Here is a 57,671-nt window from a genome sequence, read left to right as displayed (position 1 = left end):
ATGTAAAAATCACGGGTATCACGCCAAATCTGTTCCCGGGTTCTGGAACAGGAACGCATACAGAGACGATCGAGCTAAGATATGAGGCAATCACCTGGAAACACTGTGACGGGAATATCGTTTACAGAGATGCCTGGAATCATATGGCGATAGCCTGAACCGACTTTAACATTTCTCGGGCCGAGGTAACGTTGTGCTTGTCGGTCCGACCAAGCGGAGCGCCGCCGGGAAGCGCTGGCGATTATTTCTACCGCCTTAAAGGAGAGCATCATTATGGAACCCACACTCTCTCAAGTCATTGAGGTTGTTCGAAACTCCTCAGGTGAGCATCGTAAACCTATCGATAGCAATACGTTGATTGAGGCCGATTTGCATATTTGCGGTATCGACGGCGAAGACCTACTGGAAGACTGCGAAGAAGCGTTTGGCGTTCAGCTTGCCACGGAAGAAGATGGCTACAGGAAAACGTTCTCTCTCGCAGAGAATGAGTATCTGTTTACGGGTGAAGGCATAGACTTTTTTGGCATCTGTCGGTTTATCCGCTGGATACGTGGCATACCCGAACCTGTTATATGTGATTTAACCGTCGGCAAACTTCACGCTGCGCTGGTTAAGGCTGTGAAAGAGCAGGTTAAGCGTGATTGATTTTTACTTAAAACGGGCATGAGATGACATGCCCGTTTTATTGCTTCAAGCGTTACATTAGATGGGAAGCACAGTTACTCCGACATCGCCTGCCCTGTTCCACGCTTAACAGCCGGTATATCGCCTGTATCATTCAGCGCTCCCGGAAAGGCCTTCAACCACTGCGCCACTTTCTTTTTATTTATATTCACCACGCTCATGCCTTCCAGGCATCCCCATAATTCTCTTGTATGTTGTGGCGTAATCACAATACAGTCTTTCATGGCGCGGATTTTTACGGGCATGCCGTCGATAAAGCCCGCACGGGTTAACCACTCGCCGCCCAGCAGAAGGTATTTCATATCTATGCGGGAATAAAGTTCGCAGCAAGCGGCACTGTCCTGCGGCGTCTCAGCGCGGGGATGGACGGGGGCCGCGTTGAACTGGTTGCCGTGAAGTCGGCGGGCGCTGTTTTTGCGCACCAGTTCGCGGTTTTCAATCATGCCGGTGAAAGCGTCTGATTCTGTTTTGCAAACAGTAAACTCTGGCTTAAAATTCGTCGCAGCCATTTTCAACTCCTTCATAGTTGTTTGTGGTTAGCGGTATGGGGGTGTTGCAGCACCTTCATATCGCGAATTCTTCTTTAAATATTCTTTGATACTTCCTTTTGCCGTTCGGCGTAATTTCTGGTGCTTATTATACAGGACTGAATATAAATACAGCGGTTTGGTGTGGGGTAAATTTGGAATTTGCGAGGGGGATTCAGGAAATAGAGTTCTTTGCGGTAAGGTCATGTTTTTGTTGATTGCGGGTTGATCGGTCTGGGTTTTGCGAGCATCATCGCAATTATTTACCTTCTTCCGTAACGCGATGGCTTCCAGCAAAACTCTCGAACAGGCAATTGCCGACATCACTATCTGGCGCAAAGGTGAACAGCGAGCGCCGCATAAGCCATTATTGCTTCTTTACGTGCTGGCGAACTATCAGCAGGGGCATGCGCGACTGTTTGATTACGGTACTGAGGTCCACGAGCAGTTGCTTAGCCTGTTAGAACGCTTTGGCCCACAGCGGAAGGCGCATTACCCAAATATGCCCTTCTGGCGGCTCAAGAGGGACGGGTTTTGGGATCTTCAGAATACTGAGTTCTGTTCAACTACTGGCAGTAAACAACCACCTGTTAAAGAACTTGTGGAACATAACGTTGCAGGCGGGTTTGATGAAGAACACTTTGCGTTGCTGAGTAAGAACAAAAACCTGATCGGCTCGCTGGCACAGCAGATCCTTGAAGCGCACTTTCCTGAAAGCATTCAGGAAGAGATCGCGGATGAGATGGGTTTTGATATCCAGCAAATCCGTAAGGTTCGCGATCCGCTGTTCCGTCAGCAGGTGCTGCGTGCTTATAACTACGAGTGTGCTATTTGCGGATTTAACATGCGACATGATAACGCCTCCGTTGGACTCGAAGCTGCGCATATCAAGTGGAAGCAGTTTGGCGGGCCGTGTGAGATCCCGAACGGACTGGCGCTGTGTGCGATTCATCATAAGGCGTTTGATAAAGGATCGATTGGGCTGGATGGGAATATGAGGGTGCTGGTATCTGAGGCGGTGAATGGGGGCGGGATTGTTGGACGGCTTTTCTGGGATTTTGCCGGGAAGCAGATTGCGTTGCCTATGGTGAAAGGGAATTATCCTGAGGAAGGGTTTGTGGAGTGGCATCGTAGAGAGGTGTTTAGACGATGAGTAGAAGGCTGGACTCGAATTTCACACCTAATCAACTGATAACAAAGCGGTTTTAAAAATGTATAAATAGAAAACCCTTTCTTATGCCCATAAATTAAAATCCGAACAATAAACAGGCATCAAAATGGGTATAAAACCATATCAGTAGAACACCGATATGGCTATCTAAACGGGTTTAAACTGATATTAAAGCTTTTATCATCGTTACTGAATTGCCAATAATTTTGACTACTTTCCGCTAACAACTAAAGTGGGAATTAGCTGCTTTGATTTATAACTATCTGTCACAAAACCGATCCAAAAATGCCGCATAATGCTGGCAATGCACTTTTTTTGAGTGAGGACAACGTTGCCGTAAGATCTGCGGTAAAACGAATTGCCATTACACGCGGATCATTGGGTTTTTCAGGCCTTGGAACGTCATCCATCGCGTACACAATGACATTACGATCGGCATGAGAGATATCAAATCGCTTATCAAGTTTGTCAGAAAAATCTCCTCCTAAAGCCTTAGCCAAATTTCTCCAAAGCTTCAGCTTCAGCGCTGGTGAATGCTTCACTTCCATTTCAATCAAATTCGCAAGATCAATCAACCCGAGTCCTGCGGTCAAAGGTTGTAATAGCAATGACGTAACATAACCAATTCCTTGTTTAGGGTTCATTAACTGCTCAAGCGAAAAGGTATGAAGCCTAGCTGATTGCATGGTTGCCTTCACCTCAAGGCATCCATGCTCCCATGAAAAATCAAAGCGATCGAATGGATCTTCGTGCCAACTTGCCATGGCACCTGCAATGTTGCCACTTTTTGCGATTACGTAAAGTTCGCCCCATAGACCCAGAACGTCTTTCCTACTTGGCTGAGAGAGGGCCCTAAAAAGATCCACTAGTTTCTGAATACAGGTATTCAGTTCTCGCGTGCCAGAATTAATAGGAAGTTCCTCGATCGCAGCGCTGAAACAACGCACAAATATTTCATGAAGATCCGTCACAGCACCATCGCAAGAAACGAGGGCAAATTGATCTTGTAGCACCATACAATCGGTATGGATTCTGCAAGTAGCATGAAACTGTGCACTCAAATACCTGAACTGCATACTAGGGCTATATTGTGCTTCGCTAGCATCGTGCAATAAAAAAATGGGGGAGCCATCGGAGCCTTTTGCGAGAAAGTCATTACGGTGTGCAGATAAGGGGATCGCCGTAAAACTCGTCTCTGACGTGGCACAAGGCAAATTTAAGAAATTATCGAAGATATTCATACTAACGGCGCGCCTCGATTAGTAAATCCGTCCTCAACTTGCTTGGCACATGTAATGCAAACCAAGTTATATTTTTAATATCGGCACTACCGGAGTCACGCAGCGTCGTACCTAAATTGAATCGACGTAGCTGGATAGAGACACGTTCATTAGAGCAAAAACTCCTGTCATTAACAGTGTCTGCACTTTGGCTGAAATACTGGTTAATTGGTGCAAAGCGGTGCTTAGCTTCTACGCCACGTCCAGTGGATCGTGTTCGATAACCCGCTACTAAGTTGTTCATAAGAAATACATCGGCCTTGAGTTCTGGACTCTTCCTGAGAAGTGCAGCTATCGCGAGCAACATCGCACTATGTTCCTCAGCATCTGAGGGATCTTTAACTTTTACCTCAAGCAGAAAATCTTCGAGTACCGATTTTAACGGGATAGGGTTAAACATGAAGTGCGGTGATAAATTTTTACCGCCTTTGAATTGAGAAAATCCTGCTGCGTTGACAGGAGCACCATATTCAGCAGCCCATTTCTTTACCACGCAAGAAAGCAACTCTTGATTGGCTAAAGCAGCATTGTCATCCCTTTGCAGAACATCAGGCACCATCCAGCCATTAGCAGGAATACGGCGCGTACCGAGTCCAATTACGTTCGCACGAGTAGCCTTAAGCATTGATGTGAGCACAAAATCTCGGCGCCAGTCGGAAAGAGGTTTGCCCCGCGAATTCTCTAAGGCCTCTCGAACAAACTCCTCATGCTCTACATACTCGGTGAAAGCATCACTCACATTCCGCTGAACAAAAACACGACAGAGCCCCAAATATGATTTCTTATATCCGAAAAACCGAGCTCGCTGCTGCAGAGTATCTGCTGCAGGTGAAGTCCCCAAGGGACGTGGCATATAGGTCACGCAAAGGCCTTCGATTGTATAACCTCGATCTAGCTTAGCGCCGCCCACTAGAATCCAGTATGGCGTGGCTTTCCAGTCAATATTTTTCTCCGCGTCCTTAGTTCCATTGACCACGACATGATTCATTTCGTTGAATACTTCATCAACCATTGCGGAAATCAAGTCAATCAATGGTTTAATTTTTGGATATGTTTTTTTTAGCGAATCATATTCAGATTGAAACATCTGAGTTACAGCATCGATTTTATTAATATATTGCTTTTCGACGAATGACTTTAGCGTCTTTAAGGACTTATCAAGCCAATCCTTGTAATGAGTATGGGATGTGGTAGCCATCGCCGGATGAATCATCATTGAGCGGTTTCTGTCTTTCTTTCGCTCACGCGTCAACGCGTGATGAGCACATGCTAATAAGAAGTAACGTAAGGCACTCAGTAAACTTTTAGGTGACGCTTTCAATATATTCGTGGGTCCAGGTACTTCCTCTGATGGAATGTCTCTGACGAGGGGGGTGTTCTTTCCGAAGAAAGACTTTCCACCTGTATAAGCCTCACCAGGTGTCACCAATTCTGCAAACGAAGCGTTCAGTAAATCAGTTTGCGCCAGTAGAAGATTAGCCTGTGGTGTAGCAGTGTACTGCAGATATGAATGATGTGGGAGTTTGTCACGTAGCTTACAAATTTTTTCGTAGGTCGTACTCATTTCTGAAGGTGCAATTTTACCACTACGAATCTTAGCCGCCTTCGTGTTTAAACTTGCTTGGTCACTCTCATCATCAATAATCAAAGATGGAACATCTGATACCGACAACTTTTTAACTAAAGAAGCTAAATTTTCAAGATGGCCGCCATGTTTGAGCACGGTAACTAAAATGGCTTTTTTTGTAGGTTTTTTCTTCCAGGCAATAAGTTTATCTTCGATCTGTCTTTTAACGTTATTGGTAGGATTGGAATAGTGATACCAGTTCTCTCCATCATCGATACCAAGGTCTTTCTTCAAGCGGTTTTCAGATTGGTCACGAAGATTATTCTTCGTACCTGCTAAAACAATTACAAGTCCATAACCGTTATCTCTTGCCAGAGAAATTACTGTTTCGAACGACAATGTTTTGCCGCTTTGCACATAACCCACTACTAACCCCGTTTCTCTCCCTGAGGGCTCTGTTGGAGGCAAGCAACGACCAAGAATTCTTTGTGCTTCTTGAAGCACAGAGTTCATACCATCAGTTAAATCCTCGTAGCTAGGACCATTAGGATCATTGGATTTGCTTCGAAGAAAATCCTCAGTAATGTCTTTTTTTTCCGGCACCCAACGTAAAGGTGGTTGAAGAGTTTTTAGAATTTCGATAGAGGTTGCCATATTTTATTTCTCTAACGAGGTTCTCAACAGAGCACCTCTCATCAAGTAGTTGAAATGATAAAGAAAACTCTCTGGTGACACTCCTAAAACATCCTCCGTTAAGATCAAAGCAATGCATATCGATGTTGAAATACGCAGCAAAACTTCAACGTTCTCATTGTTCACGCCCAAAAATTCAATGGAAAAAGGATGAGCCAATGAAAGATCAATAGTCAAACGCCGGATGTCCTCGCCAGAGTCAGTCGGTTTCTGAGTAACTGCGACTGAAACCCAATCCTCTGTTGCAGGATCTACAGAGGTTCTCAAAGTTATGATCCATTGGTAATTGCCATCATTAACTTCGACAACACGCTCAGAAGCCTGGAGTTCTCCAGCAACAAGCTCGGACGGCAACTCATCTACATCTGTTGGATATTTATTAGCCTCAATCAACAGTGGGGCAACTTCTTTTTCGACATAGTTTGCAACAGCGGCAGTCGCTGCAACAGCTCGTGTCTCAATGGTTTTTCGCGAAGGAAGTGCCCGATAATTTTCGGCTTGAGCGAGTAAATTCAGTGGGGGCTCTTCGATTTGAGCTTTCAAATATTCCAGAAAAATATCTTCGTATTCTTCCCAGCGAAAGCCATCTTTCGTATGACTAACTTCGAATCCTTCGACATGCAGTTCACCAAACAATCTTTGATAGGGATAACTGTTAGTTTGTTTAAATACATAGCTAGGCCGATAACTCTCGTCCAAGCTACCTTCTATTAATCTGTCACGACGAAATAAAGCAAAACCGGCCAATGGTGTTGAACCAACTTCACGTAGTGCGGCAAAACCTGTGATACGCTGATTTCCACCAAAATCCAAATCGATATCTTTCCGCCATTCAACAGGTACTACGTTATCACCCTGCGCCTGTACCCCGGGAGATGTATAAGCAACGGCTGTGAGTATTTTAGGACATTTATATGAAAGCGATGAACCATTTAAGTTTAGTGACAGCCTTCCATCTCTTAGAAACATTCGATAAATGCTGGCTAGGTGGTCTCGAATCTTGCCTACCGTTCGCCCTTGCGGCATGTGATGTAGGCCTCGGAGAGTTACCACTGTGTAATGCGATAATGGATCGACCTTACGAACTTCAGTATTCAAACTTTCAATCTTGTTTTCGACAATATTTCTAACATCGAAATATATTGTACGTTCTATTGATTCGCCAATTGCTTTGGTACGAACACTCCATTTCTCTGCAAACCAGCATGCCGCGCTCTTCATTCCCATGCCGAACTCAGAAAGTCCACTACGATCCTCTGGGACTTGAGCAGCCCGAAATGCTCTAGGAAAATCAACTTCTGATATTCCAGCAGCATTGTCACTAATAACAATAATACCAGGGCCAGAAGTATCTATTTTTACATCTACCTTAAGTTGAAATTTACCACCATGCAGCAATTGCAATTGATCGTTGTTGGCGATCAAACTTTGAATTGCGTTATCGACGAACTCGGCCATGGCAAACCATGGCTTGTAATTTAGATGGCGTAGCACCGAGAGCATCGTTACTTCGGGCCGGATTTCAATAGCTGGTAATTGGCTAGACTTTTGACTATCCGTCATGCATCGACCTTTCCATTGCTTATTTTAATGTCTCCAGTTACCGGAGATTGTCCTATAAAATCCCCCAACAGAGCACGGGCAACCAACTCAACAACTGTAGAGTTCACAGCATTCCCAAGTGCATGGAAAGCCTTAGTAGGAGTAGATGGCAGCGCCTTCAATTCGTCTAAACTCTGCAGACGAGCGCATTCCTCCGGAGTCATGTAACGCCGTTGCCATGCAATTATGGGCACTTGCGTGTCAGTCATTGCAATTAAGCTAGGAGCAGTGTTACGGCGTTTCACCCTTACTCCTGATGCACGGAACTGCAGAACGTACTCCCACAGATCTCGCTTACCACCCTTGACATTCCATTCTAATTTTTGAAGGCTCGACGGAAACTTCAAGATATTTTTCATCCAAGGATCAATCCATTCCTTATTGTCAGCGTAGAACTGGCGGTTCTGGCGAATGAAATCTACCTTCCACTTGGGAAACTTTCGCTGCGGGGTACGGGCATGGCTAGGCAACGCCAACCAACGTTCTTCGAGAGTGTGCAGGTAGCCGATTTTGCGTCCATGGCTCCCCGAAAACCCCTTAAGACCGTCAATACCGTAATCCTCTTTTAAAGCGTAGGGTGTTTCCTGTTCGTATGGATATGTTGCCCCCCACTCCATTGACCATAATGGATAAGAAGGCAATTCAACATCTGCTGGGCAGCGTTTCAAAAAATCTGCCCAGACATTTAGACAATCTAAAACCTGCGCAGAAAGCGGCTTCGCATTAGCTGGATGATCATCTAGAATGCTGTCAATCGTTGTCTCTACCGGATTTCTTTGAGGCCAAGAAAAATCTTTTAGAGGCTTTCGTGAACCAATGATATATACGCGCTCTCGAATCTGCGGGATACCAAAATGATGCGGTGAGAAGCGTTCAGCAGCAATGTGATAGCCTAGTCCTTTTGGACCTAACCCTAAGATCTCCTGAATAGCTTTCCAGGTTCGACCTTCATCATGCTTGAGCAGATTCGGTACATTTTCAAGAATAAAGAAGCTCGGCTTCTTCTGCTCGAGTATTGCTGCCACATTGAAAAACAAATCACCTTGTTTCGTGCACTCAAACCCAAGCTGCTCCCCAGCTTTGGAGAATGGCTGGCAGGGAAAACCCGCAGTCAGCACGTCATGTGTAGGCACATCAGAGGGAGATATCAAAGTGATATCTCCCTCTGGACGAAGATTGAAATTAATCTGGTAAAGGTCCTGCAGATGTTTTTGCCACTCAGCTGCAAAAACACACTGCCCACCGAGCCTATCTAGGGCAAGGTGAAATCCGCCCAAGCCAGCGAACAAGTCGATAAATTTAAACGATGGTGACTTCATATTTGTTAGCCAATTCTAGTTGATGGAAGCAGCCATCGGATTATCTTATTACAGTAAAAATCGCGCTACGATAAAGCTTTTCTATACAGTAACTTATCTCTATAAACATGAATACCTCACTCGATTAAAGCAGATGTTGCTGCATCGCTCAGATTACATTTTTCGTCATTGATAATGGGTTGACACATCTCTTCAAAACCGTGAACAACTTGAAGAGAAAATGCCACCTTCATATAACTGTATGCAATCACAGTAGTCAACTCGAGTAAAGCTCTAACTTTTAGTGTGCATTCAGACAGCACTCAATGATGTGTATGATAATTTTCGTTTAATGACGAATAGAAAGCAAGCAACTCCCCCCAATCGGGGCCTGGTTACAACTGAACTCCATTTTACAATTATAAGCGCCTATAATTGAGATTCCATGACGCTACTCGTAGAAGTGAAGACTAAAATGAACCATTACAAGGGAAGTAAGTGGCTGTATAGATTTCACCCTGTGGTTGACTTAGATTGAGTGAAAAAGCGAGGAAAGCCTTGCAGATACTGGATTCCAGACACAAAAAAAGCCGCCCTTAAGCGACTTTGATTTTCATCTTTTGGTGCCGAAGGCCGGACTCGAACCGGCACGTATTTCTACGGTTGATTTTGAATCAACTGCGTCTACCGATTTCGCCACTTCGGCACTGAAGGGGATGCGGAAACGTTGTGGATTATACCTGTCGCGCGCCGCCATGCAAGCGACGACGCGCGAAACCCGCGCTAAGTGCCCAAAAAACCAGCGCCCTGGTTACTCCAGCTCAGACACCGCCAGCCGAATCACCCCTGCCGCCTTCTGCTCCGGCAGCGCCAGCACCTTCGCCCACATCTCCTGCACCATGTCGCAGGAGAGCTTCTCCTTGCCCACCGCCTTCTCCGGCATCTGCAACAGCTGGATGTCCTCGCCGTACTTATCGGCTAGTTGTTTCATAATCGGCCGCACATCCTCGACAGCCGCCTCGCGTTCGGCTTGCGTCACGGTGTGGCGGTTTTTGCCGTAGGCCGCACGCATCATGTCGGCGTCGGCCTGCATGCGCCGCGTCATCAGGTCTTTATCCAGCATGCGCATCGGGTTCACGCCGCCCTTCACCATCGGGTAGAGGAAGCGGAAGCAGGCGTCGTCGCTCACCTTCTGGATGGCGGCGGTCTGCTCCATGTTGATGGTCATGTAGTTCACCACGTTGGCGTCCGGGGCGTTTTGCAGGCGCGACATCTGCAAATGCAGGATCTGCGGCTGGATGGTGTCGATAATCTGCTGCTCCGGCTCGCCGGCTTTTTGCAGGGCGGTCATCTGGTCGAGGATGCGCTGATGCAGCGCGGGCTCCTGCTCCTTAATCACCTGCCAGGCAGGCATCGCGTTGAGGGTGGTATCAATCTGCGCTTCCGGAGCGCGTTGCCTGTCAAAGAACACCCAGAACGCCACGGCGGCGGCCGCGACAATAACAACGACCGTACTGATCCACGTTTTTTTCATCTCGCATCCTTATCCTTGAGTTGTGCCGGTTTACACCGGCACGCCGCTGTGGAAGCGAAACTCGTGGTCCGGTGTCGAGATAAGTGTGGCTTCAATTTCGCCAAAAAGCTGTATGCGCGGTGAGATATCGTCGTCGCTCACCTGCTGGGCCAGCGTCAGGTAGTCCTGATAATGGCGCGCTTCCGAGCGCAGCAGCGAGAGATAGAACTTCTGTAAGTCATCGTCGAGGAACGGGGCCAGCGCGGCGAAGCGTTCGCAGGAACGGGCTTCGATGTAGGCGCCGCAGATGAGCTTGTCGATCAGCGTCAGCGGTTCGTGGGTGCGCACTTCCTTCAGCATCCCTTTGGCGTAGCGGCTGGCGGTGATTTTGACGTACGGAATATCGCGGGCCAGCATCGCCTCACGCACCTGCCAGAAGTGGTGCAACTCCTCTTTAATCAGCAGCACCATGCTGTCGATGAGCGCCTGGCCCCACGGGTCGTCGGTTTTGGGCATCACGCTTTTGCCAATCTGCTTGTGCAGGGCGATGAAGTCCGGCTCCGGGCCGTCGCGAAAGGTGAACTGTTCGTAAGGTTTGAGCCAGTCGAGCAGCGCGTCGGCACCACTTTCGTCGGCGACGTATTTACGCACCAGCAGCAGCGCGGTCTGGGCGGCCTTGAGCTCGCACACCATGTGGTCGGTGAGCAGCAGCGGCAGGTTCGCCGGGTCGCGGGCTTTATCAATCCATGCTTGCGGGGTCGGGCACTGGAGGAAGTTGAGTACGGGGGCGAGTATCTGCGGGTAATCCATGGTTCTGCCTTGAAAAAAGCGGTGGCGCGCGCCACCGCCTGAAACGCTTAGTGACGCACGCCGTCGTCGTCTTCGTCGACGTAATCTTCGTCGTCGCCTTCTTCGCCGTCTTCACCGTTCGGATCTTCGAAGTAGGTTCCCCAGCCGTCGTATTCCACTTCAAACTTCTCGGCCAGGTTCATCAGCTGTTCTACCTGCGCGTCGATCAGCTCCGCCTTCAGCGCGCCTTCGCTCAGGATGTCGCAGCAGATGACGGTGTCGCCCTCTTCCACTTCCAGCTCTTCCGGCTCGGTCACTTCGTAACCCAGCTTGAAGGCTTCCACGGCCATTTTTTCCAGCGCGTCGAAATCATCCGCAGAGAAATGGTGCTCGATGGTGTACAGCGCGTCCGGATCGCTACCGTCTTCCAGCAGTTCTTCAATAATCAGACGCGTCTCTTCGCGTTGCTCTTCCAGTAATTCCGGGTTTGCCATGGGTCAATCCTCTTTAAAGTGCGGCAGATACTTCTATTTTCACACACGGACGGGTTTGCCTCCACCTTTGTTGGAAAGATTTGTGAAACGGGGTTGCAAATGAATAATTACACATATAAAGTGAATTTTAATTCAATAAGTGGCGTTCGCCATGTGAGGATAAAATGTCTGATCTGTACAAGAAACACTTTCTGAAATTGCTCGACTTTACCCCTGCACAGTTCACTTCTCTGCTGACCCTTGCCGCACAGCTCAAAGCCGATAAAAAAAATGGCAAGGAAGTACATAAGCTTACTGGCAAAAACATCGCGCTCATCTTCGAAAAAGACTCGACCCGTACACGTTGCTCTTTCGAAGTTGCCGCATTTGACCAGGGCGCGCGCGTTACCTATTTAGGGCCGAGCGGCAGCCAGATTGGGCATAAAGAGTCAATTAAGGATACCGCACGGGTGCTCGGGCGGATGTACGACGGCATTCAGTATCGCGGCCACGGCCAGGAAGTGGTCGAGACGCTGGCGCAGTACGCGGGCGTGCCGGTGTGGAATGGGCTGACCAACGAGTTCCACCCCACGCAGCTGCTGGCGGATCTGCTGACCATGCAGGAGCACCTGCCGGGCAAGGCGTTTAACGAGATGACGCTGGTCTACGCGGGCGACGCGCGCAACAACATGGGCAACTCGATGCTGGAAGCGGCGGCGCTGACCGGGCTGGATCTACGCCTGGTGGCCCCGAAGGCCTGTTGGCCGGAAGAGAGCCTGGTGGCAGAGTGCAGCGCGCTGGCGGAAAAGCACGGCGGGAAAATCACCCTGACGGAAGACGTGGCGGCGGGCGTCAAGGGCGCGGACTTTATCTATACCGACGTGTGGGTGTCGATGGGCGAAGCCAAAGAGAAGTGGGCGGAGCGGATTGCGCTGCTGCGCGGGTATCAGGTGAACGCGCAGATGATGGCGCTGACCGGCAACCCGAACGTGAAGTTCCTGCACTGTCTGCCGGCGTTCCATGACGACCAGACCACGCTCGGCAAGCAGATGGCGAAAGAGTTCGATCTGCACGGCGGGATGGAAGTGACGGACGAGGTGTTTGAGTCGCCGGCGAGCATCGTGTTCGACCAGGCGGAAAATCGGATGCATACGATTAAGGCGGTGATGGTGGCGACGCTTGGGGAGTGATTGGGTCCTCTGAGCGCTGGTGCCCTCACCCCGGCCCTCTCCCACAGGGAGAGGGAGAAAAACCTAAAAACGACAACAGCGTTATCGTCAGGCAGAAAAATTCATTTTACTGACGCTTTCTCAGATACGCATTAACGATAATAGGTATTTATGTTTTTATTAACCATTATTTACTGAGTAGATAATGGTTAATATCAGGTCATTATCAATTACAAAACACCGTATATTATCGGCGTAATATTTCCTTATTGCTGCATTTCATTAATAAGGATTTTTTATGTCATGGAATAAACATGAAGCTGTGTCATACGCCCGTAGCCACGCACTAACCCATACTGGACACTATTGCGCTCGAGCAATCGCCGCCGCCATTCGAGCCGGAGGGCTTAAAATCGAAGGGGCAAACGCTAAGGATTTCTGGCGTTCTCTTGAAAAAGCAGGATTCTCAAAAGTCTATGGCACTCCCATAGAGGGGGATATCGCGGTGATTGATGCCTTGCCCGGCCCGAATCAGTACGGGCATGTCTGTATTTACGATGGCGCTGGAACCTGGTATTCAGATTTTAAACAGAGAACACTGTACCCGGGGCCAACCTATCGCCAACTTCAGCCAGCAATAACCTTATACAGGCATTATTAATATGAATAAGCTCATCTTAATTGTGTTATTCAGCACAGCAGCATTGGGGGCCGAAGATTTTCAGATGCCGATGCAGCGCGCTCTTGAATTCAATCGCTGGTACATTAAACAAGTGAACAACGATCGTTATCCCATCCAACAGGGAAATGAAATCGATAAGTTCGTTACGGCCAGCACCATAAAAAAATTACGTCATGCAGACGATCCCCGTTATGCCGACGCTGAATTTTACGAGGCTGATTTTTTTATGAAATCGCAATATATCGGCGAGGACTGGGCTGAGAATGTGGCTATTGATTCGTATGATTCAGACCCGGTCTGTGTAAACGTGAATATCACGTTTGGCAAAAAGACCCAGCACACAGTCATTGATTGCATGGTTAAAGAAGATGGGATCTGGAAAATTCAGTCTGTCGCCGCTCGGGATAATAATTGATGCCCCCCGCTAACAATAATGGAGCCGCCTTTGTTGCCGGGTGGCGCTGCGCTTACCCGGCCTACAAAACCCGTAGGCCCGTGCAAGCGCAGCGCCGCCGGGCAAATCAGGCGACGATGCGGCTGATGCCCTTTCTCCCACAACCCGCTCGACTCAATTGATTTTTCACCCCGAAAAAGGTACGTTTTCGCCTTAATTCCAGCGTGGACATACCAGCATTATGCCGATTATTCAGTCTGTTGAACGTGCGTTGCAGATCCTCGACCTGTTCAACGAGCAGGCCACCGAGCTTAAGATCACCGACATCAGCAAACTGATGGGGCTGAGCAAGAGTACCCTCCACTCGCTGCTGAAAACCCTCCAGCTTCACGGCTATATCGATCAGAACCCGGAGAACGGTAAGTATCGCCTCGGCATGAAGCTGGTCGAGCGCGGGCATTTTGTCGTGGGCTCGATGGATATTCGGCAGAAGGCGAAAGGCTGGCTGACGGAGCTGTCCCAGCGGACCGGGCAGACGACCCATCTGGGGATACTGGACGGGCGTGAAGGGGTCTATATCGAGAAGATTGAAGGCAAGCTGGCCGCCATCGCCTATTCGCGCATCGGCCGCCGCCTGCCGGTTCACGCCACCGCCATCGGCAAGGTGTTGATTGCCTGGCTGGGCGAGCCCGAGCTGAACGCCCTGCTGGAGGGCTATCAGTACACTACCTTTACGCCTTCCACCCTCGCCTCTCGTGAAGCACTAATGAGTGCCCTGGCGCAGACCCGCGAGAAGGGCTATGCCCTGGATAGCGAAGAGAACGAGCAGGGCGTGCGCTGCGTGGCGGTGCCGGTGTGGGACCACGAGTCCCGCGTCATCGCCGCCCTGAGCCTGTCGACGCTGACCTCCCGCGTGGACGACGCAGAGCTGGCTGATTTCCGCGAGCAGCTTCAGCAGGCCGGGCTCCAGCTCTCACGCGCGCTGGGCTACCCGGCCTGAGCCGTCAGACCGGCTCGTAGGTGAAGTAGTCGAAGTCAGCGTGGCAGCCGTCGCCGCTGATGTCCTCGCAGTGCAGACCCACAAACGCGCCGGTGAAGAAGCCGCGCCCGCCGATATAGTCATCCGACAGCTTCCACGCCTCATACGTCACCGGCACGGCATGCCACGTCTCGCCGTCGAACGAGTAGCTGTAGCGGTAGACCAGCCTATCCACATCCACCCGGAGCCAGACGCTCTCAGCCTGTTCCGGCACCGGAATCGGCTGCTCGTGCAGCGGCCATGACGGCACGTTGTGGTCAAGCTGGATCACCTTAATCGTTCTGCCCTGCCCCTCCTCGTAGTCCACAAAGCAGTAGCTCCAGTTTTTGCTGTTGTAGTAGCAGGTCAGCCCCGCGCTCTGCTGGAAGTGCACCGGCGAGAACTGCATCCGCGTCTCGGCCCGGAAGGTGAAGTGCTGCCAGCGGCGCGCCACGGTCGACTGGGTAAAGGTCGAGTTGAGCGAGTCGTTGCCGTATAACCGTAAATAGCCGGGGCGCGCGGTGAGCGAGCCGAGGGTGTCGTCGAACGGAATGCGCAGAGTCTGCAATTCAGGGTCAAGCGTGCTGCCGTCGAAATCATCCCGCCAGCTACCCTGCACGGCGGCGGGCTGCTCCGCCACCTGCGGGCCTTTCACGGTCAGCTGCGCGTGCTTACCGCCCTCCACGTACGGCCAGCCATCGCGCCATTCAATGCGGGCGATGCCGGTCTCGCGCCCCAGCGGACAGTAACCGCGTCCGCCTGAGGCCAGCAGCGGCACGCCGGGCAGGCGCAGCGGGCGGCTGGTAAGGTAGGCCATATACCACTCCCCGGTGTGGGTTTGCAGCAGCGAGCCGTGGCCGCTCTTTTGCAGCGGGTTCTCCGGCAGGTGCCAGCTGGTCATCATCGTCACATCCGGGTGAAGCTCGTACGGCCCGTCGATGGTTTTTGCACGCAGCACCACGACGGCGTGCTCGTAGCTGGTGCCGCCTTCGGCAACCATCAGGTAGTACCATCCCGCGTGGCGATAAAGATGCGCCCCTTCGGTGTAGCAGAGCGGCGTGCCGGTAAACAGCGTTTTGCGCTCCGGCGAGAGGGTGCCGGTCTGCGGGTCAAACTCCTGCATCACGATGGTGTTGTGCGGGTTGCTGTGATGGCGCGGCCCCCACGGGCGGTAGAGGTAGTATTTGCGGCCATCGTCGTCGTGGAACAGGGACGGATCGAACCCGCCGTTGCCCATCGGGATCGGCTCGCTCCATGGCCCTTCGATGGACGGCGCGGTGACGAGGAAGTTGCGGCCATTTTTCCACGGCGAATCGACAATCTTCACGTCGGTATAGAGCAGCCAGAATTTGCCGTCGGCGTAGCTCAGGCACGGCGCCCAGATACCGCCGGAGTCCGGGTTGCCCTTCATATCCAGCATCGACACGCGGTCCAGCGGCGTGCTGACCAGCGTCCAGTTTTTCAGGTCGCGGGAGTGATAGATGCGCACGCCCGGGAACCACTCGAAGGTCGAGGTGGCGATGTAGTAGTCCTCACCCTGGCGGCACAGGGACGGGTCCGGGTTGAAGCCGGTCAGGATTGGGTTAGTGATTTCCATATTGCCTCCGGTTAATGGGATGCGGCTGTCGCGGCGTCGGGAATGGCCTCGCCCTGCGCCGCGCGGTGCTTGATCAGCTGCTGGCTGATGGCCTCCACGCGGGCGTCGGTGAGCTTATAAAACGACAGCATGATGAACATGCCCGCATAGAGCACCACGGGCACCACGCAGAACAGAATTTTGATGGTGGTCAGCACCTCGACCGGCTGCACGCTGCTGCTGGCGGAGTAGTTCACGTACGCCAGGATCCAGCCCACTACTGCCCCGCCAATTGCCAGGCCAATCTTCAGGCTGAACAGGTAGGTGGAGAACACCAGCCCGTCCAGGCGTCGCCCGCTGCGGCTTTCTTCGTAATCCACCACGTCAGAGGCCATCAGCCACTGTAGCGGCGTGGTGGTGTTAAAGACGAACAGGAACAGGATGTTGAGGGCGAAAATCAGGGCAATATGCTCCGCCGGCGTGAAGAAGATCAGCAGGCTAATCAGAGAGTAAGCGACGATGATCCACTTAAAGGCGGTGACGCGGTCGAAGCGGCCCAGCAGACGAGACGAGCAGAGCGAGCCGAACATGGTGGCGAGGCTGCCGTAGAGTAAAAACTGGGTCGCCATCTCCGGGTGATCCATCACGTATTTCACGAAGTAGAGCGTCGCCCCGCCGCGCACCACGTTGGAGCAGGTCGCCATCATCTTGAAGGCGCACATGATCCGCCACTGGCCGTTGCCCAGCAGCAGCTTAAGATCTTTCGCCACCGACGAGCCAGGCTGCACTTCAAAGGTGTAGCGCTCTTTGGTGGTGAAGAAGCAGACATAAAGCAGGACCACGCCGCTCAGACCCAGCACGCACATGGCGCCGAAATAGCCCACCTGCTCGTTCCCTTTGCCGATGATGCTGACCAGCGGCAGCGCGATGCCGCTGATGGCGAGCGACCCAGCGGCGGCGAGGAAGAAACGCCAGGACTGAAGGGCATGACGCTCTTTCGGGTCGGCGGTGATCACCCCCGGCATGGCACAGTACGGGACGTTAACGAAGGTGTAGACCAGAGTCAGCAGAATGTAGGTCACGCAGGCGTAGATGATTTTGCCCTGCGCGGAGAAGTCCGGCGTGTAGAAGGTCAGCATGCAGACGATGCCAAACGGGATGGCGCCCCACAGCAGGAACGGGCGGAACTGGCCGTAGCGGGTGCGGGTGCGGTCTACCAGCAGCCCCATCAGCGGATCGGTCACGGCGTCGAGCACGCGGGAAACTAAAAACAGCGTCCCCATTATGCCCGCGGAGAGACCGAACACGTCGGTGTAGAAATAGGCCAGCAGGAACATCGTGGCCTGCCAGACGAAGCCGCAGGCGGTATCACCCAGCCCGTAGCCAATTTTGTCTTTCATGGTTAATTGCGTCATCAGAATTACACCCTTATGTAGTGTGCTGAATTACAACATCGTGTTAATGGAGTGTAATGAGATGCTCAATTAACCAGCAATGGTCATATCTTATTTCTGAATTACGTTATTTCGCTTTTGTGACGCCAACGATATATCATAAGTCATTGTTTAAATTATAAAATTAAAGACAAGAAAAAACCGCCCGCGGAATATTTTCCGCAGACGACTTTCTCTCAGAAAATAATTAAATGCCGAGTGCTTTTTTACCGGCGTTAATTACCTCAATGATTTTATCGGTGTCATAAATACAGCCTTTCCAGGTGCCGCCGCTCACGGACTGTAATGCCGCCCACAGCCGGGTATCGTCCGGCAAAAAGTCGTGAGCGTGCAGGTCCGGGTGCGTCTGCCGCCGCGCCAGCTCGCGCGCCCCCTCTTCCGGCGTCAGCGGGTTGTCCGCGGTACCGATGAAGTTCACGCTACCGGTCAGAGTCAGGCGGTCCACGGCAATCTCAATGATGTCGTTATCGCGCAGCTTACCAATCGGCCCTCCCGCCAGCGCCTCCGGCGATACGTGGCCGAAGCAGGCCCCCGTCGACACGCCCGAGAAGCGCGCATCGGTGATTAACGACACCGTCTTGCCCCACGAGATATGCTTCAGCGCGGAGGTAAGCTGGTAGGTCTCTTCCATACCGGTGCCGGACGGCCCGCCGCCGATCACCACCATGATATCGCCCTGCGCAATCTCTTCCCGCTTTATGGCCTTGATGGCCTGCGCTTCCGAGACAAACACCCGTACCCGGCCAGTGTGGCGGTAAACGCCATCGTCATCCACCACCGACGGGTCGATCGCCGTGGCCTTGATCACCGATCCTTCCGGCGCGATGTTGCCCGTCGGGAAGCAGACCGTCGAGGTCAGCCCTTTCGCTTTTGCCTTCTCCGGCGGCAGGATCACGTCATCCGGCTCCACGCCGTCCTGCTCGCGCAGGCACTGGCGGAAGCGCTTACGGCGCTCCGAGCTCTGCCACCAGTCGAGGTTCTCGCCCACTGTCTGGCCAGTGACGGTCATGGCGTCCAGATGCAACAGGCCGAGATCGCGCAGGTGGAGCATCACCTCCGGCACGCCGCCCGCGAGGAAGGCGCGCACGGTCGGGTGATAGTCCGGGCCGTTGGGCAGCACGCTTACCAGGCGAGGCACCCTGCGGTTGACGCGCGTCCAGTGTTCAACGTCCGGGATCGTGCAGCCCGCCGCGTGGGCGATGGCTGGAATGTGCAGCAGTAAATTAGTGGAGCCGCCGAACGCCGCGTGGATCACCATCGCGTTTTCGATGGCTTTGTCGGTGAGGATATCGCGCGTGGTGATGCCACGGTTATCCAGTTCACTGACCGCGCGTGCCGACTGGCGGGCGATCTCCAGCCACACCGCCTGCCCGGACGGCGCCAGTGCAGAGTGCGGCAGCGCCAGACCCAGCGCCTCCGCCACTACCTGCGAGGTGCCCGCCGTACCGAGGAACTGACACCCGCCGCCCGGCGACGCGCAGGCGCGACAGCCCAGCTCGGCGGCCTCCTGCAAGGAGAGCTCATGGTTGGCGAAGCGCGCGCCGATGGTCTGCACTTTGCCCGCATCTTCCCCCACGGTGGGCGGCAGCGTCGCCCCGCCCGGCACCAGAATGGTCGGCAGATCGTGCATGGAAGCCAGCGCAATCATGGTGGCGGGCAGCCCTTTATCGCAGGTTGCCACGCCGATCACCGCCCGGCGCGTCGGCAGGGAGCGGATCAGGCGGCGAAACACGATCGCCGCGTCGTTGCGGTACGGCAGGGAGTCGAACATGCCGTGCGTGCCCTGCGAGCGACCGTCGCACGGATCGCTGACGAAGGCGGCGAACGGGATCCCGCCGTTGCGGGTGATCTCCTTCGCCGCCGCCTGCATCTGCATGCCGATCTCCCAGTGCCCGGTGTGGTAGCCCAGCGCGACCGGGCGTCCGTCTCCGGCGCGGATGCCGCCCTGGGTGCCGATGATCAGCACCTCTTTGCCGGTGAGCTTGTTGGCATCCCAGCCCATCCCGGCGTTCTGCGTCATACCGAACAGGTTGCCGCTGGGGGATTCCATCAGCATCTGCGGTGTCAGCGGCAGCGTGCCCTGCGGCCCCGCCGCGTGGGTGATCACCGCATAAAACGCATCGTCCTGTGGGGTGAAAATTTTCTCAATGGTCATCGTTATCGTCCGGCTCAGCAGAGTTTGAGCTGTTGTAACAGGGTTTTCAGCTGCGCCTTGCGCGGCTCGTCCAGCGGCGAGGCTGGCGGCAGGACGTGCGTAGAAATCGGGCGGCCGCAGAGCACGATCGCCTCTTTAATGACGTTCACAAACGGCGTATCCAGCTGATACATCTGCGGGATTTGCAGCAGGGTCTGATGATACTCAGCCGCTTTCGCCACGTCGTTATCCCGCCAGGCTTTCAGAAGATTTACCGACACCTGTGGGGCAAAGTTGCCGCTGGCCGAGATCGCCCCGTCGCCGCCTAGCAGCAGGGTATTAAACAGATGATCGTCGTAGCCGCACAGCACCGTGAAATGAGGATGGGCGCCTTTAACGGTGTGGATCATGCTGCGCAGGTGAGCGACGGAGTCGATGGTGTCTTTAATGCCGACGATGTTACTGCGCGAGTCGGCGAGGGTTTTCACCAGTGCCGGGGTCAGATCCTGCCCGGTCAGCGCCGGGAAGTTATAGAGCATCACCGGCAGCGTGACGCTGTCGGCCACCTGCTCGAAATAGCGGATCAGGTTCGCTTCCGACACTTTCCAGTAGTAAGGGTTGATCACCACGATGCCGTCCGCGCCCGCCTGCTGCGCGTGCTGGCTCAGCTCAATGGTTTCCCGGGCGTTGGTGCCGCCGGTGCCGATCAGAACCGGCACGCGACGATCGACATGATCGATCGCAAACCGGGCAATGGTTTTACGCTCTTCGGCGCTGAGCTGGGAGAACTCGCCGCCGCTGCCCAGGAAGAACAGGCCGTCGACGCCCGCAGCAATCAGATCGTCGATCAGCGCGGCGGTACCCGGTTTATCGAGCTGGCCATCGGCGGTAAAAATGGTGGAGACAGGGGGAATGATACCCGTGAACAACGCGGACTGCGGCATGAGATCTCCTTGCTGAATCATTTTGTTCTACATTATAGAACAGCGTTCATTAATTTAACGATCATACTATGACGCAGAAAAAGCGCAGGTAAATGGGAGATGAGGAGGGAGTGCGGGAAGTTTAAGCTGGATCACATTATGCGTGGGTGCGGTCTGGTGCCCTCACCCTAACCCTCTCCCAAGGGGAGAGGGAACTTTTACACCCTCTCCCCTTGGGAGAGGGCCGGGGTGAGGGGTTACTCTACCAGCATCTTCACCACAACCTTACGCACCTGCGCCGGCGCTCCCGCCGCGCACAGCGGCTTATGCACTTCGCCCGGCCAGAACACCACAAAATCCCCTTCGCTCAGCACCACGGTTTTCTCCTGCTCGCCTTCCGGCAGGAACGCGATGTCTTTGTCCGCCAGCCAGTCGGTATCCGGCGTACCGTGCGGCAGGGTACTGAAGGTCATCCCTTCCTGACCTTTTAGCACAATCTGAATATCCAGATAGCGTGCATGGTATTCAGCGCGACGCTCGGCAAACGGCTGGGTCATGTCCTCCGAAACCAGATAAAACAGGCTGTTGCCGTTGATGTCGTGCTTACCGGTCGGCGTTGCGTCGGTGACGTGGGCCTTAACGTGCTCAATGGCCTGGCGCAGCTCTTCTGGCAACCAGGCCTGGAGATGATGAATATTGCCAATAATCATGATACAACCCTCAGATTAAAACATTGTTTCATTTTTATGTTTTATACGAGAATTGCCTCTTCCATACCAGCCCTTTTTTGACAAGATTTGCGTCAGCGCATGTTTATCGGGAAATGTGTTAATCCACTGTTAATTGCACACAGGCATTTATGCAGTGGTTATGCATAACCTCATTTCATGCACTTTGCACATAGGATCTAACTCACTGAATTTAAAACATAACTCACAAAACCTGTTGGTGTATCACACTTTATCACTTTGGTTATTTCCTTTAAAAATCCATAATTATTTATTGATTTCTCTTAAGTGAAAAATAGTTAACTGTCATTATTGCATAGCTATTCCCGTGACAACATTTTATCCATTAAAATCAACAATATAACTAAATATTTCAAAGCGTGTGATTCTACAAAATAATAACAACTTCAAATATTGCCACCCGTTCCTGCTTAGCTATTCATCCCTTAATAATATGAAATTAATCATTATCTGATACGAATCATGCAATTGAAAATAAACTGCTCAATATCGGTTTTCGCGTGAGCAATGTCACAATAACCATTATTTAAGCGCCTACTATAAATCACGAAATCAATTGAGCTTAGCCGCCATGAAATTAAACACATCACATGGCGCATGCCCTTTTTATTCTGAAAAAAAGTTAAAGGAATAATTATGGAAAAGCATTACGTCGGTTCTGAAATTGGTCAATTGCGTAGCGTTATGCTGCACCGTCCTAATTTAAGTCTGAAACGGTTAACCCCCTCAAACTGTCAGGAGCTGCTATTTGATGACGTGCTCTCGGTTGAACGGGCGGGTGAAGAGCATGACATCTTCGCAAACACGCTGCGCGAGCAGGGTGTGGAAGTCCTGCTGTTGACCGACCTTCTTACGCAAACTCTTGATATTGCTGAAGCAAAAGCCTGGCTTCTTGAAACACAAATCTCCGACTATCGCCTGGGACCAACCTTTGCCGCCGACGTGCGCGGCTGGCTGGCGGATATGCCGCACCGCGAACTGGCGCGCAGATTAAGCGGCGGATTAACCTACGGTGAAATTCCGGCGGCCATTAAAAATATGGTGGTCGATACCCACACGGCGAATGATTTTATTATGAAGCCGCTGCCTAACCACTTATTTACCCGCGATACCTCCTGCTGGATATATAACGGCGTCTCCATTAATCCGATGGCGAAACCCGCCCGCCAGCGTGAAACCAATAACCTGCGGGCAATATATCGCTGGCACCCCGCATTTGCCGACGGCGAGTTTATTAAGTATTTCGGCGACGAGAATATTAATTACGACCACGCCACATTAGAAGGCGGCGACGTATTAGTGATTGGTCGCGGGGCGGTACTGATCGGCATGTCCGAGCGCACGACGCCGCAGGGCGTGGAGTTCCTCGCCAACAGCCTGTTTAAACATCGCCAGGCCGAGCGCGTGATTGCCGTTGAGCTGCCGAAACACCGCTCCTGCATGCACCTCGACACCGTGATGACCCACATCGACGTGGACACCTTCTCCGTTTACCCGGAAGTGGTGCGCAAGGACGCCCAGTGCTGGACGCTCACCCCGGACGGACGCGGCGGCCTGCTGCGCACCCAGGAAACCGACCTGCTGCACGCCATCGAGAAAGCCCTCGGCATTAACCACGTCCGCCTGATCACCACCGGCGGCGACGCCTTTGAAGCCGAACGCGAGCAGTGGAACGACGCTAACAACGTCCTGACCCTCCGCCCGGGCGTGGTGATCGGCTACGAGCGCAACGTCTGGACCAACGAGAAGTACGACAAAGCGGGCATCACCGTGCTGCCGATCCCGGGCGACGAGCTGGGACGCGGTCGCGGCGGCGCGCGCTGCATGAGCTGCCCACTGGAACGCGACGGAATTTAAAGGAGCCATCATGGAACGAAAACCCACTCTGGTTGTGGCCCTTGGCGGCAACGCGCTGCTCAAGCGCGGCGAGCCGCTTGAAGCGGACATCCAGCGCCAGAACATTGAGCAGGCCGCCCGCACCATCGCCGGCTTAACGGAACAGTGGCGCGTGGTGCTGGTGCACGGCAACGGCCCGCAGGTCGGACTGCTGGCGCTGCAAAACAGCGCCTACGACAAAGTCACTCCCTACCCGCTGGACGTTCTTGGCGCCGAAAGCCAGGGAATGATCGGCTACATGCTCCAGCAGGCGCTGAAAAACAATCTGCCCCAGCGCGAGGTCAGCGTCCTGCTCACGCAGGTGGAAGTGGACGCCGCCGACCCGGCGTTCAGCAACCCGACCAAGTACATCGGCCCGGTCTACAGCGAAGCCCAGGCTAAAGCGCTGGCCGCGGAAAAAGGCTGGGTGTTTAAGGCCGACGGCAGCTACTTCCGCCGCGTGGTGCCGTCGCCGCAGCCGAAGCGCATCGTCGAGAGCGACGCCATCACGGCGCTGATTCAGCGCGACCACCTGGTGATCTGCAACGGCGGCGGTGGCGTGCCGGTAGTGGAAAACGCCAACGGCTATCGCGGGATCGAGGCGGTGATCGACAAAGACCTCTCCGCCGCCCTGCTGGCGCGCCAGATCGAGGCCGATGCCCTGCTGATCCTCACCGATGCCGACGCGGTGTACCTCGACTGGGGCAAGCCAACCCAACGTCCGCTGGCGCAGGTGACGCCGGAGCTGCTCAGAGGCATGCAGTTCGACTCCGGATCGATGGGGCCGAAAGTGGCCGCCTGCCGCGAGTTTGTTGAGGCCTGCAACGGCATTGCCGGGATCGGCGCGCTGGCCGACGGCGCGGAGATCCTGGCGGGCGAGAAAGGCACATTGATTCGTAACTGAGTCGTTTTCCCCTCACCCTAACCCTCTCCCAAAGGGAGAGGGAATGCACGCCCCCTCTCCCTGCGGGAGAGGGCCGGGGTGAGGGCATCAGACAGCACAAATTTTAAAAAGGATTTCCCCATGACCATTAACCTGAAAAACCGCAACTTCCTGAAACTGCTGGACTACACCCCGGCGGAGATCCAGTACCTGATCGATCTCGCCATCGAGCTGAAGGCCGCCAAAAAAGCCGGACGCGAAAAACAAACCCTGGTCGGGAAAAACATCGCCCTGATCTTTGAAAAAACCTCCACCCGCACCCGCTGCGCCTTCGAAGTGGGTGCGTTCGACCAGGGCGCGCAGGTCACCTACCTCGGCCCAAGCGGTTCGCAGATTGGCCACAAAGAGTCGATGAAGGACACCGCGCGCGTGCTGGGCCGCATGTATGACGGCATCGAGTATCGCGGCTACGGCCAGGCCATCGTTGAAGAGCTGGGCGAGTACGCGGGCGTGCCGGTGTGGAACGGCCTGACCGACGAGTTCCACCCCACCCAAATTCTCGCCGACCTGATGACCATGCTGGAGCACTCTCCGGGCAAAACCCTGCCGGAGCTGAGCTTTGCTTACCTGGGCGATGCGCGGAACAACATGGGTAATTCGCTAATGGTCGGCGCGGCCAAAATGGGGATGGATATCCGCCTGGTTGCACCGAAATCCTTCTGGCCGGAGGCGGGCCTGGTTGAGCAGTGCCGCGCCATCGCCAAAGAGACCGGCGCGCGCATCACCCTCACCGACGACGTGGAGGAAGGCGTGCAGGGCACCGATTTCCTCTACACCGACGTGTGGGTTTCCATGGGTGAGCCGAAGGAGGCCTGGGCCGAGCGCGTCAGCCTGATGAAGCCATATCAGATTAACGCGGACGTGATGAAGGCCACCGGTAACCCGAACGTCAAGTTCATGCACTGCCTGCCGGCGTTCCACAACGAGCACACCAAAGTGGGCCGCGAAATCGAAATGGCGTACGGCCTGAAGGGGCTGGAAGTGACGGAAGAGGTCTTCGAATCACCGAACTCCATCGTCTTCGACGAAGCAGAGAACCGCATGCACACCATTAAAGCGGTCATGGTGGCGACACTCGGCGACTAATCACCGCCCGGCGCGCCGCGGGGTGCGCCGGGTTCAGGAGAACATCATGGGCAAGTTCAAGTTTCCCTCCGCTTACACCATTCTCTTTTTTCTGATTGCCGTGGTTGCCGTGCTGACGTGGATTGTTCCGGCCGGGCAGTACCATATGGCAATGAACGAGGCGCTCGGTAAAGAAGTGCCGGTTGCTGGCACCTACGCGCACGTGGCAGCGCACCCGCAGGGGCTGGTTTCGGTGCTGATGGCGCCGATTGCCGGGCTGTACGATCCGGAGTCCGGCCAGGCCGGGGCCATCGACGTGGCGCTGTTTATTCTGATCATCGGGGGATTCCTCGGGATCGTCACTAAAACCGGGGCGATAGACGCCGGGATCGAGCGCGTCACCACCCGGCTGCGCGGACGCGAAGAGTGGATGATCCCGATCCTGATGGCGCTGTTTGCCGCAGGCGGCACGATTTACGGCATGGCAGAAGAGTCGCTGCCCTTCTATACCTTACTGGTGCCGGTGATGCTGGCGGCGCGGTTCGATCCGGTGGTTGCTGCGTCCACCGTGCTGCTCGGCGCGGGGATCGGCACCCTCGGCTCCACCATCAACCCGTTCGCCACGGTGATCGCCGCCAACGCCGCCGGGATCCCCTTCACCAACGGCATCATGTTGCGCATCGCGCTGCTGGTGATCGGCTGGATCATCTGCGTGGCGTGGGTAATGCGCTATGCCCGCAAGGTGCGCAAGGATCCGTCGCTGTCGATCGTGGCGGATAAGCAGGAAGAGAACCGCGCCCACTTCCTCGGCAACAAGGGCGAGCAGTCGCTGGAGTTTACCCCGGTGCGCAAACTCATCCTGGTGATCTTCGCCCTCGCCTTCGCGGTGATGATCTACGGCGTGGCGGTGCTGGGCTGGTGGATGGCGGAGATCTCGGCGGTGTTCCTCGCCAGCGCGATTATCGTCGGGCTGATCGCCCGCATGAGCGAAGAGGAGCTGACCTCAACCTTTATCAACGGCGCGCGAGATTTGCTGGGCGTCGCGCTGATTATCGGCATCGCGCGCGGTATCGTAGTGATCATGGATAAGGGCATGATTACCCACACCATTTTGCACAGCGCCGAGGGAATGGTCACCGGATTGTCGACGGTGGCGTTCATCAACGTGATGTACTGGCTGGAAGTGGTGCTGTCGTTTCTTGTGCCTTCTTCGTCCGGCCTGGCCGTTCTGACGATGCCGATCATGGCGCCCCTTGCCGATTTCGCTAACGTCAACCGCGACCTGGTGGTTACGGCTTACCAGTCGGCGTCCGGCATCGTTAACCTGATCACTCCCACCTCTGCCGTCGTGATGGGCGGGCTGGCTATCGCCCGCGTGCCCTACGTGCGCTATCTGAAATGGGTCGCGCCGCTGCTGGGGATTTTAACGGTGGTGATTATGGTGGCGTTAAGCCTGGGCGCCCTGTTGTAATTTGCCGGATGGCGCTGCGCTTATCCGGCCTACGGATCGGTGCGGTGCCACCGGTTATTTCGGGAACTGATATGGGAACTATGATGGATTACGAAGAGTACTCTCCCAAAGAGCAACTACAGCTAACGGTCTGCCAGCGTCTGATCGCGGAAAAGAGCTATCTCTCCCAGGAGGAGATCCGCCGCGACTTACAGGAGCGGGGTTTTGAGACCATCAGCCAGTCCACCGTTTCACGTCTGCTCAAGTTGCTCGGTGTCATAAAAATTCGCAATGCCAAAGGGCTAAAGATTTATTCGCTGAATCCCCAGCTGCGCCCGGCCCCCGACGCGGCGCGTACCGTCTCTGAAATGGTGGTGAGCGTGGAGCACAACAGCGAATTTATCCTTATCCATACCGTCGCCGGATATGGCCGCGCGGTGGCGCGTATTCTGGATTATCACCAGTTACCGGAAATTTTAGGCGTGGTGGCCGGAAGCAGTATCGTCTGGGTCGCCCCCCGCGTGGTGAAGCGCACCGCGCTGGTGCATAAGCAAATTAATTATTTACTCAGAACGCATTAATATTCATAAAGAACCGTTTGCATTGAGTAAAGCGTGCATTAAATCGCTTGATCCCAAAAGCGAGCTGCGTATAATGCCCGACAATTTGCCGGGAGGAAGCATGGTCAAGCGTGTACGACATATCGTCTTACCGCGTCTGAAATCAGACGCTGGCCTGCCGTTTTTCTTCCCGTTGCTAAACCTATTCCCAGAGCCCCTCATTTGAGGGGCTTTTTTTTGCCCGGCGTCAGGAGATAAACATGAATCCGCTTTATCAAAAACACATCATTTCCATAAACGACCTCAGCCGCGAAGAGCTGGAACTGGTTCTGGAAACCGCGGCAAAACTGAAGGCCAATCCGCAACCGGAGCTGCTGAAGCACAAGGTGATTGCGAGCTGCTTCTTCGAAGCCTCCACCCGCACCCGCCTCTCCTTTGAAACCTCCATGCACCGCCTCGGGGCGAGCGTGGTGGGCTTCTCGGACAGCAGCAACACGTCGCTGGGCAAAAAAGGCGAGACCCTGGCGGATACCATTTCAGTCATCAGCACCTACGTGGACGCGATTGTGATGCGCCACCCGCAGGAGGGCGCGGCGCGTCTGGCGACCGAGTTTTCCGGCGGTATTCCGGTGCTGAACGCCGGTGACGGTGCCAACCAGCACCCGACGCAGACCCTGCTGGATCTGTTCACCATTCAGGAGACGCAGGGCACGCTTGAGAACCTGAACATCGCCATGGTCGGCGACCTGAAATATGGCCGCACCGTCCATTCCCTGACCCAGGCGCTGGCGAAATTTAACGGCAACCGCTTCTTCTTCATCGCGCCGGACGCGCTGGCGATGCCGCAGTACATTCTCGATATGCTGGACGAAAAAGGCATCGCGTGGAGCCTGCACGCCAGCATAGAAGAAGTGATGGACAACGTGGATATTCTCTACATGACCCGCGTGCAGAAAGAGCGTCTTGACCCATCCGAGTACGCCAACGTGAAGGCGCAGTTCGTCCTGCGCGCCAGCGACCTCGAGGGCGCGCGCGACAACATGAAGGTGCTGCACCCGCTGCCGCGCATCGATGAGATCACCACAGACGTGGATAAAACGCCGCACGCCTGGTACTTCCAGCAGGCCGGAAACGGCATCTTCGCCCGCCAGGCGTTACTGGCACTGGTTCTGAATCGCGAATTAGCTCTGTAAGGGGAGACGACCATGACACACGATAACAAACTCCAGGTTGAAGCCATCAAGCGTGGCACCGTGATTGACCACATCCCTGCGCAGGTGGGCTTTAAGCTGCTGACGCTGTTCAAACTGACTGAAACCGACCAGCGCATCACCATCGGCCTGAACCTGCCGTCGGGCGAAATGGGCCGTAAAGACCTGATCAAAATCGAGAATACCTTCCTGACCGACGAGCAGGTCAACCAGCTGTCTCTGTACGCGCCGGACGCCACGGTTAACCGCATCGACGATTACGACGTGGTGGGCAAATCCCGCCCAAGCCTGCCGGATCGCATCGAAAGCGTGCTGGTCTGCCCGAACAGCAACTGCATCAGTCATGCTGAGCCGGTTTCCTCCAGTTTCGCAGTGAAAAAACGCGCCAATGACATTGCACTCAAATGCAAATACTGTGAAAAAGAGTTTTCTCATTATGTGGTGCTGGCCAACTAATTGAGGTTGGTAATGAAATCCCGGCTGTTATAATGGCCGGGAACATTCTTAACGCTGTAATTCTGGAGAAAAAATGAGCAAAGTACTCGCGACGGAAAATGCACCAGCGGCTATCGGCCCATACGTTCAGGGCGTTGATCTGGGCAGCATGATCATCACTTCTGGTCAGATCCCAGTGAACCCAAAAACCGGTGAAGTGCCAGCCGACGTAGCGGCGCAGGCGCGTCAGTCGCTGGAAAACGTGCAGGCGATCGTCGAATCTGCCGGCCTGAAAGTGGGCGATATCGTCAAAACCACCGTGTTCGTGAAAGATCTGAACGATTTCGCCACCGTCAACGCCACTTATGAAGCGTTCTTCACCGAACACAACGCCACCTTCCCGGCGCGCTCCTGTGTGGAAGTGGCGCGTCTGCCAAAAGACGTAAAAATTGAAATTGAAGCGATTGCCGTACGTCGCTAATTTATTTCAATAAAGAGAAGGCAGCTCAGGCTGCCTTTTTTATTGCGACCATTTTTACTCTCTCCAGGCAATGACGCATCCCCCACTCCATTAATAGACTGACGCTGCCTTGTTATATTCTAATTAATGGATGAAGAATGAAACTCTCTAAGATCGCGCTGGCCGTTGCCACATTAGCTGTTGCGTCTTCCGCACTTGCACACGGATATATAGAATCCCCCGCCAGCCGCGCTTATATGTGTAAGCTCGGCCAGAATATTGACTGTGGCTCTGTACAATATGAACCGCAGAGCGTAGAAAAGACCTCCGGCTTCCCGACGGGCGCAATGCCGCCTGACGGCCAGCTTGCCAGCGCCGGTATTGCCAGCTACTCCCAGCTTGATAAGCAGAGCCTGAACGCCTGGACTAAAAGCCCCATGACGGCAGGCCCGCATGAATTTGTCTGGCACCATACCGCGCCGCATAAAACCACCAACTGGCGTTATTACATTACCAAACAAAACTGGGACCCCAATAAACCGCTGACCCGTGACCAGTTCGAATTAACGCCGTTCTGTACTATTAACGGGAATGGTCAGGCACCGTCCATGACAAAATCCATGACCTGTAATGTCCCGGAACGTACGGGCTACCAGGTTATTTATGGCGTGTGGGAAATTGCGGATACCACAAACAGTTTCTATCAGGCCATTGACGTTGATTTCGGTAACGGCGGCAACGTCACGCCGGACGATACCCCAGCGGTAATATCCCAGTGGAGTAAAACCCTGAGCGGACAGATTGCCGGGAATAACCTGAACGTGGGCGATAAAGTGATTGCACGCTTCTTCGACGCCAACGGGGAAGTTGCCGCCCTGCGTACTGAAATGACCATCGGCTCTTCAGAACAAGGCGACGCTAACCAGTGGTCCTACGATCTGGCGCAGAAGATCAACACCACTCATAGCGATGTCCGCGTCGGTGTGAAAGATGAAGCCGGTGAAATCAGCCCGATTCACGGCGCCAACAGCGTATTCGTGAAAGATGGCAGCACGCTGAGATCCGTTGCCATCTCTTATGAAGAGCAAAAGGCGCAGGTGAGCGAGACCATCGCCGTTTCCGATCTGCAATACAGCAAAATCGAACATGGCAATGTGATTGTGACCTTCCATGTAAACACGCAGGGTGACGTTAATTTTGAAGCGCACGTGATGAACCACCACGGTGCCGAAAAAGGTTACCTGAAGCAGGATATGAATAACGTCAATCAAAACGTGACCATGACACTGACTGACGTCACGGCGGGCCACCATATGCTGAAATACTACGCCACCAACAAAGACGGCACCCTGTTCGCGCAGGACGTGCTAAACCTGATGCTGGAAAGCGACGCGGCGGACAGCAGCGGCCCGCATGACTTTATCTTCCCGGACAGCATTGCCTCCTACAAACCGGGCACCGTGGTGTTACAGCCTAAAAACGGTAAGACCTACGAGTGTAAACCGTTCCCGTATAGCGGCTACTGCGTGCAGTACAGCCCAACCGCAAACCAGTTTGAGCCAGGCGTGGGCGCGCACTGGAGAGAGGCGTGGGTGCTGAAGAACTGAGTGGTCTGATTCCCTCACCCTAACCCTCTCCCACAGGGAGAGGGAACCGATCGAGCCCCTCGCCCCTATGGGGAGAGGGGTTGGGGTGAGGGGATATTTGTTACTGATTCCGCGTCGCCCTAAGCAGCGTTTCCAGCGGGTAAACCGCCGCAATCACCACCTCGTCCTGGATCTTCGCCGCATTATCCAGTTCGCTCTGGATCGACGCGATCTCGTTGTCGTCCAGCGTGCCCTGGCGCGCCACCAGATCCGTCAGCCTCAGGCCAATCGACGAAAGCTTGTCCACCTCCTGGATCACCGGCTTAATGGCCTTCAGCTGATAGCTGTTTTCACTCAAGGCCAGCGCATCGCTGGTGTTGTTCTGCCAGCGGTTAAAGACGTGGCGCAGCGCGTCGGCGCTTTCCGTGTCTTCCGCGTCGCTCACCAGTCGGTCCGCCCATTTATTCATCTGACGCACGGTCGCACTTTCCGCGTTTAGCGCGTCAGCGAGCCGGTTGAGCGGCTCAAACTGATGATAGTTTCCGGCCTGGAACTTAAGATGCTGGCGGGTGTAATACTGCGCCGGTTCAAGCGCCTGGGCGAGAATTTGCAGCGGAAGGGTATCCGCATTGTTGGCGAGGCGCGTGAACTGCACCTGCTGCTGGGTATGCTGCTGTAGTCCAGCCGACACCGTGGACCAACTGTCCATCGCCTGGAGCCGGGTATACATGTTGTCGATGTCGTTGACGTCCTTTGCCGACCATAGCCGCTCCGCCACCGCAAAGGCGCGCGGCCACAGACGGATATCCAGCACCGGCGCGACCACGTTTTCCGCCCACAGCGCGGCTTCACCGCCGAGCAGATTAGCCTCGTTCGCCGGGTCCGGCACCACCGGCGGTATGCCTTTTGGCACCGCGTCCAGACGCGTGCCGTCGATCGGGTAGCGGGCGTTACCCACCAGGAAATAGCCGCTGAGCTTATCGTTCTCAACAGAAACGACCGGACGCGTTTCACCCATCCAGGTATCAACGGTAAACGTTACCTGGTTGTCGTCCCGCCACTGAATGTTATCCACCGCCCGACGCGATTTTCCGGCAAAATCAATAAATCCACGCCACCCGGCATCGCCTTTCACCAGCGTAAAGCTGCCTTCCACCGGCTTGCCTTTCAGACGCGGCATGGAGAAAGCCCAGCTCTGGACGCTGTCGGTGTCCGCTATCACATCCACGCCGTTCAGCCCCTGCGGCACAATTTCATTGCGGTAGTGGTAGGCGGTGGATTGCGGCTGATCGAGGTAGAAACCGGTTGAGAGAATGCCCTTATAGCCGTTCTGCGCCACCTGCCCCAGCGCGTCCTGTCCCTGCCAGGACTGGATCAGAATGCTTTTCGGCAGATCGGGATGGTAGATCTCATCCCAGCCAACCATCTGCCGGTGGTGCTTCTCAAGGATCGTCTCCAGCTTGCGGTTGAAATACGCCTGCAACGCGTGGCTGTCCGCCAGTTTGTTGTCGCGCATAAACGTCTGGATCGCAGCGTTCGCTTTCCACTGGCTATCGTCAACCTCATCGCCGCCAATATGCAGATACGGATCCGGGAAGATCGCCGCCAGTTCGCTGACCATCGCGTCGGCAAAGGTATAAGTTGCCTCTTTGGTTGGATCCAGCACCGGCTTCAGCACGCCCCAGTGGCGCTCCATGGCGTAAGGCCCCGGCGCGCTCATCAGCTCCGGGTAGGCGACGGCAATCGCCGAGGCGTGGCCCGGCATATCAATTTCCGGCACCACGCGTATGCCGCGCTCGGCAGCGTAACGCACAATCTCGCGCATCTGCTCCGGGGTGTAGAACAGCCCATCGCTGGCAAGCTGGGTTAATTTTGGATAACGTTTCGAGGTAAAGCGCCAGCCCTGATCGTCCGTCAAATGCCAGTGCAGGACGTTGAGCTTTGCCGCGGCCATGCCGTCGATCTGGCGTTTAATATCCGGAATCGGGAGGAAGTGGCGCGCCGAATCGAGCAGCAGCCCGCGCCACGGGAAGCGCGGCGAATCTTCAATGGTCACCCACGGGATCGAGGTGTTTTCGGCGCCGTTCTGCATCAGCTGAAGCAAGGTTTCCATGGCGCGCAGCGCGCCAAAGCGGGTGTTGGCAGAGATATTTACGCCGTTGGCGTCCACCGTGAGTTTATAGCTCTCATCGCTGTCCGGCAGCGGCTGCGGCTTCACCTTTTTGGCGATGGCGATGCGGATGGTCGGCTTGTCAGGTTTTTCGGCCTGCGGCTGTAGCGTCCAGCCGGTTTGCAGCGCAATGCGCTGGCGCAGGCGGTTGACCGCATCCCCCAGATCGTCGCCGCTGACGCTCACAGAGAGTTGATTGTTAAGCACCAGCGCGCCCTGAGTGGTCGGGCGTTCAACCTTCGCAGGCCAGGGCATTAAGGGAAGGTCACCTGCCGGGGCGGCAAAGGCGGAGGCGCCGAGCATGAGCCCGGCGGTTAAGAGGCTGTACCGTAACATGAATGTTCCTTATCTGACGGGCCAAATACAGGCAAAACATTCTGTTAACATGCGCTCAAATTGTCGTCAAGCGAATGCGCCGACGGAGATCACAGGTTGTTGAATTTGGGAGGAAAGCTATTGCCCGGTGGCGCTGCGCTTACCGGGCCTACGTTTCGGGAGTAGGCCGGGTAAGGCGAAGCCGCCACCCGGCAAACATAATTTACTGCCACCCATACCGACGACTATAGAACCCTTTCACCATCTGCGTCAGCACCATGTAGCCCGCGAGGATCGCCACCAGCCACGGGAAGTAGCTCAGCGGCAGCGCCTGAAGTTGCAGGTAGCTTGCCAGCGGCGAGAACGGCAGCGCGATCCCGAGCGCCATCACAATGCCCGTCATCACAATCAGCGGCCACGCGGCACGGCTCTGGATGAACGGAATACGACGGGTGCGGATCATGTGCACAATCAGCGTCTGAGACAGCAGTCCCACCACGAACCAGCCGGACTGGAACAGCGTCTGGTGTTCTGGCGTATTCGCATGGAACACAAACCACATCAGGCAGAAGGTCAGAATGTCGAAGATAGAGCTGATCGGCCCAAAGAACAGCATAAAGCGCCCCAGATCGGCGGGGTTCCAGCGCTGCGGCTTCTGGATCTGCTCGTCGTCCACGTTATCAAACGGGATCGCCACCTGAGAGACATCGTACATCAGGTTCTGGATCAGCAGATGCAGCGGCAGCATCGGCAGGAACGGCAGAAACGCGCTCGCCACCAGCACGCTGAAGACGTTGCCGAAGTTGGAGCTGGCGGTCATTTTGATGTATTTGAGCATATTGGCGAAGGTGCGACGCCCTTCGATGACGCCCTCTTCCAGCACCATCAGGCTCTTTTCCAGCAGAATGATATCCGCCGCTTCGCGGGCAATATCCACCGCGCCGTCCACGGAGATACCGATATCCGCCGCACGCAGGGCTGGCGCATCGTTGATGCCGTCGCCCATAAAGCCCACTACGTGCCCTTCGCGACGCAGCAGAGTGACGATGCGCTCTTTATGCATCGGCGTCAGGCGGGCAAACAGCGTGGTGCGTTGGGCAAGCTCGGCCAGCTCATCGTCGGACAGGTGCTCAATGTCGCTCCCCACGACGACGTCGCCCGCGTCCAGGCCGACTTCGTGGCACACTTTGGCCGCCACCAGCTCGCTGTCGCCGGTGAGGATTTTGACGGTGATACCGCTCGCTTTCAGCGCTTTTAGCGCCGGCGCGGTGGTCTCTTTCGGCGGATCGAGGAATGCGATGTAACCTTCGAGGATCAAATCGGATTCATCGATACGCTGGTAGTCACCTTCCCGCGCAGGCAGGAACTTGCTGGCTACTGCCACCACGCGCAGCCCCTGACGGTTCAGGTTATCGGTGACGCGTTTGATGCGGCGCAGCATGGTCTCATCCAGCGGCACGATCTCGCCGTTATGGCGCACCTGCGTGGAAACATTCAGGATCTCCTGCAACGCCCCTTTGCAGATCAGCTGATGTACGTCCGCCTGCTCGCTGACCACCACCGACATGCGGCGGCGCTCGAAGTCGAACGGGATTTCGTCCACCTTCTGCCAGCGACCGGAGAGCGTGCGGGCAGACTCCTCGTCCACCCCTTCCAGCACCGCCACGTCGAGCAGGTTTTTCAGCCCGGTCTGATAGTGGCTGTTCAGCCAGGCGCTGTGGAGCACGCGCTCGCTGGTTTTTCCGGCGATGTCGGTGTGGTTCTCCAGCACGATTTTGTCCTGCGTCAGGGTGCCGGTTTTATCGGTGCAAAGGATGTCCATCGCGCCAAAGTTCTGGATGGCGTCGAGGTGTTTAACGATCACCTTTTGTTTAGAGAGTTTGACCGCCCCGCGCGCCAGCGTGGACGTGACAATCATCGGCAGCATTTCCGGCGTTAAGCCAACGGCCACGGAGAGCGCGAACAGCGCCGCTTCCCACCAGTCGCCTTTGGTGTAGCCGTTGATCAGCAGGACAATCGGCGTCATGACCATCATAAAGCGGATCAGCAGCATGCTGACGCGGCCAATGCCTTTCTGGAATGCATTCGGCTCGCTCTCCTGCTCGCTGACGCGTCCGGCAAGCTGTCCAAACCAGGTATTGCCGCCGGTGGCGGTGACAATCGCCTGCGCGGTGCCGCTAACCACCGTGGTGCCCATAAAGCACAGGGTGTCGCACTCCAGCGGGTTCATCTGCTGCGGATCGCGGGTCCGCGCTACCTTCTCTACGGGCAGGGACTCACCGGTGAGTGACGCCTGCGCGACGAACAGATCCCGCGCCTGGATGACGCGTAAATCCGCCGGGATCATGTCCCCCGCCGCCAGCTTCACCAGATCGCCCGGCACCAGCTGGTCAATGGGAAGCTCAATCCAGGCGTTTTCGCCGAGGTCGTTAATCACGCGCGACACGGTGGCGGTGTTGCTGACCATCGCTTTCAGGGCGTCCGCCGCTTTGGTGGAGCGCGCTTCCTGAATAAAGTTCAGCAGCGTGGAGATCCCCACCATCAGGGCAATCACGCCTGCGGCAAACAGATCTTCAGTGGCGTAAGAGATAATCCCGAGCACCGTCAGCAGCAGGTTGAACGGATTGCGGTAGCAGAGCCACAGGTGGACCCACCAGGGAGAGGGTTTCTGCGCCGGGATCTGGTTATCGCCATGTTCCGCGCGGATTTTTGACACTTCTTGCGCGTTCAGCCCTTCCGGGTGGCCGCCAAAGGCGCGCCAGACTTCGTTTTCATCCATCGCCGCCACGTTCAGGCAGCGCTCGGTCAGGGAAGCGGGGATTGCCGCTCCCGCCATGGTGTTGGCATTTGGCAGCGGATCGCGCGCAATCAGGCGATGTGGCAGGTGACGGCTCAGCAGCGCTTGCAGCTGCCGGGTGATATTCTTCAGCATAGTCATTCCCCCGCATCCGCAAAGGCGGACGCAGTTTTCCCGCAGGCGTGGCAAAGCCGTACCTGTCAGGCACTTAATTTATCAAGCAGGAACGTATGAACGTTGCTGCCTCACGCCGGTGAGACAGCAAAAGGCTGGCTTACCGGAAAGAAGGTTTTCTCCTGGTCAGGAGAGGTGTGGGATCGGGATCCATGTGGCCTCCGGTAAGTAAAAAGTTGGGTATCGGCACGCAGTATAGTGATTTATCCATACCGTTTGTGACTAATCGGGCGGTATTATAACGCCCTGCAAATAAACCAAACGTAAACCAGACTTTGCCCATAGCGAATTCGCAGGATAGCATTAGGCTCAATTGATTATTTTATCGATGTTACAGGGAATACAGCATGCAGAACCGCCTTACGATTAAAGATATCGCGCGTTTAAGCGGCGTGGGGAAATCGACTGTCTCACGCGTGCTGAACAACGAAAGCGGTGTCAGCGAGCGCACACGCGAGCGCGTCGAGGCGGTGATGAATCAGCACGGTTTTTCCCCTTCCCGCTCCGCGCGCGCCATGCGCGGGCAGAGCGATAAAGTGGTCGCCATTATTGTCTCGCGTCTGGATTCCCTCTCCGAAAACCTCGCCGTACAGACGATGCTGCCCGCGTTCTACGAGCAGGGCTACGATCCGATCATGATGGAGAGCAAGTTCTCCGCGCAAATGGTGGAGGAGCATCTCGGCATGCTTCAGCGCCGTAATATTGATGGGGTGGTGCTGTTCGGATTTACCGGCCTAAAAGAGGACGTGCTTAAACCCTGGCAGCCGTCACTGGTGCTGCTGGCGCGCGACGCCAGCGGGTTTGCCTCTGTCTGTTACGATGACGAAGGGGCGATCGTGATCCTGATGCAGCGCCTGTATGAACAGGGCCATCGGCATATTAGCTATCTCGGCGTCCCGCATGCCGACATCACCACCGGCAAGCGTCGCCACGAAGCGTACCTGGCGTTTTGTAAAAAACACAATCTCTCCGCCGTGGCCGCGCTGCCCGGTCTGGGTATGAAACAGGGATATGAACAGGTCGCCAGCGTGCTGACGTCACAAACCACCGCCCTGGTATGCGCCACGGATACCCTTGCATTGGGTGCGAGCAAATATTTGCAGGAGCAGCGCATCGGGGAACTGCAATTAGCGAGCGTGGGAAGCACGCCGCTGATGAAGTTCTTACACCCGGAGATTATCAGCGTTGATCCGGGTTACGCCGAGTCTGGCCGGCAGGCTGCCGCGCAGCTGATCGAGCAGATTACCGGGCGTACCGAGCCCCGTCAGATCGTTATTCCAGCCCATCTCTCATAATTCTTTTGAATAGATTATTGTGATCTTCGCCCGATTTCGGGAACGTTCCCATTTTCGCCGTCACGTTGAAGGAGTAGGCTTGCGCACAGGTCATAACCCCTATCACCATCTGTCATGAGGTTTCATGATGAGTAAAGTAAAACAAACAGATATCGATCAGCTGATCGTCCTGGTCGGCGGACGCGATAACATCGCCACCGTCAGCCATTGCATTACCCGCCTGCGCTTCGTGCTGAACGATCCGGCCAAAGCCAACCCGAAGGCCATTGAAGAGCTTTCCATGGTTAAAGGCTGCTTCACCAACGCCGGGCAGTTTCAGGTGGTGATTGGTACCGAAGTGGGCGATTACTATCAGGCTCTGCTGGCGACTACCGGGCACTCTTCCGCCGATAAAGAGCAGGCGAAGAAGGCCGCGCGCCAGAATATGAAATGGCATGAGCAGCTGATTTCCCATTTTGCGGAGATCTTCTTCCCGCTGCTGCCAGCGCTGATCAGCGGGGGCTTAATTCTGGGCTTCCGTAACGTCATCGGCGATGTGCCAATGAGCGACGGCAAAACCCTGGCGCAGATGTACCCGGCGCTGCAAAGCATCTATGACTTCCTGTGGCTGATTGGCGAAGCGATCTTCTTCTATCTGCCGGTCGGGATCTGCTGGTCCGCGGTGCGCAAAATGGGCGGAACGCCAATTCTCGGTATCGTGCTCGGCGTGACGCTGGTCTCTCCGCAGTTAATGAACGCTTACTTACTTGGTCAGCAAACGCCAGAGGTGTGGAACTTTGGCCTGTTTACCATCGCCAAAGTGGGCTATCAGGCGCAGGTGATCCCGGCATTGCTGGCGGGCCTGGCGCTGGGCTTTATTGAGACGCGCCTGAAGCGCATCGTGCCGGATTACCTCTATCTGGTGGTGGTCCCGGTCTGCTCGCTGATCCTGGCAGTGTTCCTGGCGCACGCCTTTATCGGTCCGTTTGGCCGCATGATTGGCGACGGCGTGGCCTTCGCGGTCCGTCACCTGATGACCGGCAGCTTCGCGCCAATCGGTGCCGCGCTGTTTGGCTTCCTCTACGCTCCGCTGGTGATCACCGGCGTGCACCAGACCACGCTGGCGATTGATATGCAGATGATCCAGAGCCTCGGCGGTACGCCTGTCTGGCCGATCATCGCCCTGTCTAACATTGCGCAGGCCTCGGCGGTAACCGGCATCATCATCGTCAGCCGTAAGCACAACGAGCGAGAGATCTCCGTTCCGGCTGCCATCTCCGCTTACCTCGGCGTCACTGAACCGGCGATGTACGGTATCAATCTGAAATACCGCTTCCCGATGCTCTGCGCGATGATCGGCTCCGGTCTGGCGGGCTTGCTGTGCGGCCTGAACAGCGTGATGGCGAACGGGATTGGCGTCGGCGGCCTGCCGGGTATCCTCTCCATTCAGCCCGCGTTCTGGCAGGTATTTGCGCTGGCGATGGCGGTGGCGATTATCATCCCAATGGCGCTGACTACTGTGGTTTACCAGCGTAAGTTCCGTCAGGGCACGTTGCAGATTGTTTAATTCTCTCTTTCGGGGCGCAGTTGCGCCCCTTCGCATTTGCAGGAACGTACTATGAATACCCTTCCTCACTGGTGGCAGAACGGCGTCATCTATCAGATTTACCCAAAGAGTTTCCAGGACACCACCGGCAGCGGCACGGGCGATCTGCGCGGCGTGACGCAGCGCCTGGACTACCTGAAAACCCTCGGCATTGACGCCATCTGGCTGACGCCGTTTTATATCTCCCCGCAGGTGGATAACGGTTACGACGTGGCGAACTACACTGCCATCGATCCGACCTACGGCACGCTGGACGACTTTGACGAGCTGGTTGCCCGGGCGCATGAACGCGGCATCCGCATCGTGCTGGATATGGTCTTTAACCACACGTCCACGCAGCACGCCTGGTTCCGTGAGTCGCTGGATAAAGCGAGTCCGTACCGCCAGTTCTATATCTGGCGCGACGGTACGCCGGATACGCTTCCCAACAACTGGCGCTCCAAATTTGGCGGCAACGCCTGGCGCTGGCACGCCGAAAGCGAGCAGTATTATCTGCACCTGTTCGCACCGGAGCAGGCGGATCTCAACTGGGAAAACCCGGCGGTGCGCGCCGAGCTGAAAAAAGTGTGCGAGTTCTGGGCCGATCGCGGCGTGGACGGCTTGCGTCTGGACGTGATTAACCTGATTTCAAAAGATCAGGATTTCCCGGACGATACCCTCGGCGACGGTCGCCGCTTCTACACTGACGGGCCGCGCATCCACGAATATCTCCAGGAGATGAGCCGCGACGTCTTTACGCCGCGTAATCTGATGACGGTGGGCGAGATGTCCTCCACCTCGCTGGAGAACTGCCAACAGTACGCGTCTCTTGACGGCCGCGAGCTGTCGATGACCTTTAACTTCCACCACCTCAAGGTAGACTACCCCGGCGGCGAAAAATGGACGAAGGCGAAGCCGGACTTCGTGGCGCTAAAAAACCTTTTCCGCCACTGGCAGCAGGGGATGCACAACAAAGCCTGGAACGCGCTGTTCTGGTGTAACCATGACCAGCCGCGCATCGTGTCGCGCTTTGGTGACGAAGGGGAACACCGCGTGGCGGCGGCGAAAATGCTCGGCATGGTGCTGCACGGGATGCAGGGCACGCCGTATATCTACCAGGGTGAAGAACTGGGTATGACCAACCCGCATTTCAGCCGTATCACCGACTACCGCGACGTGGAAAGCCTGAACATGTTCGCCGAACAGCGGGCTAACGGTCGCGATACGGATGAACTACTGGCGATTCTGGCGAGTAAGTCACGCGATAATGGCCGCACGCCGATGCAGTGGGACGCCTCGCATAATGCGGGCTTTACCGAGGCCGAGCCGTGGATTGGCGTCTGCGACAACTACGAAACCGTGAATGCCCGCGCGGCGCTGGACGACCCCGATTCGGTGTTTTACACCTATCAGTCGCTGATTCGCCTGCGCAAAACCTTGTCGGTACTGACGTGGGGAGACTATGAAGATTTGCTTCCGGATCACCCTTCCCTGTGGTGCTACCGCCGCCAGTGGCAGGGACAAACGCTGATGGTGGTGGCGAACCTGAGCCACGCGCGCCAGCAGTGGCAGCCCGCCCCCGTAGAGGGAGCATGGCGGGTGGCACTCAGCAACTATGACGAGGTTGCCTTCCGACCCGATACGTTGCTATTGCGCCCGTTTGAAGCTATCTGGTGGGTGCAGGAATAAACCTCAGGAGATACAGCATGCTGTATCTCTTTTTTTATGTTTAGCGATACGCTAAATGTACGACGATAACTTTTACAATATGGCCCACTCAAAATAAAAATAGCCTGCCAATTAAATAACCTCGGCAGGATATTATGAAAAAGATAATTATTAAAGCAACGTGTATTAGCGCATTATTATTGAGCACACAGGGATGGTGCGGGAATACGTCCATCGACCTTCGCTTTGGTCATAATACGCGCTCAGACGTAAATGATTCACGCATTAAGGTCATGCATCAGGCGAATAACGGTTTTTACTTCTCCGTTGAAGCCGCACAAAACCATAATGATACGTTTTTTGGTGATACCGACAGATATAATCCCGACGACAAGGGGTTAACGGAAGCGGCACAGGAAATCGAAACGCGCTGGCGTTTTGATCTGGGAAATGGTTTCGCCGTTGCGCCTGGCATGGTGACGGTTTTCACCGCCAGCAATACGCATTACCGCCCCTTCATTCAGGGCTGGAAAGCCTTCGATAACGGTCTGAATCTCTCCGCCCGTTACCGCTATAACACCGTCAATGACGCGCACAGCGATAAAGAACTCGACGGCAGCGGTTATACTCGCCGCCAGTCACACCAGTTCGACATTTGGTTCGCGTATAACATCGGCAAATTCGGTATGTCCTATAACCCGCGCTTCCGCTGGCAGGATAACGTCGATCAGGGAACCGGGGATGACACCTACTGGGAGCACACCGTTGCATTCAACTACAAGCTTGACGACGGCTGGACGCCTTACGTCGAACTGGTTTCACTGGATAAAACGTACATCAATGATGACGGCAACCATGAAAATGATTACGCCGTACGTCTGGGGATAGTGAAGCAGCTCTGACGGCCTGACTACACCGTATCGTGCTGTAGCAGCCTACAGCCGATACGGTCCACGGCGCTTAACAGTTCAAGCTGCCCTTCCCGCTGATACAGCGAAACCGCGTTAATGTCGATTGGTAACGGCCAGCATAGCGTTGAGATCGACGCCAGTGTCGACCCCTGACGGGTAATCGCAATAATCTTCAACCCTTTGCGCAGCGCGTTACGCGCCATTTCAATCAGCGACTGCGTCTCCCCGGATTTACTGATTAACACCAGCGTCCCTTTCGATACCCGTGTCAACTGGTGCATGTCATTCAAAATAAGGTGCGGCAGGCTCGCCAGCGACAAAAAGCGCGACAGGTAGTTGAGGCTGGTGAGCGAGGCTCCCCGTGCGTAAAGATAGATATGGCTGGAATGCGTAAGCAACCTGGACACGTCTGTCACAATATCATCCGGCTGCGGCCCCACGTCGGGTGTAGCAGGTGCAGGTGTAAAATGGTCGCGTAAAAAACGGTACCGAAGCTCGGTATAGCTTTTATAGCCCATTTTTTTACATACACGATTAACGGATGTTGTCGTGGTAAAGGTATCACGGGCAATCTCTTTTGCCGATATATTAGAAATATTACACGCATGATGCTGAATGTATTCAAATATCAAACGTTCACTTCCCTGGAATGAATTCATCTATTACGCCCCGTTTAATCCCGAGATGATATTAACACAACAGAGAAATAGTCTCTGGAAGGCGCTTCACACATTGCATTTACGCGTATCACGATACGTAATTAGTATTAGCAAACATTAAAAACTGTTTTAGGTTCTCTTTATACTTCCCCTGTTTTCACATCCAGGGAATTATGACAATGACGAAACAAAAAGTTGTCGCGGTAACGGCCTGCCCGACAGGTATCGCACACACCTTTATGGCGGCGAATAAAATTATTGCATGGGCTAACGAGCACAATATCGAGGTAAAGGTCGAAACGCAGGGCAGCGACGGCGTTAAAAACCGCTTAACAAAACAGGATATCGCCTCCGCCACGGCCATTATTCTGGCAACCGACGTTCCCATTCAGGATGCCGAGCGTTTTGAAAACATTCCTCACCTTCAAACCCGCACACAAGAGCTGATCAAACATACCGATCGCTATCTGCGTCAGGCGCTGGCAAAGGAAAAAAACGTCACCACTGTCGCACAAGAAGACGATCTTCAGCGTTCGGCTTACCAGATTTTTATTGGCCATATTATGGCGGCCATCAGCTATATGCTGCCGGTGGTGGTGATGGGCGGGCTGATGATGGCGACGGCCAAAATAACCGGGCAGTTTATTAACATCGAACATTCGCCGTTCAGCGTGCTGGATAAAGTGGGCTTTATGACCATTAAGTTCATGTATCCCGTTTTTGCGATGTATCTGGCGTTTTCCATTGCCGGTAAACCGGCACTCATCCCCGGTCTTATTGGCGGCATCATGTCAGACGAAGTCTATAAGCGCTTCTTTGATATCGAAGGCTTTATGCCATCCGGCTTTTTCGGCGCCATTGGTATCGGCTTTTTTGTGGGCTATCTGGTGCGCTGGCTCAATGATTCGATTCACGTCCGCCAGCAGCTCACCACCATTAAAACCATGCTGCTCGTCCCGCTGATCACCGGCATTACGCTGGTGATGGTCATGGAATATTTGATTAACCCGATTTTTGGCTCGCTTAACCAGCTGATGGTGGTCTTTTTTACCTCGGCAGGTGACACCGGGCGCGGGTTCTATTCCGCGATGATTGCCGCGGGCACCGCGTTCGACCTGGGCGGTCCGGTCAACAAGGCGGCAGGCTCGGTCGCGCTCGGCCTGAATGGCATGAGCGAGACGTTTGATTTAACCGCCCGCGAACTCTCCATCGTGATCCCCTCCATTGGCGTCGGCTTTGCTGCGTTCCTCAACGGCCGCTTTGGATTACCGGATGTCTTTAGCCAGGAAGAGAAAACCGTCGGTAGCACCTCGTTGTTGCTGGGCGTGATTGGGATCTCCGAAGGCGCGATCCCGTTCATCCTGAAAAACCCAAGTCTGATCCCGGTGTTCATGACCGGTGCCGTCGCCGGCGCGCTGGTCGCCATTACCCTTGGCGTGAAGCAGACGCTGCCTCTGCCAGCCGTCTGGGGCTGGCCGCTGGCGACTAATGTAGCGGGCTACCTGGCGAGCGTCTTTATTGGCGCACTGATTTGCGCCCTGGGCGTGCTCTATGTCAGCCCAAAGAACGCCAGATAAGGGGAACGTCATGAATCAGATCCACGTCATTGCCCATACGCACTGGGATCAGGAGTGGTATTTCACCCGTCAGGACAGCATGGTGCTGGCGTCATATAATTTTGCGGACGTCATCAACACGCTGGAGCAGGACTCCGCTTACACCTGCTATCACCTTGACGGACAGATGGCGGTAGTGGAGGACTTTCTCGCCATCAATCCTGATTATCGCGCCAGGCTGGAAAAGCTGGTCAGAGAAAAAAGGATCTTCGTAGGGCCATGGTATACCCAGACGGACACCTACAACGTGCATGGCGAATCGATTATCCGCAACCTGAAGTACGGCATTTTTTCTGCCCGGACGCTGGGGCATGCGATGCAGGTTGGGTATCTTCCGGATACCTTTGGCCACAATGCGCAAATGCCCACGATCTTGCAGGGCTGCAATATCGACAATATCGTCTTCTGGCGCGGTATCGATCACGACAGGCACGCCAAAAGCAGCCAGTTCCTCTGGCGCGCACCCTCAGGTGCGACCGTCATCGCCTGTGCGATGGCGCTCGGTTATGGCGCGGCTAAAAACATGCGTTCGGAAGCCTCCCATCTCTGGGGAAAAATCTACCCGATGACCACACTTTTGCGTTCACGGGCCGGTCTAAACGACCTGCTCCTGCCCTGCGGCGGCGATCAGGTCAGCATCGACCCGGCGCTGCCGAAAATTCTGGAGGTCGCCAGCGCACAGTCCCCGGATCAGGACCGTTACTTCATCAGCTCTCTGGAGCGTTATGTAGAAACCCTTCGCGCGCAGCGTGAACAGTTTGAGCTCCTGGAAGGAGAGCTGAAATCGCCGCGCTACACCCGCATCCATAAAACGATCGGCTCCGTGCGCTACGACATCAAAAAGAAAAACGATGAGGTTGAACAATTCATCCTGCGACAGCTGGAGCCGACAATCGCAATGGCGCGTCACCAGGGGATTCCGGTCAACCTCGCGGTAGTCGACACCCTCTGGAAAAAGCTGTTGCGAAACCATGCCCACGATTCCATTGGCGGCTGTAATAGCGATGCCACCAACCGCGACATTCTGCATCGTATGGAACAAACCGAACAGCTGTGCCATAGCCTGTGGAATCTGGTGGTGAAAACCCTGGCCGCCGCCTGCGTTCAGGATGGCGACCTGCTGATTTTTAACTCGCTGGCTACCCCAACGCAGCGCGTGGTGATAGCCACCCTGTATAGCCGGGCGGATAATATCGCCCTGACGCATCAGGGGCAGCCCATCCCTTTCGACGTCCTGGAAAGAGACATTCTGCCCGGCGGAACGGCGATCTCCCTTACCGCCGAGGGCGAGTGCGAGACGCCCCTTCTCCCTTATTACCGCTGGCACGTTGCGGTAAAGACACCGGTTCTGCCGCCGATCGGCTATCTCACCGTTAACGTTGAAGAAGACCCTGCGCCTTTCCTGGCGTCTGAAAAGATAAAGGGCAGCGAGATTGAGAATGCGCATTATCGACTGTCGCTGGATGCCGGAACGCTTACCCTGCATGACAAACGCAGCGGCAGACGTATCCCCTCTTTCTTTACCTTTGAAGACTGCGCGGACGCGGGCGACAGCTACGATTTCTCACCGCTTGCGGGCGACGCGCCGACGCGCTGTTCGCATTTTACGCTCGTCGACGGCGTAAAAACGCCGCTTGTCGAAAAGCTGACCGTCGAGGCCACAATGCGTCTTCCGCAGGATCTCGCCAGCCGTCAGGATACGGCCCGAACGCCGTTATCCATTCGTCTGGTCTGCGAATTACGCCACGACGATCCGAATCTGTATGTCGAGGCTTCGCTGGAAAACAGCCACTGCGATCACCGGCTACGTTTACTGATCGGCAGCGATGTTCACACCCGTCACGCTATCGCCTCACAGCCCTTCGCAATCATCCAGCGCGAAACGGGATATGACGGTGAACACTGGCAAGAACGCTATCGCGAGAAGCCCGTGGATATCGAAACCAGCGAGGGCATTATCGCTGTCACGGAACCGGGTAAAGCGCTGGTTGTGACTAGCCGTGGCATGAAAGAATTTCAGATTATCGGCAGCGAACCCGCTGCTATTGCCCTGACGATGTTTAAATCGACGGGCGTGCTCGGACGCAGCGATCTCGAATGGCGACCGGGTCGGGCCTCCGGCATCAATAATACGGTGGTTGAGACTCCTGATGCCCAGTTGCTGAAACCGTTGCGCTTTTCATTCACCGTCGCGCTGGCCGACAACGCCGACCACCTCACGCTGCGCCAGCTGGAAAATCAGGCGGCTGGACAGCCCTTCACCTACCAACGGCAAACGCTACACACGCTCGATCACCGTCTTGAGCGCTTTTCGTTGCGTCTGCCCGAGCGCAGGCTTCCGGCAGAGTTCTCGCTACTGACCGTGCCGGAGCCGCTCATCCTTTCCGCTCTGCCCCATGCGCAGCTGCTGCATGGCACCGTCTTACGCGTATTTAACGCCGGGACACAACCGGCTCCCGTCCCGGAAAGTCTGGCAGTGTTACGGCAGATCAACTATCTGGAAGAGCCGATGCAACCGGTAACGGCGATCCTCCCCTCCGCAACCTGCGATTTTTTGATTGAGGCTTAATATGAACTTGCTGGCATTGACGCATCCCGATCTGGTGTTTATCAACCCGCCCCAACGTACGCCGGAAGCAGTGATCCGTTGGCTCACCGAGCCGCTCGCCAGGCGGAAGGTCATCAACGATCGAGAGGCATTTATCGAAAGCGTTTTACAACGTGAAAGTGAAGGCCCTACCGCGCTGGGTGAAGCGCTCGCCGTCCCGCACGGTAAAACCGAGGCGGTGCAACAGGCGGCATTTTGTCTGGCGCTCTTTGACGATCCGATATGCTGGCCGGGGCTGGAGGGTGATGAAGAGGTGAGGATGGTTTTCCTGCTCGCCATTCCGCCAGCGGAAGCAGGCAGTACGCATATGCACCTGCTGACGACGCTGACCAGCAGACTCACGGATGAGCGGGTGCGTGAGCAATTGCTGGCGGCGCGTACGCGGGAAGAGGCGATGTTTGCGCTGAGTAATGAAGGTTCTCAAAAACAGGACGATGCCCCCGAAAGCTCTCTTCTCATCCCGTTGGTACTGGGCTGCATCGTTACCGTAGCCTTTTTGCAGGCAGGGTTGAGCTGGGCCTGCGGGGTGAGTTAATCGAGCAGCGCTCAGCACAGGCTCTGCTGAGCGCTTGTTTTTGTTGAATAATTAATCAGATTTTTCCTTCGAGTCTTTACAATTGCCCCAGCGCCCGCCGTTTGTACTCTCGTCTTTTTACTTTGTTCTGCATCAAAAAAATCGCAAACTTGTTTGATGCAAATCACTATATGTAGCACTTAAAATGCACGCCGACCCAACATCTTGTATTTATCGTCTACTATTCCAACAACAAGACGGCGCGAACGCTGGCCGGAATTGTGGATAACACGAGCTGGGCACGCGGGAAGTCTTTGCCGCGGCGAGGAATACGTCCGGTGAATACTTCTCCACCTTTGTGGATAACCTGTTTTTAAAATGGAGTGATCATGACACCGCATGTGATGAAACGTGATGGCTGTAAAGTGCCGTTTAAATCAGAGCGCATCAAAGAAGCCATTCTGCGTGCAGCTAAAGCAGCGGGAGTCGATGACGCAGATTACTGCGCCACCGTCGCAGAAGTCGTTAGCAGCCAGATGCATGAACGCAGCCAGGTGGATATCAACGAGATCCAGACCGCGGTTGAAAACCAGCTGATGTCTGGTCCTTACAAGCAGCTGGCGCGCGCCTACATTGAGTATCGTCACGACCGTGACGTCCAGCGTGAGAAACGCGGTCGCCTGAACCAGGAGATCCGCGGCCTGGTAGAGCAAACCAACTCGTCGCTGCTCAATGAAAATGCCAACAAAGACAGCAAAGTGATCCCAACCCAGCGCGACCTGCTGGCCGGTATCGTCGCCAAGCACTATGCCCGCCAGCACCTGCTGCCGCGCGACGTGGTGTCTGCGCACGAGCGCGGTGAGATCCACTATCACGATCTCGACTACTCGCCGTTCTTCCCGATGTTTAACTGCATGCTGATCGACCTGAAAGGCATGCTGACCCACGGTTTTAAAATGGGTAACGCCGAGATTGAGCCGCCGAAATCCATCTCCACCGCGACGGCGGTCACGGCGCAGATCATCGCCCAGGTGGCGAGCCACATCTATGGCGGCACCACCATTAACCGCATCGATGAAGTGCTGGCCCCGTTCGTGGCCGAGAGCTTCAACAAACACCGTAAAACGGCGGAAGAGTGGCAGATCCCGGATGCCGACGGTTACGCCCGTTCCCGCACCGAGAAAGAGTGCTACGACGCGTTCCAGTCGCTGGAATATGAGGTAAACACGCTGCACACCGCCAACGGCCAGACGCCGTTTGTGACCTTCGGGTTTGGCCTCGGCACCAGCTGGGAATCACGCCTGATCCAGCAGTCTATTCTGCGCAACCGCATCTCCGGCCTCGGTAAAAACCGTAAAACGGCGGTGTTCCCGAAACTGGTGTTCGCCATTCGTGACGGCCTGAACCACAAGTTTGGCGATCCGAACTATGACATCAAGCAGCTGGCGCTGGAGTGCGCGAGCAAGCGTATGTACCCGGACATCCTCAACTACGACCAGGTGGTGAAAGTCACCGGTTCGTTTAAAACGCCAATGGGCTGCCGCAGCTTCCTCGGCGTGTACGAAGATGAGAACGGCGAGCAGATCCACGACGGGCGCAACAACCTGGGCGTCATCAGCCTGAACCTGCCGCGCATCGCGCTGGAAGCTAAAGGGAATGAAGCGGCCTTCTGGACGCTGCTGGATGAACGTTTACAGCTGGCACGTAAGGCGCTGATGACCCGCATCGCCCGTCTTGAAGGGGTGAAAGCCCGCGTCGCGCCAATTCTCTATATGGAAGGAGCCTGCGGCGTGCGCCTGAAGGCGGACGATGATGTGTCGGAGATCTTCAAAAACGGTCGCGCATCGATCTCTCTTGGCTATATCGGCATTCACGAAACGATTAACGCGCTGTTTGGCGACAAGCACATCTATGACAACGACGCCCTGCGTGAGAAAGGTATCGCGATTGTGCAGCGCCTGCGCGATGCGGTAGACCAGTGGAAAGAGGAAACTGGCTACGGTTTCAGCCTGTACAGCACGCCGAGCGAAAACCTCTGCGATCGCTTCTGCCGTCTGGACACCGCCGAGTTCGGCATCGTGGAAGGCGTGACCGACAAAGGTTACTACACCAACAGCTTCCACCTCGATGTGGAGAAGAAGGTGAACCCGTACGACAAGATCGACTTTGAAGCGGCCTATCCGCCCATCGCGAACGGCGGTTTTATCTGCTACGGCGAGTACCCGAACATTCAGCACAACCTGAAGGCGCTGGAAGACGTGTGGGATTACAGCTATCAGCACGTGCCGTACTACGGAACCAACACGCCAATTGACGAGTGCTACGAGTGCGGCTTTACCGGTGAGTTCGAATGCACCAGCAAAGGCTTCACCTGCCCGAAATGCGGTAACCACGACGCAGCCCGCGTCTCCGTGACCCGCCGCGTGTGCGGCTACCTCGGCAGCCCGGATGCCCGTCCGTTTAACGCCGGTAAGCAGGAAGAGGTGAAGCGCAGGGTGAAACATCTGGGGAATGGGCAGATCGAGTAATCCGCTGCCACGTTAATGCCCGGTGGCGCTGCGCTTACCGGGCCTACGGACCGCTCTCTTTTGTAGGCCGGGTAAGCGCAGCGCCACCCGGCGTGGTTATTCGCGATGAACTATCACCAGTACTACCCCGTCGACATCGTCAACGGCCCCGGCACCCGCTGTACCCTGTTTGTATCAGGCTGCGTTCACGAGTGCCCCGGCTGCTACAACAAAAGCACCTGGCGCCTGAACTCGGGTATGCCGTTTACCGCTGAGATGGAAGACCGCATCATCAACGACCTGAACGACACGCGCATCAAACGCCAGGGGATCTCGCTCTCCGGCGGCGACCCGCTCCATCCGCAAAACGTGCCGGCGATCCTGAAGCTGGTAAAACGCATCCGCCGCGAGTGCGCAGGAAAAGACATCTGGGTCTGGACGGGCTATAAGCTGGATGAACTGAATGCGCAGCAGATGGAAGTGGTGGATCTGATTAACGTCCTGGTCGACGGCAAGTTCGTGCAGGATCTAAAAGATCCTATGCTTATCTGGCGCGGCAGCAGCAACCAGGTTGTGCATCATCTGCGTTGAATGAAGGCGGATATCCTCTGTCCGCCTGAACGTCAAAACCGACTCAAACTCTCCATCGCCTCAGCCTTAAACGCCGCAAAATTCTCGCACTGGCACAGGCGCGCCATCGCGCGTTCACGCAGGAAGGTGACAAAGATGTCGTAAATCGCCATTGCCTCTTCGTACTCGCTTTTGCTGATGGCGAGCAGGAAGATGACATGAGCGGTTTCATCTCCCCACTGAATGCCCTGCGGCGCCAGCACGGTGTAGACCACCGTTTTTTGCGCCAGCAGCCCGAGGGAGTGCGGCAGCGCGATGCCGTCGCCGAGCATGGTGCTGACGATGGCTTCACGCTCGATAACCGATTCCAGAAACTCCGCGCCGACAAAACCTTCCCCTTCAAGCTGCCCGCACAGTTCGCGGAACAGCGTTTGCTGGTCGACAGGCTTGTCGAGAATGCGGAAATGGGCCGCGTCGAAGTATTTTTCCAGCATCCACGGGCGGGTGCGATCCACCAGCACCAGCTTGCCGATCTGCTCTAACTGATAATCGGTCGGGAACGGGGCGATCATCACCACCGGTTTGGATTTTTCGCTCACGCGGGCGGTGGAGATCACGAAGTCTTCGCCAATGGCATCGGCAAGCTCGTACTCACGAAGGGTGAGCGTGCGCGTCACCTCAATCTGCGGATATTTACGCTGAAGTACCGCCTCGATCATGCGCACCATCGCGTTACCGGCGTCGCACACCAGCAGCACCCGCGGCTGGCGCTGGTAGCCGATATTGTAATGGCGCTCCAGCCCGACGCCGATATGCAGCACCAGAAAACCAATTTCGTTTTCGCTGATCACATACGGGGTGTATTTGCCCCAGCTCGACACCGCCGCGAGGGTCATATCCCACGCCATCGGGTAGTGCTGCTTGATGTTATCCAGCAGCGGATTGGGGATCATGATTTGATACCGCACGCGGGTAATCATGGTTTTGATGTGCGTGAGCAGATCTGCATGCAGTTGCTCATCGCTCAGCAGGTTGTAGTTATAGTGGGTGTTGATGTAGCGCAGAATGTAGTTGACCAGCGCTTCATCGTCGTCGGCGTTAATCGCGCTGGGGGCGATCTCCTGGATCTGCCGCGCCGCAATGTGCACGCATAGCCAGCTCTCTTCTGACGGCGAAAGCGCTTTGCCCGCCAGCTCCTGGATAGCCACCGCGATATCTTTCGCCGCCTCACGCACGTTCTCTTCCACGTCTTCCGCGTGGAATTCCGGCAGCGGATACCCCTCGCTGATGCGCCGCACCGACACCGCGCAGTACAGGCGCAGGAACAGCTCGCCTTCATCGGTCAGGCGAATGTGATGGCGCGTCAGCGCATCGTGCAGCACCGGCACCATCTTTTCCGCCACGCCCGCGTTCAACGCCACGTCGGTCACCAGCGGGTTCAGGCTGTCCTGCTGCGCCAGCTCCCACAGAAGGTCGGTCAGGCAGGCGCGGATCGCCATCTCGCTGCCAAACAGCTTCATCCCGTGGCGCGGGCGGGTTTCCAGCGTCAGGTTGTAACGGTGAAACCACTCACGCACTTCCACCATGTCGCTCTGCAACGTGGCCCGGCTGACGAACCACTCATCGGCCAGATCCTCCAGCTTGAGGGAAAAGGCTGACGTCAGAAAACGCACCACCAGATAGTGCACGCGCTCCGGTCCGGTTCGCGGAATACGCAGCGCGCGCGGGTGGGACGCCTGCAATTGTTGATAGCGCACCACATCATTAATTTTGAGCTGATAGCCGTTGCCCCGGCTCAAAATGAACTGCGCGCCGTGGCTGGCCAGCAGCGCGTTCAGGGCGGTGATATCCGCCCGGACGGTTCGCGTGGAGACCGACAGCCGCTGCGCCAGCTCGTCCTGTGGCAGCGTCTCGTTTTGCAACAGATCGAAAAGTTGCGCTAAACGTTGGTTCGGAAATCGCACGTCGTTGTCCTCTTACTGCTCAGGGTGAAATGACCATCTGGGATGGGCTGCCGACCGGGGTATAGTCTGGCTCGGCGCTCAGCTTGCCGTCCGGCGCCACGCGGAAACGGGTAATGTTGTCGCTGCGCTGGTTCATGACGTATAGCCAGCGACCCTGCTTATCGAGCGTCAGGGTGCGCGGATAGTCGCCGCGCGTCCAGACATCATCCTGATGCGTCAGCGTACCCTCCGCCGTTACGGTAAAGTGCCCGATGCTGTTATGCAAACGGTTAGCGACATACAGCTGTTTCCCGTCGGCGCTTAGCGCCAGCCCGGCAGCAAAACTGGTGCCTTTATAACCGTCCGGCAGGGCTGAAACCGTTTTACCCTCTTTCAGCCTGCCATTACTGTCCAGCGCATAATGGGTGAGCGTAGACGCCTCTTCGTTAATCAGCCACAGGGCATCGCCTTTCGGCGTAAAGACGAAGTGGCGCGGCCCGGCCCCTTTTGAGGAGGCGCTGATAAATGGCGGATCGTTCGGAGTCAGCTTCCCGGTTTGATCGTCAAAACGGTACTGATAGATGCGATCCAGCCCCAGATCGGTGGAAAAAACGTATTTCCCGCCCGGATCGGCGGCGATCATGTGCGCATGTGGGCCGTTATGATCGCTGATGGCGAAACTGCCTTCGACGGCAGCTTCCGGCTTCGCCGCGCCCGGTTCGCCTTTGTCCTGATGGGTGTCCGTAGCATCGCCCAGGCTGCCGTCTGCGTTAACGGGTAGCACCGCGACAGTTCCGCTGATGTAGTTTGCCACCAGCAGATGTTTGCCGTTCGGCGTCAGGGAAAGATACACCGGCCCCGCGCCGCCGGAGGACACCTGATTCAGCTCGCTCAGCGCGCCGTTATCACCGATGCGCAGCGCCTGCACCACGCCCTGCTCCACTTCGCTTGCCAGATACAGCGTTTTGCCGTCGTGTGAGACGGTTAACTGCGCGGCGTTCGGCAGTTTGCTCACCAGTGTTTTATCGTTCAGCGCACCGGTTTGCGGATCGACGGTAAAGCGGTACAGCCCTTCACCGTTCGGATTATAGGTGCCCACCCAGGCGTACTGGGTTTGAGCGATTGCAGAGGTAGCAAGTAAAGAGAGTGAAGCGACAAGCAGGGTACGGGTGTGCATGGTGGCTCCTTCGGGTGTGTGCGGTTTGTTTCCCCTCGCCCCAGCCCTCTCCCAAAGGGAGAGGGGGTAAAGGTTCCCTCTCCCGGTGGGAGAGGGTTAGGGTGAGGGGCAGGTTCTACTTAACCAGCTTCTTCGTCATCGCCAGCAGCGTACGCACATCTTCCGGACGCGTATCACCGCTGGCTTTATCGATAATCGAGCTGTAGATATGCGGGATGATTTTGCTCACGCCCGCATCCAGGGCGATCTGCAAGATCGCCTCGAAGTTCTCCAGATCGATTCCCCCGGTCGGCTCCAGCCAGAAGTCGTGACGGGCGCAGGCTTCCGCCACCGCCTGGTATTCGTCACGGCATTTCAGGCCGCCCATCGGGAAGTACTTGATGGAGCTGCCGCCGAAATCTTTCAGCAGGGCGATAGCGGTTTCAACCGGCACTATGCCGTCCATAGCTGCGCTGCTCAGCGGGCCGGTGGAGATTTTCACCATGCCGACGGTGCCGGTCGGGGAGACCAGACCGTTGACCACGGACTCATTCTGCCCCAGCAGCGCGCGGCTGGTGGCCACGCCGGTAAAGACCTGGTTAACGTGCTGCGGCTGCACCTGGCGGGAGATTTCACTCACCATCGCCGACTGGTTCGGGTCGCCCGCGCCCAGCCCCACGGAGAGCGCGTTATCAATCAGGGCTGCGTATTCGCGCATGTCCGCAACCGCGCTCGCCACGTCCGGGTAATTTTTGGAGAGCACGCCCACCAGCACATGACCTTCCGCCGCCTCGTAAATGGCGCTGGCGTTGGCCTTTGAGCCTGCCAGCACGTTCAGGCAGACGCGGTCACGGTAAAAGTTGGGGGTCAGTTTCATGCGTTTTTCTCCTGTCCTAATACTTCGCTAATGCGTCGGTACACGATGTTCAGCTGGTCAGCATTCACGCTGCGCACGTCCGCCTCGATAATCCCTTCGTTGGCCTTATAGCCACGGAAGTAAATGGCGTATTCGCCCTGTTTCAGCTTCGCCACCAGATCGCCCGTGCCGACGCCCGTAGCGGCTTCGTCGAACTTAATCTCGGTACGGGCGATATCGCGACCGGCGCTGTCCCAGACCACGCGCGCGGTCACGCCGTTCAGGGTGTTCAACGCGTCGATAAACGGCGTCATCTTCGCCACCATCTCGGCCCCGCTCTCTTTGGTCGCCGTCAGGTAGTGTTCGATGGCGCAGGTCAGGCCCAGGATACCCTCTTTGCCCACTTTCATCGCGCGACCAATGCCCGCCGTCTGGCGCTTCACCCACTCAACGTACTGGGTTTTGCCGATCACCAGCCCGCTGGTTGGCCCTTCGATCGCCTTCGCGCCGCTGTAGATCACCAGATCGGCACCGGAGCGGTAGTAGGCGTGCAGATCTTCTTCCGCCGCCGCATCGACGATCAGCGGGAGATCGTGCTTGCGCGCCACGACCGCCGCCTGCTCGACGCTGAGCATGCTTTTCTGCACGCAGTGGTGCGATTTGATGTAGAGGATCGCCGCCGTGCGCGGAGTGATCGCCGCCGCCAGCTGATCGGCAGAGCATTCGTTGGCGTAGCCCGCCTCCACCAGCTTGCCGCCGCCCAGCGCCACCATGGTGCCCACCGGCGCGCCAAAGTTCACGTTGTGGCCTTTCGGCAGGACGATTTCGTTGTTTTCAATCGGTGTGACGTGCAGGTTTTCCAGCAGCCAGTCGCTGTCTTTCACCAGCACCGCCGCCACGGACTGGGCAATGCCCGCCGACGCGCAGGAGACCACCGTCGCCCCTTCCACCTCCAGCAGCTTCGCGATGTATTCCCCGGTTTTATTGACCAGATCCTTCATCTCGAAATAGTGATTCATGCCGTCCATCGCCGACTGCACCACTTCCGGGCGCGGCGTGGAGACACCCAGCGCCGTCATGCGGCCAGAGGTGTTGATAACCTGCTTTAAGTTGTACTTCTCATAAATCGAAGGCATGTTCCGTGCTCCCTTGTTCGGTCATGTAGCCCTTGCCCGCGCGGATCGCGGCAAGCGGCATCAGAATGTGTTCAGCCTGTAGGCTGTCGTTTTCGGCATCCGTCAGCACCGTCGGCTGGCGCTTGAGCGTAAACAGCGTCAGATCGGCGTCGAGGCCAGGCTGAATGCGGCCTTTGCGCGTCAGGCGCAGGCCGTCGGCGGCGTTGGCCGTGACACAGTCAATCACCTGCGGCAATGACATGCCGATGGCGAGGAATTTCGACATCACGCTCGCCAGCGAGCCGACCGGGCCGTTGATGCGGTTGCGGCAGTAAATATCCGAGCTGATGGTATGCGGCAGAATGCCCATCGCAATGGCGCGCTTCGCCACTTCAAAGCTGAAGCTCGCCGTGCCGTGACCGACGTCCAGGCGCACGCCGCGCTTCAGGGCGGAGGTGATGGAGGCGCGCAGCTCGCCGGAGGGCGTCAGAATGCGGTTAGGCTTGCCGTTGTAGCAGTGGGTGATGATGTCGCCGGAGCTCAGCAGTTCGGCAATCTCATCGAGGTTCGGCGGGTTGTTGCCGATGTGCACCATCAGCGGCAGGTCGCTGTTCTCTTTCTGAATCGCTTTCGCGCGCTCCAGCGGGGTGATGCCGTTTTCACCGACCACGCTGCTGCTCATGCGCGCCTTCAGGCCAACGATAAAATCCGGGTGGCGCGTCACCGCCTGCTTCACCGCATCGGCGTCAATGTTCGCCATGTTGGCCAGCTCGTTCTGGGCGATCAGCCCCACGCGGGAGATGTTCAGCAGGGCAAACACCTCGGTGGAGGCTTTGCGGGTGATGGCGTAAAAATCGTCCACGTCGTCGGCTCCGGTACTGCCCGCGTCCACCACGGTGGTGACGCCGGTGGCAATGCCCACGCTGTCCGGCTCGTCATGGTAAATCGGGGAGTTCGGGTAGCAGTGGACGTGGGAGTCAATCCAGCCCGCGCTGACGAACACGTCGCCGTTCAGCTCAACCGTTTTGCGGGCGGGAGCGTCAATGTCGCCTGTCGCGGCAATCTTCCCGTCCTGGATGGCGATATCGGTCAGGGTATCGTCGGCGAGGCGCGCACGGCGCAGGAGTAAATCAAACATGAGGATCTCCTGATAAAGCGGGCACCGAAGCGCCCGCGGGTATTAAAGGGCGACCGGGAACAGCCAGCCCAAAATCATTGCGCCGAGGATGGCGCCACCGGTAATCGGCTTCTGCCAGATGTAGAACAGCAGCGCGCCTACCAGGGAACCGACGCCGATTGGAATGGAGGCGGTCATGGCGCTGAGGATAATCAACGGCCCGAGGAAGCGGCCGGAGGCGTTACCCGCGCCCATCATCACGTCTGCGCCGTAGGTGGAGTTGCTCTGATTGATGGTGAACTTACGCGCCAGGATGATGACGTAGCCAATCGCCAGGCCAATCACCAGGCCGGTAATCAGCGCGGCAATGAAGTTGGTCACCGGGAACATGATCCCCGCGCCCAGCAGCAGCGCCGGAACGCCGAGGCCCACGCCGGTCTGGATCGCACCGCCGATATCGAGAATACCCACCAGCGAGCCTTCGATAATACGGGCGAACAGGAAGCTAGCACCGAACGCCGCCACCGCGCCGTAGACGCCGGTATCGATTCCCGCTTTCAGCATCGCCACGAAGGCCACTTCGTTAAACGCGCCGATGCCGTAGAGGTAGTACATGTGCGTCCCGGCGAAGACGCCGGAGGAGAGCAGGCCAACGAAGATCGGGAACGACCAGTCGGCATACCAAAAACCTTTATTCTGTTCCATTTAGAGGCTCCTGTTATTTACCGCTGAGCGAGTTGTGGATCATGTCGAGCCAGTTCGGCACGGTCAGATGGAAGGATTCGATCATCTTCATGTCGAAGCCGCGGAAGAAGCCGCTCAGCACGAAGAGCAG

50 protein-coding genes, 1 tRNA gene and 1 pseudogene (2 of these 52 cut by a window edge) are annotated in these 57,671 nt (G+C 55.7%); 27 read left to right on the top strand and 25 right to left on the bottom strand.

What is annotated here, in order from left to right; all coding sequences use genetic code 11:
* Together ACJTMZ_RS11680 and ACJTMZ_RS11675 are read left to right on the top strand one after the other, a co-directional pair.
* Positions 1–158: the 3' portion of a type VI secretion system tube protein TssD gene (locus ACJTMZ_RS11680; RefSeq protein ID WP_045348372.1), read on the top strand. Its footprint begins 322 nt before the window's first position; only the last 158 of its 480 coding nucleotides appear in the window; the start codon falls outside the window, past its left edge; it ends in the stop codon at positions 156–158.
* 115 nt (positions 159–273) lie between these two features.
* Positions 274–645, top strand: coding sequence for a hypothetical protein (locus ACJTMZ_RS11675; protein WP_045348371.1), 372 nt, complete (start codon positions 274–276; stop codon positions 643–645).
* Between the two features lie 74 nt (positions 646–719).
* Here the strand turns inward: ACJTMZ_RS11675 and ACJTMZ_RS11670 are convergent, their stop codons facing one another.
* A complete protein-coding gene (locus ACJTMZ_RS11670) occupies positions 720–1,193 on the bottom strand; it encodes a SymE family type I addiction module toxin (protein WP_075550066.1) in 474 nt (157 codons plus the stop codon).
* Positions 1,194–1,494: 301 nt separating this feature from the next.
* Between ACJTMZ_RS11670 and ACJTMZ_RS11665 the strand changes: the two genes are divergently transcribed.
* Positions 1,495–2,364 (top strand): phosphorothioated DNA-binding restriction endonuclease, encoded by an 870-nt coding sequence (locus tag ACJTMZ_RS11665; RefSeq protein WP_048247873.1) that lies wholly within the window; start codon positions 1,495–1,497, stop codon positions 2,362–2,364.
* A 284-nt stretch (positions 2,365–2,648) separates the two neighbouring features.
* On the opposite strand, the gene ACJTMZ_RS11660 is transcribed toward ACJTMZ_RS11665, so the two are convergent.
* The 8 genes from ACJTMZ_RS11660 to rraB form a co-directional block, all read right to left on the bottom strand.
* A complete protein-coding gene (locus ACJTMZ_RS11660; protein ID WP_063138548.1) occupies positions 2,649–3,623 on the bottom strand; it encodes a PD-(D/E)XK motif protein in 975 nt (324 codons plus the stop codon).
* Between the two features lies 1 nt (position 3,624).
* Positions 3,625–5,883 carry a Z1 domain-containing protein gene (locus tag ACJTMZ_RS11655; RefSeq protein ID WP_063138549.1) on the bottom strand — a complete coding sequence of 753 codons (2,259 nt, stop codon included), beginning with the start codon at positions 5,881–5,883 and terminating at the stop codon, positions 3,625–3,627.
* A 3-nt stretch (positions 5,884–5,886) separates the two neighbouring features.
* On the bottom strand, positions 5,887–7,485 hold the full coding sequence (locus ACJTMZ_RS11650; protein ID WP_063138550.1) for an ATP-binding protein: 1,599 nt from the start codon (positions 7,483–7,485) through the stop codon (positions 5,887–5,889).
* Positions 7,482–8,843 (bottom strand): DNA cytosine methyltransferase, encoded by a 1,362-nt coding sequence (locus ACJTMZ_RS11645; protein WP_063138551.1) that lies wholly within the window; start codon positions 8,841–8,843, stop codon positions 7,482–7,484. Before ACJTMZ_RS11645 ends, ACJTMZ_RS11650 begins: the two co-directional genes overlap by 4 nt.
* 600 nt (positions 8,844–9,443) lie before the next feature.
* Positions 9,444–9,528 (bottom strand) — tRNA-Leu (locus tag ACJTMZ_RS11640).
* Positions 9,529–9,633: 105 nt separating this feature from the next.
* Complete coding sequence (locus ACJTMZ_RS11635) at positions 9,634–10,356, bottom strand: hypothetical protein (RefSeq protein ID WP_048247891.1); 723 nt, start codon at positions 10,354–10,356, stop codon at positions 9,634–9,636.
* 30 nt (positions 10,357–10,386) lie between these two features.
* Positions 10,387–11,145, bottom strand: coding sequence for a tRNA isopentenyl-2-thiomethyl-A-37 hydroxylase MiaE (gene miaE, locus ACJTMZ_RS11630; protein WP_023295833.1), 759 nt, complete (start codon positions 11,143–11,145; stop codon positions 10,387–10,389).
* Between the two features lie 47 nt (positions 11,146–11,192).
* Positions 11,193–11,618, bottom strand: a complete 426-nt coding sequence (rraB, locus tag ACJTMZ_RS11625) for a ribonuclease E inhibitor RraB (protein ID WP_003862940.1) — start codon at positions 11,616–11,618, stop codon at positions 11,193–11,195.
* A 99-nt stretch (positions 11,619–11,717) separates the two neighbouring features.
* Between rraB and argL the strand changes: the two genes are divergently transcribed.
* From argL to xynR, 5 genes are all read left to right on the top strand, one after another.
* On the top strand, positions 11,718–11,813 hold the full coding sequence (gene argL, locus ACJTMZ_RS11620) for a putative translational regulatory protein ArgL (RefSeq protein WP_213014347.1): 96 nt from the start codon (positions 11,718–11,720) through the stop codon (positions 11,811–11,813).
* On the top strand, positions 11,783–12,787 hold the full coding sequence (gene argF / locus ACJTMZ_RS11615; RefSeq protein WP_048247893.1) for an ornithine carbamoyltransferase: 1,005 nt from the start codon (positions 11,783–11,785) through the stop codon (positions 12,785–12,787). The genes argL and argF (ACJTMZ_RS11615) overlap by 31 nt, the downstream gene beginning before the upstream one ends.
* A gap of 277 nt (positions 12,788–13,064) precedes the next feature.
* Positions 13,065–13,427, top strand: a complete 363-nt coding sequence (locus ACJTMZ_RS11610; RefSeq protein ID WP_017383896.1) for a hypothetical protein — start codon at positions 13,065–13,067, stop codon at positions 13,425–13,427.
* A gap of 1 nt (position 13,428) precedes the next feature.
* Positions 13,429–13,863: a DUF3828 domain-containing protein gene (locus ACJTMZ_RS11605; RefSeq protein ID WP_045348359.1), complete on the top strand. Its 435-nt coding sequence runs from the start codon at positions 13,429–13,431 to the stop codon at positions 13,861–13,863.
* Between the two features lie 220 nt (positions 13,864–14,083).
* Positions 14,084–14,842 (top strand): DNA-binding transcriptional repressor XynR, encoded by a 759-nt coding sequence (gene xynR / locus ACJTMZ_RS11600; protein WP_252010784.1) that lies wholly within the window; start codon positions 14,084–14,086, stop codon positions 14,840–14,842.
* Positions 14,843–14,846: 4 nt separating this feature from the next.
* Here xynR and ACJTMZ_RS11595 read toward each other — a convergent pair whose 3' ends face one another.
* The 5 genes from ACJTMZ_RS11595 to ACJTMZ_RS11575 all read right to left on the bottom strand — a co-directional run bounded on the left by ACJTMZ_RS11595 (position 14,847) and on the right by ACJTMZ_RS11575 (position 21,657).
* The gene (locus ACJTMZ_RS11595) at positions 14,847–16,457 is read right to left on the bottom strand and encodes a glycoside hydrolase family 43 protein (protein WP_126850607.1); all 1,611 of its coding nucleotides are present in this window, start codon (positions 16,455–16,457) and stop codon (positions 14,847–14,849) included.
* Positions 16,458–16,468: 11 nt separating this feature from the next.
* Positions 16,469–17,851, bottom strand: a complete 1,383-nt coding sequence (locus ACJTMZ_RS11590) for an MFS transporter (protein ID WP_017694629.1) — start codon at positions 17,849–17,851, stop codon at positions 16,469–16,471.
* Between the two features lie 226 nt (positions 17,852–18,077).
* Complete coding sequence (gene yagF / locus ACJTMZ_RS11585; protein ID WP_252010783.1) at positions 18,078–20,045, bottom strand: xylonate dehydratase YagF; 1,968 nt, start codon at positions 20,043–20,045, stop codon at positions 18,078–18,080.
* 14 nt (positions 20,046–20,059) lie between these two features.
* A complete protein-coding gene (yagE, locus tag ACJTMZ_RS11580; protein WP_023302991.1) occupies positions 20,060–20,968 on the bottom strand; it encodes a 2-keto-3-deoxygluconate aldolase in 909 nt (302 codons plus the stop codon).
* A 236-nt stretch (positions 20,969–21,204) separates the two neighbouring features.
* Positions 21,205–21,657: a YhcH/YjgK/YiaL family protein gene (locus ACJTMZ_RS11575; RefSeq protein ID WP_063405471.1), complete on the bottom strand. Its 453-nt coding sequence runs from the start codon at positions 21,655–21,657 to the stop codon at positions 21,205–21,207.
* Positions 21,658–22,332: 675 nt separating this feature from the next.
* Between ACJTMZ_RS11575 and arcA the strand changes: the two genes are divergently transcribed.
* From arcA to ACJTMZ_RS11550, 5 genes are all read left to right on the top strand, one after another.
* Entirely contained in the window at positions 22,333–23,553 is a 1,221-nt protein-coding gene (gene arcA / locus ACJTMZ_RS11570) for an arginine deiminase (protein ID WP_017383903.1), read from the top strand.
* A 10-nt stretch (positions 23,554–23,563) separates the two neighbouring features.
* Entirely contained in the window at positions 23,564–24,475 is a 912-nt protein-coding gene (gene arcC / locus ACJTMZ_RS11565) for a carbamate kinase (protein WP_023302988.1), read from the top strand.
* 120 nt (positions 24,476–24,595) lie between these two features.
* Positions 24,596–25,600 carry an ornithine carbamoyltransferase gene (gene argF / locus ACJTMZ_RS11560; RefSeq protein WP_003863360.1) on the top strand — a complete coding sequence of 335 codons (1,005 nt, stop codon included), beginning with the start codon at positions 24,596–24,598 and terminating at the stop codon, positions 25,598–25,600.
* 46 nt (positions 25,601–25,646) lie between these two features.
* A complete protein-coding gene (locus ACJTMZ_RS11555) occupies positions 25,647–27,050 on the top strand; it encodes a YfcC family protein (protein ID WP_003863365.1) in 1,404 nt (467 codons plus the stop codon).
* Positions 27,051–27,130: 80 nt separating this feature from the next.
* Positions 27,131–27,610, top strand: coding sequence for an arginine repressor (locus tag ACJTMZ_RS11550; protein ID WP_003863366.1), 480 nt, complete (start codon positions 27,131–27,133; stop codon positions 27,608–27,610).
* Between the two features lie 3 nt (positions 27,611–27,613).
* Here the strand turns inward: ACJTMZ_RS11550 and ACJTMZ_RS11545 are convergent.
* A pseudogene (locus ACJTMZ_RS11545) lies at positions 27,614–27,731 on the bottom strand (hypothetical protein).
* Here ACJTMZ_RS11545 and ACJTMZ_RS11540 point away from each other — a divergent pair.
* The 5 genes from ACJTMZ_RS11540 to gbpA all read left to right on the top strand — a co-directional run bounded on the left by ACJTMZ_RS11540 (position 27,711) and on the right by gbpA (position 31,302).
* Positions 27,711–27,815, top strand: a complete 105-nt coding sequence (locus ACJTMZ_RS11540) for a pyrBI operon leader peptide (RefSeq protein WP_071524139.1) — start codon at positions 27,711–27,713, stop codon at positions 27,813–27,815. The pseudogene ACJTMZ_RS11545 and the gene ACJTMZ_RS11540 sit on opposite strands and share 21 nt — an antisense overlap.
* Before the next feature lie 34 nt (positions 27,816–27,849).
* Positions 27,850–28,782: an aspartate carbamoyltransferase gene (gene pyrB, locus ACJTMZ_RS11535; RefSeq protein WP_047364811.1), complete on the top strand. Its 933-nt coding sequence runs from the start codon at positions 27,850–27,852 to the stop codon at positions 28,780–28,782.
* A 12-nt stretch (positions 28,783–28,794) separates the two neighbouring features.
* Positions 28,795–29,256, top strand: coding sequence for an aspartate carbamoyltransferase regulatory subunit (gene pyrI, locus ACJTMZ_RS11530; RefSeq protein ID WP_003863370.1), 462 nt, complete (start codon positions 28,795–28,797; stop codon positions 29,254–29,256).
* Positions 29,257–29,329: 73 nt separating this feature from the next.
* Positions 29,330–29,716 carry a 2-iminobutanoate/2-iminopropanoate deaminase gene (gene ridA, locus ACJTMZ_RS11525; RefSeq protein ID WP_003863373.1) on the top strand — a complete coding sequence of 129 codons (387 nt, stop codon included), beginning with the start codon at positions 29,330–29,332 and terminating at the stop codon, positions 29,714–29,716.
* A gap of 137 nt (positions 29,717–29,853) precedes the next feature.
* A complete protein-coding gene (gene gbpA / locus ACJTMZ_RS11520) occupies positions 29,854–31,302 on the top strand; it encodes an N-acetylglucosamine-binding protein GbpA (protein WP_047364813.1) in 1,449 nt (482 codons plus the stop codon).
* 100 nt (positions 31,303–31,402) lie between these two features.
* Here gbpA and ACJTMZ_RS11515 read toward each other — a convergent pair whose 3' ends face one another.
* Both ACJTMZ_RS11515 and mgtA read right to left on the bottom strand, forming a co-directional pair.
* Positions 31,403–33,787, bottom strand: a complete 2,385-nt coding sequence (locus tag ACJTMZ_RS11515) for a family 20 glycosylhydrolase (RefSeq protein ID WP_252010782.1) — start codon at positions 33,785–33,787, stop codon at positions 31,403–31,405.
* A 202-nt stretch (positions 33,788–33,989) separates the two neighbouring features.
* Positions 33,990–36,698 (bottom strand): magnesium-translocating P-type ATPase, encoded by a 2,709-nt coding sequence (gene mgtA / locus ACJTMZ_RS11510; RefSeq protein ID WP_032655514.1) that lies wholly within the window; start codon positions 36,696–36,698, stop codon positions 33,990–33,992.
* A gap of 386 nt (positions 36,699–37,084) precedes the next feature.
* Here mgtA and treR point away from each other — a divergent pair, with 386 nt between their 5' ends.
* From treR to ACJTMZ_RS11490, 4 genes are all read left to right on the top strand, one after another.
* Positions 37,085–38,032, top strand: coding sequence for a trehalose operon repressor TreR (gene treR, locus ACJTMZ_RS11505; RefSeq protein ID WP_047364817.1), 948 nt, complete (start codon positions 37,085–37,087; stop codon positions 38,030–38,032).
* Positions 38,033–38,159: 127 nt separating this feature from the next.
* On the top strand, positions 38,160–39,578 hold the full coding sequence (treB, locus tag ACJTMZ_RS11500) for a PTS trehalose transporter subunit IIBC (protein WP_020480548.1): 1,419 nt from the start codon (positions 38,160–38,162) through the stop codon (positions 39,576–39,578).
* A gap of 51 nt (positions 39,579–39,629) precedes the next feature.
* Complete coding sequence (treC, locus tag ACJTMZ_RS11495) at positions 39,630–41,285, top strand: alpha,alpha-phosphotrehalase (protein ID WP_408626922.1); 1,656 nt, start codon at positions 39,630–39,632, stop codon at positions 41,283–41,285.
* Positions 41,286–41,419: 134 nt separating this feature from the next.
* Positions 41,420–42,166 carry an oligogalacturonate-specific porin KdgM family protein gene (locus ACJTMZ_RS11490; protein ID WP_252010780.1) on the top strand — a complete coding sequence of 249 codons (747 nt, stop codon included), beginning with the start codon at positions 41,420–41,422 and terminating at the stop codon, positions 42,164–42,166.
* 8 nt (positions 42,167–42,174) lie between these two features.
* On the opposite strand, the gene ACJTMZ_RS11485 is transcribed toward ACJTMZ_RS11490, so the two are convergent.
* The gene (locus ACJTMZ_RS11485) at positions 42,175–42,834 is read right to left on the bottom strand and encodes a MurR/RpiR family transcriptional regulator (RefSeq protein ID WP_015572516.1); all 660 of its coding nucleotides are present in this window, start codon (positions 42,832–42,834) and stop codon (positions 42,175–42,177) included.
* A 179-nt stretch (positions 42,835–43,013) separates the two neighbouring features.
* Between ACJTMZ_RS11485 and ACJTMZ_RS11480 the strand changes: the two genes are divergently transcribed.
* The 5 genes from ACJTMZ_RS11480 to nrdG all read left to right on the top strand — a co-directional run bounded on the left by ACJTMZ_RS11480 (position 43,014) and on the right by nrdG (position 50,670).
* Entirely contained in the window at positions 43,014–44,411 is a 1,398-nt protein-coding gene (locus tag ACJTMZ_RS11480) for a PTS fructose transporter subunit IIC (RefSeq protein WP_408626921.1), read from the top strand.
* A gap of 10 nt (positions 44,412–44,421) precedes the next feature.
* Positions 44,422–47,019 carry a glycoside hydrolase family 38 C-terminal domain-containing protein gene (locus ACJTMZ_RS11475; RefSeq protein ID WP_252010779.1) on the top strand — a complete coding sequence of 866 codons (2,598 nt, stop codon included), beginning with the start codon at positions 44,422–44,424 and terminating at the stop codon, positions 47,017–47,019.
* 1 nt (position 47,020) lies between these two features.
* On the top strand, positions 47,021–47,593 hold the full coding sequence (locus tag ACJTMZ_RS11470; protein ID WP_252010778.1) for a PTS sugar transporter subunit IIA: 573 nt from the start codon (positions 47,021–47,023) through the stop codon (positions 47,591–47,593).
* 368 nt (positions 47,594–47,961) lie between these two features.
* Entirely contained in the window at positions 47,962–50,100 is a 2,139-nt protein-coding gene (nrdD, locus tag ACJTMZ_RS11465) for an anaerobic ribonucleoside-triphosphate reductase (protein ID WP_063405022.1), read from the top strand.
* 105 nt (positions 50,101–50,205) lie between these two features.
* Positions 50,206–50,670: an anaerobic ribonucleoside-triphosphate reductase-activating protein gene (gene nrdG / locus ACJTMZ_RS11460; RefSeq protein ID WP_023302982.1), complete on the top strand. Its 465-nt coding sequence runs from the start codon at positions 50,206–50,208 to the stop codon at positions 50,668–50,670.
* 32 nt (positions 50,671–50,702) lie between these two features.
* Here nrdG and ACJTMZ_RS11455 read toward each other — a convergent pair whose 3' ends face one another.
* The 7 genes from ACJTMZ_RS11455 to ACJTMZ_RS11425 form a co-directional block, all read right to left on the bottom strand.
* A complete protein-coding gene (locus tag ACJTMZ_RS11455; RefSeq protein WP_017383912.1) occupies positions 50,703–52,613 on the bottom strand; it encodes a transcription antiterminator in 1,911 nt (636 codons plus the stop codon).
* A gap of 19 nt (positions 52,614–52,632) precedes the next feature.
* The gene (locus tag ACJTMZ_RS11450; protein WP_015572512.1) at positions 52,633–53,769 is read right to left on the bottom strand and encodes a lactonase family protein; all 1,137 of its coding nucleotides are present in this window, start codon (positions 53,767–53,769) and stop codon (positions 52,633–52,635) included.
* A gap of 115 nt (positions 53,770–53,884) precedes the next feature.
* Positions 53,885–54,625 carry a 2-dehydro-3-deoxy-phosphogluconate aldolase gene (gene dagF, locus ACJTMZ_RS11445; RefSeq protein WP_015572511.1) on the bottom strand — a complete coding sequence of 247 codons (741 nt, stop codon included), beginning with the start codon at positions 54,623–54,625 and terminating at the stop codon, positions 53,885–53,887.
* Positions 54,622–55,740 carry a DgaE family pyridoxal phosphate-dependent ammonia lyase gene (locus ACJTMZ_RS11440; protein ID WP_063405020.1) on the bottom strand — a complete coding sequence of 373 codons (1,119 nt, stop codon included), beginning with the start codon at positions 55,738–55,740 and terminating at the stop codon, positions 54,622–54,624. The genes dagF and ACJTMZ_RS11440 overlap by 4 nt, the downstream gene beginning before the upstream one ends.
* A complete protein-coding gene (locus ACJTMZ_RS11435) occupies positions 55,724–56,857 on the bottom strand; it encodes an amidohydrolase/deacetylase family metallohydrolase (RefSeq protein ID WP_039271920.1) in 1,134 nt (377 codons plus the stop codon). The genes ACJTMZ_RS11440 and ACJTMZ_RS11435 overlap by 17 nt, the downstream gene beginning before the upstream one ends.
* A gap of 42 nt (positions 56,858–56,899) precedes the next feature.
* Entirely contained in the window at positions 56,900–57,541 is a 642-nt protein-coding gene (locus tag ACJTMZ_RS11430) for a DUF4310 family protein (RefSeq protein WP_015572508.1), read from the bottom strand.
* 13 nt (positions 57,542–57,554) lie between these two features.
* Positions 57,555–57,671, bottom strand: partial view of a DUF4311 domain-containing protein gene (locus ACJTMZ_RS11425; RefSeq protein WP_006810337.1) — the 3' end only. 660 nt of this gene lie beyond the right edge of the window; 117 of the gene's 777 nt are visible here — the last part of the coding sequence; the start codon falls outside the window, past its right edge — the gene reads right to left on this strand; its stop codon occupies positions 57,555–57,557.

The sequence above is a fragment of the Enterobacter sp. DN genome, assembly GCF_046054285.1.
GTDB lineage: Bacteria > Pseudomonadota > Gammaproteobacteria > Enterobacterales > Enterobacteriaceae > Enterobacter > Enterobacter hormaechei_C.
Note: the sequence above shows the minus strand (reverse complement) of the source record. Positions and strands in the feature narration are given on the sequence as shown.

What these genes read in the sequence shown, in the direction of transcription:
- ACJTMZ_RS11665 (WP_048247873.1), top strand. Translation starts at nt 1,495, where the DNA reads ATGGCTTCCAGCAAAACTCTCGAACAGGCAATTGCCGACATCACTATC.
- ACJTMZ_RS11595 (WP_126850607.1), bottom strand. Translation starts at nt 16,457, where the DNA reads ATGGAAATCACTAACCCAATCCTGACCGGCTTCAACCCGGACCCGTCC.
- ACJTMZ_RS11610 (WP_017383896.1), top strand. Translation starts at nt 13,065, where the DNA reads ATGTCATGGAATAAACATGAAGCTGTGTCATACGCCCGTAGCCACGCA.
- xynR (WP_252010784.1), top strand. Translation starts at nt 14,084, where the DNA reads ATGCCGATTATTCAGTCTGTTGAACGTGCGTTGCAGATCCTCGACCTG.
- ACJTMZ_RS11670 (WP_075550066.1), bottom strand. Translation starts at nt 1,193, where the DNA reads ATGGCTGCGACGAATTTTAAGCCAGAGTTTACTGTTTGCAAAACAGAA.
- ACJTMZ_RS11655 (WP_063138549.1), bottom strand. Translation starts at nt 5,883, where the DNA reads ATGGCAACCTCTATCGAAATTCTAAAAACTCTTCAACCACCTTTACGT.
- ACJTMZ_RS11635 (WP_048247891.1), bottom strand. Translation starts at nt 10,356, where the DNA reads ATGAAAAAAACGTGGATCAGTACGGTCGTTGTTATTGTCGCGGCCGCC.
- ACJTMZ_RS11490 (WP_252010780.1), top strand. Translation starts at nt 41,420, where the DNA reads ATGAAAAAGATAATTATTAAAGCAACGTGTATTAGCGCATTATTATTG.
- yagE (WP_023302991.1), bottom strand. Translation starts at nt 20,968, where the DNA reads ATGCCGCAGTCCGCGTTGTTCACGGGTATCATTCCCCCTGTCTCCACC.
- gbpA (WP_047364813.1), top strand. Translation starts at nt 29,854, where the DNA reads ATGAAACTCTCTAAGATCGCGCTGGCCGTTGCCACATTAGCTGTTGCG.
- ACJTMZ_RS11435 (WP_039271920.1), bottom strand. Translation starts at nt 56,857, where the DNA reads ATGTTTGATTTACTCCTGCGCCGTGCGCGCCTCGCCGACGATACCCTG.
- ACJTMZ_RS11475 (WP_252010779.1), top strand. Translation starts at nt 44,422, where the DNA reads ATGAATCAGATCCACGTCATTGCCCATACGCACTGGGATCAGGAGTGG.
- argL (WP_213014347.1), top strand. Translation starts at nt 11,718, where the DNA reads ATGAATAATTACACATATAAAGTGAATTTTAATTCAATAAGTGGCGTT.
- argF (WP_048247893.1), top strand. Translation starts at nt 11,783, where the DNA reads ATGTCTGATCTGTACAAGAAACACTTTCTGAAATTGCTCGACTTTACC.
- ridA (WP_003863373.1), top strand. Translation starts at nt 29,330, where the DNA reads ATGAGCAAAGTACTCGCGACGGAAAATGCACCAGCGGCTATCGGCCCA.
- rraB (WP_003862940.1), bottom strand. Translation starts at nt 11,618, where the DNA reads ATGGCAAACCCGGAATTACTGGAAGAGCAACGCGAAGAGACGCGTCTG.
- ACJTMZ_RS11650 (WP_063138550.1), bottom strand. Translation starts at nt 7,485, where the DNA reads ATGACGGATAGTCAAAAGTCTAGCCAATTACCAGCTATTGAAATCCGG.
- nrdD (WP_063405022.1), top strand. Translation starts at nt 47,962, where the DNA reads ATGACACCGCATGTGATGAAACGTGATGGCTGTAAAGTGCCGTTTAAA.
- ACJTMZ_RS11430 (WP_015572508.1), bottom strand. Translation starts at nt 57,541, where the DNA reads ATGGAACAGAATAAAGGTTTTTGGTATGCCGACTGGTCGTTCCCGATC.
- ACJTMZ_RS11440 (WP_063405020.1), bottom strand. Translation starts at nt 55,740, where the DNA reads ATGCCTTCGATTTATGAGAAGTACAACTTAAAGCAGGTTATCAACACC.
- argF (WP_003863360.1), top strand. Translation starts at nt 24,596, where the DNA reads ATGACCATTAACCTGAAAAACCGCAACTTCCTGAAACTGCTGGACTAC.
- ACJTMZ_RS11485 (WP_015572516.1), bottom strand. Translation starts at nt 42,834, where the DNA reads ATGAATTCATTCCAGGGAAGTGAACGTTTGATATTTGAATACATTCAG.
- yagF (WP_252010783.1), bottom strand. Translation starts at nt 20,045, where the DNA reads ATGACCATTGAGAAAATTTTCACCCCACAGGACGATGCGTTTTATGCG.
- mgtA (WP_032655514.1), bottom strand. Translation starts at nt 36,698, where the DNA reads ATGCTGAAGAATATCACCCGGCAGCTGCAAGCGCTGCTGAGCCGTCAC.
- ACJTMZ_RS11660 (WP_063138548.1), bottom strand. Translation starts at nt 3,623, where the DNA reads ATGAATATCTTCGATAATTTCTTAAATTTGCCTTGTGCCACGTCAGAG.
- dagF (WP_015572511.1), bottom strand. Translation starts at nt 54,625, where the DNA reads ATGAAACTGACCCCCAACTTTTACCGTGACCGCGTCTGCCTGAACGTG.
- ACJTMZ_RS11450 (WP_015572512.1), bottom strand. Translation starts at nt 53,769, where the DNA reads ATGCACACCCGTACCCTGCTTGTCGCTTCACTCTCTTTACTTGCTACC.
- ACJTMZ_RS11515 (WP_252010782.1), bottom strand. Translation starts at nt 33,787, where the DNA reads ATGTTACGGTACAGCCTCTTAACCGCCGGGCTCATGCTCGGCGCCTCC.
- treB (WP_020480548.1), top strand. Translation starts at nt 38,160, where the DNA reads ATGAGTAAAGTAAAACAAACAGATATCGATCAGCTGATCGTCCTGGTC.
- miaE (WP_023295833.1), bottom strand. Translation starts at nt 11,145, where the DNA reads ATGGATTACCCGCAGATACTCGCCCCCGTACTCAACTTCCTCCAGTGC.
- ACJTMZ_RS11480 (WP_408626921.1), top strand. Translation starts at nt 43,014, where the DNA reads ATGACGAAACAAAAAGTTGTCGCGGTAACGGCCTGCCCGACAGGTATC.
- ACJTMZ_RS11645 (WP_063138551.1), bottom strand. Translation starts at nt 8,843, where the DNA reads ATGAAGTCACCATCGTTTAAATTTATCGACTTGTTCGCTGGCTTGGGC.
- nrdG (WP_023302982.1), top strand. Translation starts at nt 50,206, where the DNA reads ATGAACTATCACCAGTACTACCCCGTCGACATCGTCAACGGCCCCGGC.
- ACJTMZ_RS11470 (WP_252010778.1), top strand. Translation starts at nt 47,021, where the DNA reads ATGAACTTGCTGGCATTGACGCATCCCGATCTGGTGTTTATCAACCCG.
- ACJTMZ_RS11605 (WP_045348359.1), top strand. Translation starts at nt 13,429, where the DNA reads ATGAATAAGCTCATCTTAATTGTGTTATTCAGCACAGCAGCATTGGGG.
- ACJTMZ_RS11590 (WP_017694629.1), bottom strand. Translation starts at nt 17,851, where the DNA reads ATGACGCAATTAACCATGAAAGACAAAATTGGCTACGGGCTGGGTGAT.
- pyrI (WP_003863370.1), top strand. Translation starts at nt 28,795, where the DNA reads ATGACACACGATAACAAACTCCAGGTTGAAGCCATCAAGCGTGGCACC.
- ACJTMZ_RS11575 (WP_063405471.1), bottom strand. Translation starts at nt 21,657, where the DNA reads ATGATTATTGGCAATATTCATCATCTCCAGGCCTGGTTGCCAGAAGAG.
- ACJTMZ_RS11555 (WP_003863365.1), top strand. Translation starts at nt 25,647, where the DNA reads ATGGGCAAGTTCAAGTTTCCCTCCGCTTACACCATTCTCTTTTTTCTG.
- ACJTMZ_RS11675 (WP_045348371.1), top strand. Translation starts at nt 274, where the DNA reads ATGGAACCCACACTCTCTCAAGTCATTGAGGTTGTTCGAAACTCCTCA.
- arcA (WP_017383903.1), top strand. Translation starts at nt 22,333, where the DNA reads ATGGAAAAGCATTACGTCGGTTCTGAAATTGGTCAATTGCGTAGCGTT.
- treR (WP_047364817.1), top strand. Translation starts at nt 37,085, where the DNA reads ATGCAGAACCGCCTTACGATTAAAGATATCGCGCGTTTAAGCGGCGTG.
- treC (WP_408626922.1), top strand. Translation starts at nt 39,630, where the DNA reads ATGAATACCCTTCCTCACTGGTGGCAGAACGGCGTCATCTATCAGATT.
- ACJTMZ_RS11550 (WP_003863366.1), top strand. Translation starts at nt 27,131, where the DNA reads ATGATGGATTACGAAGAGTACTCTCCCAAAGAGCAACTACAGCTAACG.
- arcC (WP_023302988.1), top strand. Translation starts at nt 23,564, where the DNA reads ATGGAACGAAAACCCACTCTGGTTGTGGCCCTTGGCGGCAACGCGCTG.
- ACJTMZ_RS11540 (WP_071524139.1), top strand. Translation starts at nt 27,711, where the DNA reads ATGGTCAAGCGTGTACGACATATCGTCTTACCGCGTCTGAAATCAGAC.
- pyrB (WP_047364811.1), top strand. Translation starts at nt 27,850, where the DNA reads ATGAATCCGCTTTATCAAAAACACATCATTTCCATAAACGACCTCAGC.